General features: G+C 57.2%; 54 protein-coding genes, 1 tRNA gene and 1 pseudogene (1 of these 56 running past the window's edge). 15 read left to right on the forward strand and 41 right to left on the reverse strand.

The features are described from left to right. Together K1X75_13720 and K1X75_13725 are read right to left on the reverse strand one after the other, a co-directional pair. Window positions 1-485 (reverse strand): annotated as a pseudogene (locus K1X75_13720) (hypothetical protein). Window positions 486-962: 477 nt separating this feature from the next. Further along, window positions 963-1,565: a transcriptional regulator gene (locus K1X75_13725; protein ID MBX7059120.1), complete on the reverse strand. Its 603-nt coding sequence runs from the start codon at window positions 1,563-1,565 to the stop codon at window positions 963-965. Window positions 1,566-1,788: 223 nt separating this feature from the next. Between K1X75_13725 and K1X75_13730 the strand changes: the two genes are divergently transcribed. After that, entirely contained in the window at window positions 1,789-2,712 is a 924-nt protein-coding gene (locus K1X75_13730; GenBank protein ID MBX7059121.1) for a hypothetical protein, read from the forward strand. 19 nt (window positions 2,713-2,731) lie between these two features. Here the strand turns inward: K1X75_13730 and K1X75_13735 are convergent, their stop codons facing one another. The 10 genes from K1X75_13735 to K1X75_13780 all read right to left on the reverse strand — a co-directional run bounded on the left by K1X75_13735 (window position 2,732) and on the right by K1X75_13780 (window position 12,760). Then, window positions 2,732-4,168, reverse strand: a complete 1,437-nt coding sequence (locus K1X75_13735; protein MBX7059122.1) for an EAL domain-containing protein — start codon at window positions 4,166-4,168, stop codon at window positions 2,732-2,734. Between the two features lie 83 nt (window positions 4,169-4,251). Then, window positions 4,252-4,968 (reverse strand): energy transducer TonB, encoded by a 717-nt coding sequence (locus K1X75_13740; GenBank protein MBX7059123.1) that lies wholly within the window; start codon window positions 4,966-4,968, stop codon window positions 4,252-4,254. Between the two features lie 3 nt (window positions 4,969-4,971). Beyond that, window positions 4,972-5,397, reverse strand: coding sequence for a biopolymer transporter ExbD (locus K1X75_13745; GenBank protein ID MBX7059124.1), 426 nt, complete (start codon window positions 5,395-5,397; stop codon window positions 4,972-4,974). 42 nt (window positions 5,398-5,439) lie between these two features. Beyond that, window positions 5,440-5,790: a MotA/TolQ/ExbB proton channel family protein gene (locus tag K1X75_13750; GenBank protein ID MBX7059125.1), complete on the reverse strand. Its 351-nt coding sequence runs from the start codon at window positions 5,788-5,790 to the stop codon at window positions 5,440-5,442. A 579-nt stretch (window positions 5,791-6,369) separates the two neighbouring features. Next, window positions 6,370-7,248, reverse strand: coding sequence for a hypothetical protein (locus tag K1X75_13755; protein MBX7059126.1), 879 nt, complete (start codon window positions 7,246-7,248; stop codon window positions 6,370-6,372). After that, window positions 7,245-7,799: a GNAT family N-acetyltransferase gene (locus K1X75_13760; GenBank protein ID MBX7059127.1), complete on the reverse strand. Its 555-nt coding sequence runs from the start codon at window positions 7,797-7,799 to the stop codon at window positions 7,245-7,247. Before K1X75_13760 ends, K1X75_13755 begins: the two co-directional genes overlap by 4 nt. Before the next feature lie 56 nt (window positions 7,800-7,855). Then, window positions 7,856-9,886 carry a long-chain-fatty-acid--CoA ligase gene (locus tag K1X75_13765; GenBank protein ID MBX7059128.1) on the reverse strand — a complete coding sequence of 677 codons (2,031 nt, stop codon included), beginning with the start codon at window positions 9,884-9,886 and terminating at the stop codon, window positions 7,856-7,858. Further along, on the reverse strand, window positions 9,883-10,383 hold the full coding sequence (locus K1X75_13770) for a hypothetical protein (GenBank protein MBX7059129.1): 501 nt from the start codon (window positions 10,381-10,383) through the stop codon (window positions 9,883-9,885). Before K1X75_13770 ends, K1X75_13765 begins: the two co-directional genes overlap by 4 nt. Next, the gene (locus K1X75_13775) at window positions 10,380-11,615 is read right to left on the reverse strand and encodes a hypothetical protein (GenBank protein ID MBX7059130.1); all 1,236 of its coding nucleotides are present in this window, start codon (window positions 11,613-11,615) and stop codon (window positions 10,380-10,382) included. Before K1X75_13775 ends, K1X75_13770 begins: the two co-directional genes overlap by 4 nt. 2 nt (window positions 11,616-11,617) lie before the next feature. Further along, window positions 11,618-12,760: a hypothetical protein gene (locus K1X75_13780; GenBank protein MBX7059131.1), complete on the reverse strand. Its 1,143-nt coding sequence runs from the start codon at window positions 12,758-12,760 to the stop codon at window positions 11,618-11,620. A gap of 248 nt (window positions 12,761-13,008) precedes the next feature. Here K1X75_13780 and K1X75_13785 point away from each other — a divergent pair, with 248 nt between their 5' ends. The 3 genes from K1X75_13785 to K1X75_13795 all read left to right on the forward strand — a co-directional run bounded on the left by K1X75_13785 (window position 13,009) and on the right by K1X75_13795 (window position 14,904). After that, on the forward strand, window positions 13,009-13,311 hold the full coding sequence (locus tag K1X75_13785; protein MBX7059132.1) for a hypothetical protein: 303 nt from the start codon (window positions 13,009-13,011) through the stop codon (window positions 13,309-13,311). A 138-nt stretch (window positions 13,312-13,449) separates the two neighbouring features. Then, on the forward strand, window positions 13,450-14,124 hold the full coding sequence (locus tag K1X75_13790) for a 1-acyl-sn-glycerol-3-phosphate acyltransferase (protein ID MBX7059133.1): 675 nt from the start codon (window positions 13,450-13,452) through the stop codon (window positions 14,122-14,124). A gap of 42 nt (window positions 14,125-14,166) precedes the next feature. Next, on the forward strand, window positions 14,167-14,904 hold the full coding sequence (locus tag K1X75_13795) for a M48 family metallopeptidase (protein MBX7059134.1): 738 nt from the start codon (window positions 14,167-14,169) through the stop codon (window positions 14,902-14,904). A 5-nt stretch (window positions 14,905-14,909) separates the two neighbouring features. On the opposite strand, the gene K1X75_13800 is transcribed toward K1X75_13795, so the two are convergent. Then, window positions 14,910-16,121, reverse strand: a complete 1,212-nt coding sequence (locus K1X75_13800; GenBank protein MBX7059135.1) for a hypothetical protein — start codon at window positions 16,119-16,121, stop codon at window positions 14,910-14,912. A gap of 168 nt (window positions 16,122-16,289) precedes the next feature. Here K1X75_13800 and gyrA point away from each other — a divergent pair, with 168 nt between their 5' ends. Continuing rightward, a complete protein-coding gene (gene gyrA / locus K1X75_13805) occupies window positions 16,290-18,845 on the forward strand; it encodes a DNA gyrase subunit A (GenBank protein MBX7059136.1) in 2,556 nt (851 codons plus the stop codon). Between the two features lie 88 nt (window positions 18,846-18,933). Further along, window positions 18,934-19,533, forward strand: a complete 600-nt coding sequence (locus tag K1X75_13810) for an HNH endonuclease (protein ID MBX7059137.1) — start codon at window positions 18,934-18,936, stop codon at window positions 19,531-19,533. Here the strand turns inward: K1X75_13810 and K1X75_13815 are convergent. Genes K1X75_13815 through K1X75_13835 form a run of 5 tightly spaced genes read right to left on the reverse strand, consistent with a single transcriptional unit; the run spans window position 19,530 to window position 23,199 of the window. Continuing rightward, a complete protein-coding gene (locus K1X75_13815) occupies window positions 19,530-20,525 on the reverse strand; it encodes a hypothetical protein (protein ID MBX7059138.1) in 996 nt (331 codons plus the stop codon). The two genes, K1X75_13810 and K1X75_13815, sit on opposite strands and share 4 nt — an antisense overlap. A 3-nt stretch (window positions 20,526-20,528) precedes the next feature. Then, window positions 20,529-21,278: a 3-deoxy-manno-octulosonate cytidylyltransferase gene (gene kdsB, locus K1X75_13820; GenBank protein ID MBX7059139.1), complete on the reverse strand. Its 750-nt coding sequence runs from the start codon at window positions 21,276-21,278 to the stop codon at window positions 20,529-20,531. A gap of 52 nt (window positions 21,279-21,330) precedes the next feature. After that, the gene (gene queC, locus K1X75_13825) at window positions 21,331-22,023 is read right to left on the reverse strand and encodes a 7-cyano-7-deazaguanine synthase QueC (protein MBX7059140.1); all 693 of its coding nucleotides are present in this window, start codon (window positions 22,021-22,023) and stop codon (window positions 21,331-21,333) included. Next, window positions 22,020-22,403 carry a 6-carboxytetrahydropterin synthase QueD gene (queD, locus tag K1X75_13830; GenBank protein ID MBX7059141.1) on the reverse strand — a complete coding sequence of 128 codons (384 nt, stop codon included), beginning with the start codon at window positions 22,401-22,403 and terminating at the stop codon, window positions 22,020-22,022. Before queD ends, queC begins: the two co-directional genes overlap by 4 nt. Then, window positions 22,396-23,199: a 7-carboxy-7-deazaguanine synthase QueE gene (locus K1X75_13835; GenBank protein MBX7059142.1), complete on the reverse strand. Its 804-nt coding sequence runs from the start codon at window positions 23,197-23,199 to the stop codon at window positions 22,396-22,398. Before K1X75_13835 ends, queD begins: the two co-directional genes overlap by 8 nt. 63 nt (window positions 23,200-23,262) lie before the next feature. Between K1X75_13835 and K1X75_13840 the strand changes: the two genes are divergently transcribed. Then, window positions 23,263-24,645: a hypothetical protein gene (locus K1X75_13840; protein MBX7059143.1), complete on the forward strand. Its 1,383-nt coding sequence runs from the start codon at window positions 23,263-23,265 to the stop codon at window positions 24,643-24,645. Beyond that, entirely contained in the window at window positions 24,620-24,865 is a 246-nt protein-coding gene (locus tag K1X75_13845) for a hypothetical protein (GenBank protein MBX7059144.1), read from the forward strand. Before K1X75_13840 ends, K1X75_13845 begins: the two co-directional genes overlap by 26 nt. A gap of 5 nt (window positions 24,866-24,870) precedes the next feature. Here the strand turns inward: K1X75_13845 and xseA are convergent, their stop codons facing one another. The 3 genes from xseA to K1X75_13860 are packed head-to-tail and all read right to left on the reverse strand — an operon-like array spanning window position 24,871 to window position 28,644. Beyond that, a complete protein-coding gene (gene xseA / locus K1X75_13850) occupies window positions 24,871-26,205 on the reverse strand; it encodes an exodeoxyribonuclease VII large subunit (GenBank protein ID MBX7059145.1) in 1,335 nt (444 codons plus the stop codon). Next, window positions 26,202-26,645, reverse strand: a complete 444-nt coding sequence (locus K1X75_13855) for a hypothetical protein (GenBank protein MBX7059146.1) — start codon at window positions 26,643-26,645, stop codon at window positions 26,202-26,204. The genes xseA and K1X75_13855 overlap by 4 nt, the downstream gene beginning before the upstream one ends. A gap of 1 nt (window position 26,646) precedes the next feature. After that, entirely contained in the window at window positions 26,647-28,644 is a 1,998-nt protein-coding gene (locus tag K1X75_13860; protein ID MBX7059147.1) for a helicase, read from the reverse strand. A gap of 81 nt (window positions 28,645-28,725) precedes the next feature. On the opposite strand from K1X75_13860, the gene lepB reads away from it, so the two are divergent. Next, window positions 28,726-29,562: a signal peptidase I gene (gene lepB / locus K1X75_13865; protein MBX7059148.1), complete on the forward strand. Its 837-nt coding sequence runs from the start codon at window positions 28,726-28,728 to the stop codon at window positions 29,560-29,562. Next, the gene (locus tag K1X75_13870) at window positions 29,562-30,560 is read left to right on the forward strand and encodes a hypothetical protein (GenBank protein MBX7059149.1); all 999 of its coding nucleotides are present in this window, start codon (window positions 29,562-29,564) and stop codon (window positions 30,558-30,560) included. The genes lepB and K1X75_13870 overlap by 1 nt, the downstream gene beginning before the upstream one ends. 26 nt (window positions 30,561-30,586) lie before the next feature. Here K1X75_13870 and K1X75_13875 read toward each other — a convergent pair whose 3' ends face one another. Further along, window positions 30,587-31,666, reverse strand: a complete 1,080-nt coding sequence (locus tag K1X75_13875) for a hypothetical protein (GenBank protein ID MBX7059150.1) — start codon at window positions 31,664-31,666, stop codon at window positions 30,587-30,589. 265 nt (window positions 31,667-31,931) lie between these two features. Between K1X75_13875 and K1X75_13880 the strand changes: the two genes are divergently transcribed. Further along, a complete protein-coding gene (locus K1X75_13880; GenBank protein MBX7059151.1) occupies window positions 31,932-33,773 on the forward strand; it encodes a transpeptidase family protein in 1,842 nt (613 codons plus the stop codon). Window positions 33,774-33,802: 29 nt separating this feature from the next. On the opposite strand, the gene corA is transcribed toward K1X75_13880, so the two are convergent. Beyond that, window positions 33,803-34,870, reverse strand: a complete 1,068-nt coding sequence (gene corA, locus K1X75_13885; protein ID MBX7059152.1) for a magnesium/cobalt transporter CorA — start codon at window positions 34,868-34,870, stop codon at window positions 33,803-33,805. Window positions 34,871-34,944: 74 nt separating this feature from the next. Between corA and K1X75_13890 the strand changes: the two genes are divergently transcribed. After that, window positions 34,945-35,202, forward strand: coding sequence for a metal-sensitive transcriptional regulator (locus K1X75_13890; GenBank protein MBX7059153.1), 258 nt, complete (start codon window positions 34,945-34,947; stop codon window positions 35,200-35,202). Between the two features lie 35 nt (window positions 35,203-35,237). Here K1X75_13890 and K1X75_13895 read toward each other — a convergent pair whose 3' ends face one another. Next, window positions 35,238-38,453 carry an efflux RND transporter permease subunit gene (locus K1X75_13895; GenBank protein ID MBX7059154.1) on the reverse strand — a complete coding sequence of 1,072 codons (3,216 nt, stop codon included), beginning with the start codon at window positions 38,451-38,453 and terminating at the stop codon, window positions 35,238-35,240. A 59-nt stretch (window positions 38,454-38,512) separates the two neighbouring features. Next, a complete protein-coding gene (locus K1X75_13900) occupies window positions 38,513-39,937 on the reverse strand; it encodes a TolC family protein (GenBank protein MBX7059155.1) in 1,425 nt (474 codons plus the stop codon). Between the two features lie 191 nt (window positions 39,938-40,128). Here K1X75_13900 and K1X75_13905 point away from each other — a divergent pair, with 191 nt between their 5' ends. After that, the gene (locus K1X75_13905) at window positions 40,129-40,359 is read left to right on the forward strand and encodes a DUF2892 domain-containing protein (protein MBX7059156.1); all 231 of its coding nucleotides are present in this window, start codon (window positions 40,129-40,131) and stop codon (window positions 40,357-40,359) included. Between the two features lie 16 nt (window positions 40,360-40,375). Here the strand turns inward: K1X75_13905 and K1X75_13910 are convergent, their stop codons facing one another. The 7 genes from K1X75_13910 to K1X75_13940 form a co-directional block, all read right to left on the reverse strand. Continuing rightward, window positions 40,376-41,137: a lysophospholipid acyltransferase family protein gene (locus K1X75_13910; GenBank protein MBX7059157.1), complete on the reverse strand. Its 762-nt coding sequence runs from the start codon at window positions 41,135-41,137 to the stop codon at window positions 40,376-40,378. Further along, the gene (gene prfB, locus K1X75_13915) at window positions 41,137-42,294 is read right to left on the reverse strand and encodes a peptide chain release factor 2 (protein ID MBX7059158.1); all 1,158 of its coding nucleotides are present in this window, start codon (window positions 42,292-42,294) and stop codon (window positions 41,137-41,139) included. The genes K1X75_13910 and prfB overlap by 1 nt, the downstream gene beginning before the upstream one ends. 142 nt (window positions 42,295-42,436) lie before the next feature. Beyond that, window positions 42,437-43,720, reverse strand: coding sequence for a 4-hydroxybutyrate CoA-transferase (locus K1X75_13920; protein MBX7059159.1), 1,284 nt, complete (start codon window positions 43,718-43,720; stop codon window positions 42,437-42,439). Between the two features lie 93 nt (window positions 43,721-43,813). Further along, window positions 43,814-44,362, reverse strand: a complete 549-nt coding sequence (locus K1X75_13925; protein ID MBX7059160.1) for a hypothetical protein — start codon at window positions 44,360-44,362, stop codon at window positions 43,814-43,816. After that, window positions 44,362-45,135 (reverse strand): hypothetical protein, encoded by a 774-nt coding sequence (locus K1X75_13930; protein ID MBX7059161.1) that lies wholly within the window; start codon window positions 45,133-45,135, stop codon window positions 44,362-44,364. The genes K1X75_13925 and K1X75_13930 overlap by 1 nt, the downstream gene beginning before the upstream one ends. Continuing rightward, complete coding sequence (locus K1X75_13935) at window positions 45,132-46,097, reverse strand: HEAT repeat domain-containing protein (protein ID MBX7059162.1); 966 nt, start codon at window positions 46,095-46,097, stop codon at window positions 45,132-45,134. The genes K1X75_13930 and K1X75_13935 overlap by 4 nt, the downstream gene beginning before the upstream one ends. A gap of 202 nt (window positions 46,098-46,299) precedes the next feature. Then, a complete protein-coding gene (locus tag K1X75_13940; protein MBX7059163.1) occupies window positions 46,300-46,788 on the reverse strand; it encodes a response regulator in 489 nt (162 codons plus the stop codon). A 199-nt stretch (window positions 46,789-46,987) separates the two neighbouring features. Between K1X75_13940 and K1X75_13945 the strand changes: the two genes are divergently transcribed. Next, window positions 46,988-47,227 (forward strand): hypothetical protein, encoded by a 240-nt coding sequence (locus K1X75_13945; protein MBX7059164.1) that lies wholly within the window; start codon window positions 46,988-46,990, stop codon window positions 47,225-47,227. An 11-nt stretch (window positions 47,228-47,238) separates the two neighbouring features. Here K1X75_13945 and K1X75_13950 read toward each other — a convergent pair. Next, a tRNA-Phe gene (locus K1X75_13950) sits at window positions 47,239-47,311 on the reverse strand. 72 nt (window positions 47,312-47,383) lie between these two features. Here K1X75_13950 and K1X75_13955 point away from each other — a divergent pair. After that, entirely contained in the window at window positions 47,384-47,773 is a 390-nt protein-coding gene (locus K1X75_13955) for a CoA-binding protein (GenBank protein ID MBX7059165.1), read from the forward strand. Here K1X75_13955 and lipB read toward each other — a convergent pair. From lipB to K1X75_13995, 8 genes are all read right to left on the reverse strand, one after another. Beyond that, a complete protein-coding gene (gene lipB / locus K1X75_13960) occupies window positions 47,734-48,441 on the reverse strand; it encodes a lipoyl(octanoyl) transferase LipB (GenBank protein MBX7059166.1) in 708 nt (235 codons plus the stop codon). The two genes, K1X75_13955 and lipB, sit on opposite strands and share 40 nt — an antisense overlap. Next, entirely contained in the window at window positions 48,404-49,663 is a 1,260-nt protein-coding gene (truD, locus tag K1X75_13965; protein MBX7059167.1) for a tRNA pseudouridine(13) synthase TruD, read from the reverse strand. The genes lipB and truD overlap by 38 nt, the downstream gene beginning before the upstream one ends. A 331-nt stretch (window positions 49,664-49,994) precedes the next feature. Beyond that, window positions 49,995-51,479, reverse strand: a complete 1,485-nt coding sequence (locus tag K1X75_13970; protein ID MBX7059168.1) for a glycosyltransferase family 39 protein — start codon at window positions 51,477-51,479, stop codon at window positions 49,995-49,997. Further along, a complete protein-coding gene (locus K1X75_13975) occupies window positions 51,476-53,836 on the reverse strand; it encodes a DEAD/DEAH box helicase (GenBank protein MBX7059169.1) in 2,361 nt (786 codons plus the stop codon). The genes K1X75_13970 and K1X75_13975 overlap by 4 nt, the downstream gene beginning before the upstream one ends. Window positions 53,837-53,880: 44 nt before the next feature. Further along, window positions 53,881-55,107 (reverse strand): ribonuclease H-like domain-containing protein, encoded by a 1,227-nt coding sequence (locus K1X75_13980; protein ID MBX7059170.1) that lies wholly within the window; start codon window positions 55,105-55,107, stop codon window positions 53,881-53,883. Then, on the reverse strand, window positions 55,104-55,874 hold the full coding sequence (locus K1X75_13985; GenBank protein ID MBX7059171.1) for a glycosyltransferase family 2 protein: 771 nt from the start codon (window positions 55,872-55,874) through the stop codon (window positions 55,104-55,106). The genes K1X75_13980 and K1X75_13985 overlap by 4 nt, the downstream gene beginning before the upstream one ends. A gap of 40 nt (window positions 55,875-55,914) precedes the next feature. Further along, the gene (locus tag K1X75_13990) at window positions 55,915-56,637 is read right to left on the reverse strand and encodes a histidine kinase (protein MBX7059172.1); all 723 of its coding nucleotides are present in this window, start codon (window positions 56,635-56,637) and stop codon (window positions 55,915-55,917) included. 70 nt (window positions 56,638-56,707) lie between these two features. Further along, on the reverse strand, window positions 56,708-57,245 hold the 3' portion of the coding sequence (locus K1X75_13995; GenBank protein MBX7059173.1) for a hypothetical protein. The gene runs 440 nt beyond the window's last position; only the last 538 of its 978 coding nucleotides appear in the window; the start codon falls outside the window, past its right edge — the gene reads right to left on this strand; its stop codon occupies window positions 56,708-56,710.

Consider the following 57,245-nt stretch of genomic DNA (forward strand, 5'->3'; position numbering starts at 1 on the left):
TCGACAACCACCATCGTTCCGTCTTCAAGATAGCCAATGCCTTGATTCTCGTCCTTTCCTTCCTTGATGATATCGATGACGATGTCTTCTCCGGGCAGGACGACAGGTTTAAGGGCGTTGGTCAGAGTATTTAAATTGAGCACTTCGACGCCCTGCAGCTCGGCTACTTTATTCAAATTGAAATCGTTGGTGACTAGCTGCGCATCGAGATCCTTGGCGGCGCGTACCAGCTTGGCATCGACTTCGCGAGTATCGGCGTAATCCAGGTAGTTGATTTTTACCACGATGTCCGTGCGCTGCTGCAGCTTGTTTAGCATATCCAGGCCGCGGCGGCCGCGGTTGCGCTTGATCGGATCCGGGCTGTCGCTTATCAGCTGAATCTCTCGCAGCACAAAGTTTGGAATGATGAAGGGTCCTTCCACGAATTTTGTTTCGGCGATATCGAGAATACGGCCGTCGATCACTACGGATGTATCCAGCAGCTTGGCTCGGCTTCGACCGAATTCGCCTGATTCGCCGACAGCGCTGCTTTCCACCAGGCGCAGTTTGAAGGCGCCGCCCAGAAGCATCCCCGCCATCCCAGACAGCGCGCAAAGCACTCCATAAAGGAAGGCCGATGCGGCCGCGCTTTCGTAGCCAGCCAGCAGTACCAGCTCGGAAAAGAAACTTCCGGCGATCGCCCCGACAGCCAATCCGGCTACAGCGCCGGCTAAACGACCGACATCGAGTCCCCGAAAGATAACATCAAGGTAGAGGGCAAAGCCCGCCAGCAAGGCGGCAGCGACAGCGAGGCCGACGCTCAAGTTCGAATAACCGGATTCCAGCCATCCGGCAAGGTATACCAGGCCTCCCACCGCTACTGCGGCAGGAGCTCTCAGGATTTTTTTCATAGATCTCGTCCATCCTGCGATAGTCGAGCTATGGACTCTATGCCAGCTGCCAGCCCGCCGTCGAATCCCCGATCAGGAAAGCGTTTCCGATATCAGGTTGCCCGCTTCCTCAACGCTAGCGCCCCGCGTTAGAGCAATCTCATGGGAAATCAGATTGTAAGCCTGCTCATAGAGCCGACGCTCCATCAGCGATAGCTCTTTTTCCCGGGCGCGCTTGTACAGATTGCGACACACTTCCGCTACGGAGTAGATGTCGCCGGATTTCAATTTCGCGGTATTGTTCTGATAACGGATCTTCCAGTCTTCCTCCGTATCGACCTCGTCCTTGCGCAACAAATCCAGGACTTTTTTCACATCTTTCTTCTGGATAATCGCACGTATCCCGATCGCGCGTGCGTTCTCGACGGGAACCATGACGCGCATCTTGTTGCTGGCGATTTCCAGGATGTAGTAGTCCTTCTTCTTGTTCAGAACGCTCTGCTTCTGAATGGCGCTAATTTGCCCCACGCCGTGCATGGGATAGACCACGTATTCTCCCGGAGAGAAACCTTCGTCGCTCCGCCGTACGGCGGACGCAGGTTTCGATTTCCGGGGTTTTGTTTTCGATTTGGGCTGAGCTTTGGGCTTCGCTTTCGCTTTGCGGGCTTGCGGCTTCTTGCCTCTAGCAGCTGGCATATCTTGTCCAGAATAGCTCTTTGGAGAGATCACAGCAGACATAAGCCGACTGTCAAGAAGAAATGCGGAAACCCGACCCCGATGCGGCAATCTGGCCGAGGGATCACTATTTGATAGACAATTGTCACTTTTTGATACCGCTGGTCGGCGATTGCCCGCCGCCCCTCAACTTCTGCCTCGCTTATGTCACGCCGCGATTCGCGGCAGCGATAGTACACCCTAGATGAGCCTTTCCTCTCGCCAACAAACGCGCGGGATCTTGCGGCTGCCCGATGCGTCCCTGGCATTGTTCCTTTGCGCCGCACTGTCGCTGGCCCTTGAGCCTGCCGCACTTGCTGCCAACGAGGGGATCACCGGCGCCGAGGCGCGCTCGCTGCTGGCAGTGGAAACGGGAATTCGCCTCAACGAACGATACTTTCAAACCATCAACGCCGCCCTTTCCAACTATGGCGACGAAACGGAGCGCCAGGTTTTTCGCCGCTCAATTCACCGCCACATTCAAGGGGAGATTTCCTATCGAGCCCTGCACTACAATGAAGCCCTGCGAGAACTGCAGAAAAGCCAGCTGCTGCTGATCCAACTCTATGAACGAATCATCGACAAATCCATTGAGGAGAACAGAGGGCTCATTGGCCGCTTTGCACCGCGCGTTTTGAATGAAGCCGGACCTATTCGACGCAGGAAGTACCTGCAGCTGGGCCTGCGCGACAATGCGGTTGCAGCACGCTTCCGATTGATGGAAGCGAATCGCTTTCCATTGCTAATCCAGGTACGACTGACGGAACTCGAGGAGTCCTTTAAGCTAACTCGACAGGCTCGTCGATTCTACGTTTTGCTCAGCCTGGAATTCGAATCGGTAGCCAAGCCCAATGATCCAGAAGGCCTGGACTTCAATGAAATCCAATCGTTGATCCTTTCCGGATATCCAGATCGTCGCGGCGAGATGCTACTGATCCACAGCGACAACCACTTTCGCCTGGGTACGGAAAGCCACGATCTCTTTGAAACATACTGGGGAGATCCCGACTTTAGCGCGCTGGAGTCGCCGCTGGCTGGATTTCGTGAGCGCCCCGAGGATTTTCTTCGCTACTTGCCGGCCGCCGGGACGCCCGCCCACTACGCGCCGCGGCGCTTTCCCGTTGATTGACGTTTCAGTACCGACCAATTCAGGAATCGGCGGAACCGGCGCCCTCTGCCGGCAGCAGGCCAGCTTCGCGCGCCACTTGAAAAATGTCGCCGGTTTCGCGCTGGCGATCCGCCAGATCGGCGTCGCTGAGAATCTGAATTACTGTATCTTCGGGCAGGTCGCGCATCTCAGCAAATCGCAAACGATATTCTGTAACCGGCATTTTGGAGCAAAACATGTTCGCCTGGTACTGGTGGATGTGCAGTTCCAGCAAAAATTTCAGCGTATCGACGTCTTCGACTGCTTCCGCTGTAATCAGGGCCTCGCGGTTATCGGCAAGACGTTTGCAATAGGAAATGAACGCCAGGTTATCCAGAAACTTTGTCCGATCTTCATCTGGCTTAAACTTGAAACTGATCGGGTCCAGTTTGAATTCCTTGATCATCTGGCCCAGGTCGAGAATTACCTGGTGGCTCTGACTCTTGACGCCGAAGTCGTCGGCCGCAAAGGTAATTCCGAAATTGTGAAATTCCTGGCAAACTTCCTTCAGCTTCTTGCCAGTCTCTTCGTAAGGTTTTTCAACCAACTCGAAGCGCACATTGCGAGGGTTGAGACCGCGTGCATGCAGCAGACGATTGAGTCGCACCACGCGTTCGCTTTGCGAAAAGGTATCCAGGATAGTTTGCGGACTGATATTGAATTTGAGCACGCCCGGCGTCTTTTCGCAGGCGATGATCAACTTTTCCAGGATCAAGAGCTCAATCCGCTCCAGATCCTCATCTTCGGGAATATCGCTGATCAGTTCGTGATAGCCCTTGTAGAGTCCGCCGCCTACAAAGACCTCTCCGCCCTTCACAGTGAAGCGCCTGGCGCGGTGGTCGTAGTAGACGGTTGGCTGAATGACCGCCTCCTCGGCGTTGCCGGCAAAATATGTATTCGCTCGATTGAAGTAGGTCCAGCTCCAGCGAATCAAATTGTCGCGTAGATTCTTGGCCGAAGAGCGCAGCAGTACATCCAGTATTTCGTTGGAATTGGAGATGAAGTTGCACTGCGTTCTGGCGACGCCAAAACCAAAGGTGCACAAGCGTTTGCGATGCACCTCTTCGTGCAGCTTTCCAATGGCGTTGTCAATATTTGGCGCCCGCCCGGCATCGACGCTTTGCAGCGGCGCAATGCCCAGGATCAAGGCCGAGCGCATTGAATCAAAGTAGTAATGGTGGTCGACTCCCTGATCCAGGATGGGCCCGAGGCGTTGGTTGATCAGGTCGACGAAATCCTGCATCGTCACTCCGCCCACATTCTCGAAACGAACGATGAACAGCGGCTTGCCCCGATTGGATTCAATAAATTCGCGTTTGAAGCGTTCAATATCGCCAAACTGCACCAGGACATTGGCCGTCGAAGCGAGGGAGTCGCTGCCAAATAGAGAATCGTCTGCAAAAATCGATGCGTCGAGGTTGGCGGGGTCGATGGCCATGAGACTGCAGCGCGCCCAGGGCGCGGCGGCAGGATCAGGCCGATCGGATCGCGAGGTGTCAAGCGCGCTTTGCGACCAGCAGGCTATTGCAGCACGAAGTTGACTGGCTGGATGAACTTGATAGTCACTGGCTTGCCGTCCGCCCCCCGGCTCGGCGCCCAGCGCTTGCGGCGATAGGCGGCGGCGGCGGCGCTGTCCAGCAGCGGGTCAATGCCTTTGGCGACCCTTACCCGAAGCGTGCTGCCGTCGTCGGCCACCACAATCTCCAGAAAGACTTTGCCCTGCAAGCCCCGGCTGCGCGCCTCGGCGCTGTACTCGGGGACAATTTCGGGACTCAGGTCGACCGGCGGACTGACGCCGGAGGCAAAGGCCTGCACGGCGCCGGCCACACGCGGGTCTTCTCCGTCCTCGGCGACTTTGTCCTTGTCGCGCACGAACTCGTTGCCAAAAATCTCGTCGATTTCGAGTACCGGCGCTGCGCGACGGTTGGGTCGCAATGCTACGACGTCGCCAAAGTTAAACTGCGCGAGGGCCATCTCGTCGAATCGGCGATCGCCAAACCAGGACAGCAAACCGCCAACAATCAACAGGCCGGCGACGGTTAGCGGCGCTCCAAATCCAAGTCCAGCATTGATCAGCCAGACCCTGTGCCGCGCCACGAAGGAGACGCGTTGGCGCAGCTCAAAACTGTTGGATAATCCGGGCAGAACCTGACGACCATCTGCCAGACGGATGCCATCCAGATGAACGGCGGCATGATCGCTCTGGTAGCTCGCGGCCTGTCGATTGCGTTTGGACATGGCTCAACGTCTGCCGGGTCGATTGGAGTCGACGGCCAGACCAACCTTTACGATGCCCGCCTCCTTGACTGTATCAAGTACGCTGAGAACGCTCTGGTAGCTGGTGGCGCCTTCCGCCCGCATGATCACTGCCAGATCGGGTTGAATCTGCTTCTGCGCGCGCAACAGCGCCGGCAGCGTGGCCGGATCGATCGGACGATCATTCCAGAACAGACGTCCATCGGGATGGACCGTGATGTTGACCTTCTGTGGCTCCTGCCGCACGCTTGCAGCATTGATATTCGGCAGTTTAATCGGAATCGTGCGGTACTTGGTAAACTCGGCAGTAATCATTAAGATGATTACGATCACCAGCATGATGTCAATCAACGGAACAACATTGATGCCGGAGATTTCTCCGTCGTCCGATTGCGAAGGTCCAGCGGCCATATTTTGCTCCCGATTGGTTGATGATACGCTAGAGTTGATCGACTAGCGCGGCGTCGATAGACGAATTGCTTTTAGCAAGCTGACAATTTCCTCAGCCATGGAGACTTTATTTCGGGCGCCTTTGGATAGGCCGTTGTAAAATATGACTGTCGGTACTGCGGCGATCAGTCCGGCAGCTGTCGCGATCAAGGCGGATGATATTCCCTTCATAACCACCGAGGGACCGGCGTCGGCGCCAAGGTCAGCGAGGTCGCCGAAGGCCTGCATGATTCCCAGTACAGTGCCCAGCAGGCCGATAAATGGTATGTTGTTGCCAAGCGTATTCAGGATCACCAGTCGCCGCTCCAGGTTTCTTCGCTCAGCGGTCAGCGCGGTGTGTGCGTACTGTTCCATGGTTTCAACGCCGAACTCCCAGCCCTTCAATGCCGAAGCAGCGACCCGTCCCTCCAGTCCAAACTTTTCCTGTCCGATTTCGGCTGCAATCTGGTCAATTGGAAGGCGCCTTTCGTGCAGACTTTCGGCAAGGTACTGAACCAACTCAGCGTTGCTGCCACGATTCTTTCGATAGATGATATAGCCGCGATCGACAGCAACAGCGATCACAAGAAGTCCCAGGCCAATAATTACCCAGATGGCGGGATCGCGATACCATTCCGAATCCAACTTCAACGACTGATTGTCGTTGGCCGGCTGGTCTTGCCTTTCCTCGCCTGCTGGAGCGGCCTGTTCCGACGCTGCCGGTTCGCTTTGCGAAAATAGCGGTCCCTGCAACGAGAAGGTTGCAACAACGAGACCGGCCAGGATGCCGACCCGGACCAGATGACGAAATTTCATGAAAGCACTCCTGCCCTGGACTGGGTGCCGAGCATCGTGCCACTTCGTGACAGAGTGATGACAAACAGATCACAACTGCCTGGCGATCGTATCTCATACCGCTGCCGCCGCAGGCGGCGGAGCTTCAACCCGGACTGCTCAATCAACAAAGCGCAGCATAACGTCCCCGCGTTCGACCTGCAATTGTTGTAGCGCTTTGAGCATCCCCGTGCGTCCGATGCCGGCCTGTACTCTGTAGCTGGTCTCCCGCCAGCCGATCATCCGATATCGCTCGGCGCGACTCAGTAGCGCCGCGTAGAGGCGGTCCAGACGTTCCTCCTCCGGTTCGCCGGAAAGCTGCAAATGATCGGACGCAATCCGATTGTCCTCCAGCCTGCGATCGGGAAAGCCCAGCATTCCAGAAGGCGGGGGGTCCGGCAAACGAATGCGATAGGGGGATGCGTAGAGGTCAAAATTTTCACTGCCGCGAACAAGTTGAAATAGAAACGGCGTTTCCGAGTCGGGCATCTCTTGCGGACTGATTGGCTCCAGGTGGTTGAGCCGTAAGAAAATATATTCCGGCAATACGCCGAACTCCAGCAATCGCTCAAAAGCTAATTGCTCTACATCCTGATAGAACGGCATCATCGGCGGCGAGACCGACGCTGGCGATTGGATGGTTTGAAGTGTTGTTCCGCTTTGCCATTCGATCATATCCAGCGAAAGACTGTCGCCAGAGAGCGCAAACCAGCATGCGTCGCATTGCAGCTCCGCCGACAGTTGCTGCGCAAGTTCGCGATCGAACCAGAAGGAGGAGCTGTCCAGAAGCGCGATCACGCCATTGGCGCCCGGCAGCAGCAAAGTCAGCCGCGCCTTCTGTAGAGAATTGGCTGTAGAGAAATAGGCTGAGTCGTTCTCCTCAAAATCCTCAAGGCATGCCTCGGTGCGACTCCAGGCGACAAGATGCTGCCCCAGTGTCTGGATCAATGGCCCCATGGCCGCGCCGCGCAGGAATATCTGGCCAGTGGCTACGCTCACTGCCGCGCCCGCCCGCGCCATTCTTGTTCCAGCAGACTCATGCTTCGTGCGCTCCACCATTGGCCATTTACCAGCAGAGTCTCGCGCAGCAGCCCTTCGCTTCGAAATCCAAGCGAGTCGTACAGACGTAATGCCGGTCGGTTCTGCTCGTAGACTCGCAGATCAATACGGTGCAAACGCAAGGTCTCAAAACCCATTTGCAGGGCGGCCGAGACCATCATTCGACCGAGACCTCTGCGCCGAAGAGTATGGTCGATCAGGATTCGTGCCAGCGTTGTGTTGCGCTGGGCATAGTCGATGCGACCAAATTCAAAGTAGCCGCTGAAGCGTCCATCTTGCTGGCGTCGAAACACAAGACAGAGGCGCCGCGGCTTCCCGGGAAATCGCAATCGCAAATGGCGCGCGAAGGCTTCACGCCGTAGCGGAAAGCTGAAGTGCGGTCCGGACCACGCGGCAAGCGCCTCCGGCTCGTGGAGGTTCTGGCGCAGTTGCTCGAAATCGGTTTCCAGCGCCGTCGAAAGTTCTGCGGTAGACGCCGCTGTACTGGCCATGACAGTCCCAGCAGACAACTACGCCGTACAACTGTCGAGCGCGAGTTGGTCGGCGCTCAGCCGCCGTGGCGCGGCCGAAAGTGAACAATATCGTGGAGATTGCCGCGGCGCTCGGCCGGCGGACGCCAGACAGCTTCGACCTGGAGACCGACGCGCAGATCTTTTTCGGCAATTTCTCCTACAATATGATAGATATCGTTGTTGGACCCGTCCAGGCGAATGTGCGCGAAGGTATAGGGCGGCTTCAAGGGCTGCCCGGGAAACTCCATGTAGACGGTGGTGAAGCTGGTTAGCTGGCCGGAGTTGGGAAGCTCCACCCAATCCATTGCTTCGACGAAGCAGAGACTGCAAAAGGATCGCGGGGGGCATTGCACGCGCTTGCATTTTGGACAGCGCGTGCCGTAAAAGCGCCCCTCATAAGCCATTCCCTCATAGAAGCGAGCCATTGCCTTGCCATAGACCCAGCGATAGGGCACATGGACATGACCGGGCACGCGATTGATCAACTGCTGATTGCCGGCGTACTCCTCGATAATCTTGTGCTTCTGAATCTTGCCCGTAGCGGTGCGCGGCAGGTCGTGAACGATCTCCAGAATGCGCGGGCGCTTAAATTCAGCAACCTTCATGCGAAGGTATTTGCGCAGGTCTTTGTCGCTGGCAGCGGCGCCCGGACGCAAGATGACAAAGGCGGCCACTTCTTCGCCGTATTTCTTGTCTGGAACGCCCACCACCGCGGCATCGAGAACGGCCTCATGCTGATAGAGGACCTCTTCGATCTCTTTGGGATAGATGTTTTCCCCGCCGCGAATGATCATCTCCTTCTTGCGTCCGGAAATAAAGTAGTAACCTTCTTCGTCCCGATAGCCCAGATCGCCCGTATGCAGCCAGCCATTGGTCAACGCTTGCTCGGTCGCCTCTGGATTATTCCAGTAGCCGCGCATGACGTTGGGCCCGCGGATTACGATCTCGCCAATTTGTCCATCGGGAAGCGGTTTGTTGCCATCATCCCAGATGGCCATTTCCTGTCCGGGGATGGCGACGCCAATGGATCCTATCTTGCGCTCTCCGTGCAGCGGATTCAGTGAAGAAACGCAGGTTCCTTCCGAAAGACCGTAGCCCTCAAGGATGCGCGCGCTAAACTTTTGTTCAAATTTTTGAAAAACTTCAACCGGCATCGGCGCGGCGCCACAAATGCAGGCCTTGAGAAAATCCAGTTTCTCGCCTTCGGTTTCGGTCATTTCATTGAGGTAGTTGTAAATCGTCGGAACCCCGCTGAAGGTCGAACAGCGGTACTTGCGCAATGTATCAATGAAGCTGCGCGGCTTGAACATCTCTTCCAGCACCAGGGTCGCCCCGGCTTGAAGACTGGACATGACTGATGCGATTTGTGCATTCACGTGGAAGAGCGGCATGATGCAAAGGCTGACATCGCTCTGTTCGAGGCTGATCAGTTGGTGTGCGACCAGACTGTTGTAGAGGAGGTTAGCATGGTCGAGGGTAACGCCCTTGGGATGTCCGGTGGTGCCGGAGGTATAGATCATCACCGCCAGCGTACTTTTATCGATCTTGAGTTGCGGCGCTTTCGCGCTGGCCAATAGGGGGCTGAGCGCCGTCGCGTCCGGGTAGTTCGCCTCCGCTGCTTCGGGTCCCACCAGCAGCGTCTTTTCAATGGATTGGATGCGATCCCAGACTGGCTCCAGCAGTTTCCGATAGTGTGGCGTCGTTACCAGCAAAGGAGCGCCGCAGTCGTTTAAAATGAATTCCAGTTCTTCTGACTTCAAAAGCGTGTTGATGGTTACGGCGATGGCGCCGGCATGCATCGCGCCGAAGTAGGCAAAGAGACAATCGTCTGAGTTTGGAATCAGAATCGCAACGCGGTCGCCGGGTTTGACTCCACTTGCGACAAAGACCCCGGCCTCCTGCTGTATTCGCCCTCGAAACTCGCTGTAGCTGTAGCTGCGATCCTGAAAGATCAGATAGGTCTTTGTCGGATACTGCCTGGCGCGGGATTCCAGAAGTTCATTGACGGTCTCAAACTCGGACTCAATGCGCAGAGCGGGGCCGGCTCCTTGAGATTGCGAGCTCATGCTGCGCCTCCGGTCGTTGCTGGAGTAAAGAAGTCAATGTCTCGAATGGTTCCGCTGCGCGGTTCCTTCCAGCGAATCTGTAGCGCGGCGCCGGGCTGGAGCGCCATAAGCTCAGCGCGCGACGCGACAACCAGATGAATAAGATCGGTGTCGGCGCCGGGAAATCGTATGGCGGCGAGCATGTATGGCGGCTTCAAGCCTTCGGGAAGATTCCAGGGCGCCCGGTCAACAACCGTTCCGGCCGAAAGCGTTGGCTGTCCTTGCAAGGTCAAATAGCGATCCATGGCAACTGGCGCCGCCGGCGACCAGGCTTGCGGCGGAAGAAATACCCGGGAGGTCCGCGGACAGCGCACTGCAAGGATTTCACGATCATCGCGCAGCCGGGTTAGGAATCGGCCAATGACCGGGCCGGGATTCCAGATATAGTCGTTATCGATTTCGCCGGGCAACACCTGAATAGCGCGACGCTCCGCTGGTTTTTCCTGATCCTGGCTCATCGCTCTGCTCCAACCGTGCGACGTTCAGCACGCTTGCGACGCGACAGTTCAAAGTCTTGCTCGCCGCTGAGAATCATGACCGTGTGGAATTGAATAGCGCCGCCCCAGCCATGGGCCAGTCCAATCTCGGCGCCCTGCACCTGGCGATCGCCAGCTCGACCCATCAATTGCAGCGCAACTTCCGCCTGGCGAATCATTGCCGACGCGCCAATTGAATTATTGGATAGCACGCCGCCCGAGGGATTCACTGGCAATTTGCCGTCCATGCGGATTGCGCCCTGGTCCACGAGGTCAGCGCCGTGACCGCGTTCCACAAGGCCCAGGCCCTCATACCAGATCAAATGCTGGCTGGTAAAGGCGTCGTAGATTTCCAGAACATCGAGTTCTTCCAACGGCTTCGTAATCCCAAGCTGTGAATAGCAACGACGCGCCGCTTCGCGCTGAGCGATAGGATTGGACCAATCGCGATCTACATAATTGTAGCCCTCGGAGATTGTTGCTACGGCCTGAATCCAGGCTTTTGGCCGCTCCGATTCGCGCGCTTTTCGCGCGCTCTGGATCACCATTGCGCAAGCGGCATCGCTGGTCGGACAGCTATCCAGCAAGCGCAGCGGCGTGGACAACCAGGCCATGCCCAGCATCACCTCTTCGCTGATTTGCGGCAATTTTAGCTGCGCGTTGGGATTGTTCAGCGCATTCTTGCGCATCCATGCGCCGATCTTTGCAAAATGGCGTTCATTCACGCTCGGAAATTGGTTCTGGTAGATGCGCGCCTGATTGGCTACAGCCGAGGGAGCGCCAGCCGCAAAGTCGCGTCCCATGGTTGGCGCATAGACCAAACTCAAACCCTTTTGCACCGAAGACTCGCTGAGTTTGTCGCCGGAAACGACCAACACGTTGTCATAGAGGCCTGACGCGGCCATGTAGTAGCCGGCAATCCCGGTTGATGCGCCAACGGTTCCCCCGGTTTGAATCCTGCAGTGTTGCTTACCAATACCAAAGGTGTGGTCGGTGGCCCACAGGTCCGGTTCGTTGACGCCTTCAAAGTATTCTGGACCGCTGCCAAAAACTACCAGATCGATGTCCTCCGGTTGCAGCTCGGCATCCTTCAATGCAAGCACACACGCTTCATGCATCATTTCCGGAAAGTTGACGTCGCGACGCTTCAGGCGCGTGATGGTCTGCCCTACGCCGGTTACAGCAGCCCTGGCAACTTGCTTTGCATCGCCCATCCTCAGGCCTCCAGCACGTAGACAATATTGGCCTGCATGGCCAGTCCTGCCTGGGCATGCGCCAGCGCGCGATGCGCCTGTTTGAGCTGAACAGCGCCAGCCTCTTGCCTCAACTGTAAACTGGCTTCGAGTATGCGCCCCAGACCGGAGGCATAGATAACATGGCCGGACAGAGCGCCGCCCGATGGGTTGATCGGACGCACGCCCTGGGCCGTCGTTGCACCGCTGCGCACATCCTCCAGCGCGCTTGCGCCGTATTTGAAACCCATCGCCTGCGCCGTCAAAATTTGCTGGTGTGCATATAGCTCGTGGATTTCAACAAAATCGACGCTATCAATTTTGGTCCCGGCCATGCGCAGGGCCTGCGCTGTGGCAAGCTCCGCCGAAGGCGCCCGCGTCAGATCGCGATAACCGGGATAGTAGGCGTCGCTGGACATGCCGAAACCTGTTATCCACGCGGCATTTAGTTTGCGTTCACGTATGAATTCCTCTGTAGCCAGGAAGAGGACAGTGCAGCCATCGCCAGCGCGCGCGGCGGTGGCCTTATTGATAGGCGATGCGATCGGCGCGGCAGCCAGCGCTTGATCCACGCTCATCGCAACTCCCTCGCCGGCCATACTGCGCGGGTTAAGCGCACCCCGACTGCGATTGACCGCCGCTACTGCGGCAAAGTCATGCGCCGTCGCGCCGGATTTTTGTAAGAAGAATTGCGCCTGTAGTGCGGCGATGGAGTCGCCATCAGCGCCTACCGGACGCAGATAAAAGGGATCCGCGCCCATGCCGCTCATTGCGCTGGCGCTGCACTGTGTTGCCTTGGACTGCGCGACGATCATACAGCAGCGGAATTTCCCGGAGAGCAGCTTGATTAGCCCGTAGTGAAGCGCCCAGGCGCCATCGCGTTCCACCTTCGATTCGTCCTTCATGAAGGAGCCGGCCGGCTCCACCGTATACACATGCTGGATTGAGATTCCATCCATCACATCGTCGCCCGCCTGGACAACCGTGTCGATGTCATCAAGCGCTAGACCGGTGTTTGCGAGCGCCTGACTGACGGTAAGGAATACCGTGTCCTCTATGGAAAGGTCGAGGTTCTCGCGCTCCTGGCGAATCGCCTGGCCAACAATGCCAATTCGTGCGGGGATCATCGTCGCTCCGGCAGCCAGCCCAATATTGATTGACTTGTCAGTCAATGAAAAAGCAGGCTGCCGCAACGGCGGGTCCGGCGTATCGTGTTCAAGGTCGCTTCGATTCGGTCATTGCAGCAAAGACTCCGGAGCCTCGGCGCATGGTGCAGATCGCCGGCAGCCATTGCGACGATGCTTCTGGCTGCGGCGCCTGCCTGAATTTGTGAGAATGCATTCATGGAGCAAGCTTCAGAGACCTGTCGGGCAAGATGAACGAATACATTGAAATCGTAAGGTTCCGCCTGAATGCAGGGATTTCCGAAGAAGACATTCTGGCGGCGGAGTTACATATGGCTGCCCATCTTAGCAGCAACTATGCAGGATATTTGGGCCGCCAATTGCTGAAGTCGGAGGATGGCGCCTGGACAGTACTGCTGCGTATGGCTTCAAAAGAGGCAATGCAGGCCCTGCTGACCGCTTTGAAGGAAGATAGGTCGGACGCGGTTCGAAATTATGTCCGCTGTGTTAACCTCAAGGAAGCGCGGATCGAGTTCTATTTGGCCGTCCGTTGAAGTTCTAACGAGTCATTTCCGCCTGTCTCAATTTTGATTGCGGCCCCGATAGCGCGGAGCGCCGAAATTTGCCGCTACCGGGCGCTACATTTTTTGCAACCAGCGACGGGGCTTTGCAGTCCTAAGCCAGGTATGCCAATGAGCGCTCGCAATCTGGCTCGTTTCGGTCATCCCGGGCAATCGCTTTTCCTTTCGGCCCTGTGGAATGCGGTGGTGAGCATTGCGTATGCGCCTTTCTACCGCGTCCGTGTGCAGGCCGAAGCGCAGATCCCTGCAAGCGGTCCAGTACTGATTCTCTTCAAGCATTGGTCGTTAGCGGATGTCCCATTGGGCAAGTTGGCCATCACGCGCAACAATGGGCGTCATTTGTGGTGTGTAATGAAAGAATCGCTGGCTCGCGGTCCTTTTGGAAGATTGATTTTGAAGGTAGGCGGTATTCCAATCAACCGTGACAGGCCGGAGCGCAGCCGCCGCGATTTGATGCTGGCGCGCCATGTCCTCAGCAATGGCAATATGCTCTGTGTTTTCCCGGAGCAAACGACTGTTCCCGGACGCATGGCTCGAGGTCGGGCGCCAGGCTTCCGCTTTATTACTGCAGAAACGAATCAGGCATTGCCGGTTGTCTGCATTGGCATTCACTACAGACCTCGTCGGTTTCGCCGAACACAGGTCGATATCCGCATTGGCGAAGCGCTGCTTTTTCAGCCCGGCGATGATCCCGAAGATTTTCTGCACCGAGCCATGCATAAAATTGCTTCGCTCTCTGAACTGCAGTATCACTTTGAAAAGTCCGCAGCGCCAGTTGCATCCTGAATTTGAGCTTGTACCAGGCAGACCGCCGATTCCAATTGCGCTGTGGCCTTCAACGCCTCGCCCCAATCTATTCCGCAGCGCCGGAGCAGTAGCAGCCTCGAGTTTTCCATCGAACGACGGCGCGGTCGCCGCCGCATCGCAGTCTGCGTTTCGCCTGGCGGCCAGATCACCGTGCGTGCACCGCTGCGCACTTCGCTTAGAGAATTGGAGGAAATAGTAGCCAGACGCCGTGACTGGATTGTGCTTCAGCAACAACGGCAGCGAGCGCGGTTTCCTGGCCTGGCTGAAAAGCTATTTAAGTCCGGCGAAGTCTATTTGCTCGGCGGCAAAGAATTGCGCCTGGCGGTCTGCATTGCAGCCATTCGCCGCTGCCAGACCAGCAGCAACGGAAGGGAGATCCTTATGCAGGCGCCGTGTACTGCTCAAATCGTGGATCGCCGGCGCTCGTTGCTGAATTGGTACCGCGCTATGGCCACGAGCGACCTTTCACAAGTCGTAGCCAGATGGTCGCAGCGAATGGGCCTTCAACCGGCCGCCGTTTTAATTCGAGACCAGCGTTCGCGGTGGGGAAGTTGCAACGCCAGGGACGAATTGCGATTGAACTGGCGCATCGTGCAGGCGCCCGGCCTGCTGCAGGAGTACGTTGTCGTCCATGAGGTGGCGCACATCCGCCACAAAAATCACGGACCTGCTTTCTGGCAATTGGTCGCAGCTCATATCCCTGATTTCCGCGAGCGTCAGAAAGCGCTCCGCCAGCTGACGCCTTACCTGAGCTGGTAGACTTTTCAATTCTGATCTGGTCGTTCAGTCGTTTGAATATTAGAATGACCGTGCAACGCTCCATAGCCATAGGAAAATGGCAGAGCCGGTCGCGCTTCGGCGGCGTAGGCAGCGCGCAGGTCGGGTTGATCGGGAGTGAAGGGTTGATCGCGTAAGCGCGTCGCGCTGCGATAGGCGCCAAACAGTCGGACCCTCCGACCCGCCTGTATCAGATAGCGATAGGGAACGCCGCTGTCATCTTGAATGCCGCTAACAGCTCGCTGCGCGAGAAAGCGCGCCAGGCGTTCGTCTTGAGTGCGATGGAGATGGTAGGAAGCGGACTTCAACAAATAGGAAAAGGCGCCGAGACCTTCCAGGAATTTCGCACTACGCGTTTGTGGCGTCAATAATTCATCGCTGATCCATAGGCGCAGATAGGCCAGTTCCCGCTGATTCGACTCTCCCTCTCGAATAAAGCGAATTCGCAACCCTTCTGGAGCATAGTCCGGGTCGCGCAATCGCTGTTGCAGTTGCTCTGGAGTGAGCGGCGCCGTTTCTGCGTCCGCCGGCTGTAGCTCCCCATTGCTATCCAGGGCTACGCGCGTGACCGATTCAATGCGGCAGCCGCTGCGCGCCAGCTCCAGTAAGAGCACGGCCAGCAAGCCCCGAAAGCGATTGTCTGCAAGTTGGGCGCGCATCACAAGCGTGCGCAAATAGTTGTCCTGGCCCAGGCTGACAATCGAGTTGTGCAAACGGGCCAGCGCGGATTGCCGTTGCGCCGCGTTTAGCTCGCGAGGATCCGGGATCTTGCCAGGCTCTTCCAGCGACACCATGACATAGCGCCGTGCGTCGGGATACCAGCGTAGGAGATTGAATGCATCCGCCCCGCTGAAAAAATAGAGGGCGCTTGAAGCTGGCTGAGGAGGCGCGTTTGAATTCCGCCAGCTGTCGATCGGCGCGCCGCTGCGCTGCATGATTCTGGTCCAGAGTTGATCTTGATTCCGCCGGTAGTTCTGGTAGGCCCGCTCCTGCTGCAAGGGCGCCAGCGGCGATTCGGCGCGCAATTCGAGGCCGGCAAAGTAGCGCGCCAGATCGTCCCAATCTGAGGAAAGGGGCGCCGCGCCGGCGCCGTGCGGCTGGCAGGCCAGCAGGATGACGGGAACAATCCGCCAGATACCAAGACCTGGTAAGCGGCGAGGGGCTGAGAGCCGGCTGGACTTATATTCTATTTGATTCATCAGGACAAATCCACTGCCGGAAAGAGCCAGCAGTTGCAAAGAAAAAGCGCACCCGTTCTGTCAAAATCACGGCGAGTATCTTTCAGGTAAAAACCAATTGCCGGGGCGCCCCTGGCGCGGGACACAAGCCTGACGTCGACTTCGACGCACCCCAACTGAAGCGATACCATGGCCAAGAAAAAGGCGATCAAGAAAGCAGACTCCGCACCGCGCGGCGCCAAAGCGGGACCCAGTCGTTCCGGCAATGAAGCCCATCTAACGCAGATCGTGCGCACGGACATCCAGGGCGCCCTGGCCCGCGGCCAACGTGTGGTCCCTGTGGATATCGAAAATCAGATGAAGGAGGCCTACCTCGACTACGCCATGAGCGTGATCGTGGGACGCGCACTGCCCGATGTGCGCGATGGGCTGAAGCCGGTGCATCGACGCATCCTTTTTGCCATGCACGAGAAGGCGTGGCGCCAGGATCGCGCCTTTGTCAAGTGCGCCAAGATCGTAGGCGAGGTAATTGGCAACTTCCATCCGCACGGCGATGGCGCAGTCTATGACACGCTGGTCCGTATGGCTCAGGACTGGACGATGCGCGCCCCGCTGATCGATGGCCAGGGCAATTTTGGTTCCATCGACGGCGACCCGCCGGCCGCCTATCGTTACACAGAAGCTCGCCTTACAAAGATGGCCGAAGAATTGCTTCGCGACATCGACAAGGAGACAGTCAACTATAACCCCAATTTTGACGCCACACGCAAGGAGCCCGTTGTACTTCCGGCGGCCTTCCCCAATCTGCTGGTCAATGGCGCCAGCGGCATTGCCGTGGGTATGGCGACCAATATTCCGCCGCACAATCTGCAAGAGGTCATAGCGGCCACCAAAGCCCTGATTGAGAACCCGAAGCTAAGCGCGGAACAACTGTTGAAGTACATTCCCGCCCCCGACTTTCCTACCGGCGGCATCATCATCGGCGGCGAAGGATTGAAGGCGGCTTACACCACCGGTCGCGGCCAATTCCGCATCCGCGCTCGAGTCGAAATCGAGCAAACCTCTCGCGGTCGCGATCTCATCGTCATTACCGAAATTCCTTACCAGGTTAACAAGAAGACGCTGCTCGAGAAAATTGGCGAGCTAATTCAAAACAAGGCCGTCGAGGGAATCGCCGACATTCGCGATCTTTCTGATCGCCATGGGATTCGCGTTGAGATCGAGCTGAAGAAGGAGGCAAGCGCCCAGATTATTCTCAATCAGCTGTACAAGCAAACGCAGCTGCAGGTCAGTTACGGCGTCATTCTTCTGGCTCTGGTCGGCGGACAGCCGCGCGTCCTGAATGTTAAGGATATCCTTACCGAATATATTGCCCACCGACGCGAAGTCGTCATACGTCGAACGACGTATGAATTGGCGCAAGCTGAAAAGCGGGCCCACATACTGGAGGGCCTCAAGATCGCCCTTGATTTCATTGATGAAGTCATCAAAATCATTCGCGGCTCGAAGACCGTAGACGAAGCCCGTGAAAAACTGATCAAGCGATTCAAGCTCACCGAGATTCAGGCTAACGCCATTCTCGATATGCGGCTCCAGAAACTGACCAGTCTCGAATCGCAGAAGATCATTGAAGAGTTGAATCAGCTCAAGGAACAGATCAAGGACTACAAATCCATCCTTAAGAGCGAGGAGCGCCAGTACAAGATCGTCTCCGATGAATTGGGCGAAGTTGGAAAACAGTATCCTGGAAAGCGCGCAACGGAAATCGACCATAGCTCCGTCGATACCACTAATTTCGAAGTCACCGATCTTATTGCTGATGAAGACTGTGTGATTACGATAAGCGAAGACGGCTTCGTGAAACGCATGGCCGTCGACAGCTTCCGTCGTCAGCGGCGAGGCGGTCGCGGCGTCAAGGGCGGCAGCGGCGCCAAACGAGAGGACTATGTAAAGCGCATGCTGGTGGCCTCTACGCACGATACTCTGCTCCTCTTTTCGAACAAGGGCAAGGTATTTGCCTTAAAGGTTCACGAACTTCCCGATTCCACGCGCGAGGCGCGAGGAAAATCACTGAAGGCTTTGATCAATCTGGCGCAAGATGAAAAGATCAGCGCGCTGGCGGCCACCCGCGAATTTGGCCAGGATCGCGCGATTGTCATGATTACGCGCCAGGGCATTCTGAAGAAGTGTGATCTGGAGATTTTCCAGAACACCCGCAAAGGCGGAATCATTGCGCTCAATCTTCGCAAAGAGGATGAACTGATCGATGTTCGCCTGGTGGGTCCGCGCGACGATATCATTGTCGCCTCGCGCCTCGGAAATGCATTGCGAACCAACCTGGCTAAAATGCGCAGCCAGGGGCGCAACGCCGCCGGAATCATTGGGATGCGCCTGGAGAAAGAGGATTACGTCATTGGCATGGACATGGTTCGACCCAAGACGCAATTGCTGGTGATCAGCGAGCGCGGTTTCGGCAAGCGAGTGCCCTTCAACAATTTCCCGGCCAAGGGTCGCGGCGGCAAAGGGATGACCTATATCAAGATTACCGAAAAGAACGGTCCGGCGGTGCGCATATGCAGCGTGCTGGACGATGACGATATTGTCATCATGACCACCAGCGGGATGACGCTTAGAATGGTGGCCAGCGAGGTATCTTCCATCGGGCGCGCTACCGTAGGCGTGAAGCTGGTGAATCTGGCTGACTCTGATGCAGTGCGCGATGTTGCAATCATGAGCGACGAATAAGCGCTTGCCAGGCGCCAGGGCGTCATTTCAAAACGGTAGCGAACGGGTTAGCTGCGCCCGGCAGCGCGGCTGACGTCGTCGGACTACGATGGACGGTCTGTTGCATCAGTCCGTGCTGGTGCTCAATGCGGGCATGGCGCCCATTGAAATCTGCACGGTGCGCAAAGCAATCCTCGACATTTTTCGAGAGATCGCCTTTGCCGTTGTTGATTCCCCGCATATGCTGCGCAGTCCCTCGCTGAGCGTAGCCGCTCCACGCGTTATCTCCCGACGCCACTACCATCGGCTGCCGCGCCGCAAACCGCCGTTGAATAAGTGGACGATTTTCCAGCGCGACGACCATACCTGCGCCTACTGCCGTCGGCGATTTGCGGCTGCCGATCTGACCGTCGATCACATCACACCGCGAAGTCGTTGGCAGAGGCTCATGAGCGATCCGCCGCCCTATCTGTATCACTCCTGGCGCAACGTGGTTGCCGCATGTTCCCGGTGCAATTCCATCAAGGGCTCGCGCCTGCTGGGCGAACTGGGCTGGCGACTGGAGCGCGCTCCGCAAGAACCAGAGTGGATGCCGCATTTGGTCATTTCCAGGCGTCGCGCCGAACGCATGGGTTGGCTGGAATTTTGCGCTTTCAATGTCAAACTTGTTGATGATAGCGGCGATTCTGGGCCTGCCGTCACGGACTAGAAGCTGTCAGTGTCCGGATCGCCATCGCCGTCCCGCGCACTGAAGGACGCGGGTGCGGCGCCCGGCGATGACCCGCCTTGATCGATGCCCTTGCGCACCTGAAAGATCTGGTTCAGTCGAATCTGGCACATGCGTCGCAGTTCCGACATATCTTTGACGAACCTCTCCAGCCGCGTATCAATGTCCAGGCGTTGTTCCATTAAGCGGACCGTGTCGCGGATGAATCGGAGGTCATCCTCTCGAGCAATCTTGTGCGTCTTGATCAGCCAGCGAACACGGTCGAACTCATATTTGCGAAAGTGTATTCGCACCAGAAATTGAACGCCATACTTGCGCACCGCGTCGCCCCAGCGACCGCTTTCATCCATTTGCTGAATACGATCCAGCTCGCCGCTATCAACGGCGCGCTGACTGCGAGGATCCGGGGCTTCCGGCGTAATTGCTTCACTCTCTTCGACTGGCGCCAATCCTGGAATCAGCTGTTCCAGACGGTTGCGCCGCCAGACGTCGGAGAACTCCGACATGCTCTGCGCCAGCAAATTCTCGTACTGCTGCAACATCAAAGCTACGTTTAGACTGCGTCCGAGGTGCGTGTTGTTAAAAGTACGCGCCTGCGGAACGAGTTCGCGCATTACCGAGCTGGCGCCTTTACGCCGGTAAAATTGTTGCTCATGTGCGGCTTCCAGGTCCAAGAATGCTACCTCCCGAACCTGGCGAATGATTGTCGGTTCCGCCACGACATAGCCGTAAACGCCGTCGATCATCAGATTGTCGTCGGGCTCCACCATTGTAATCGTGAATATGTAGTGCGCTTCAGTCAGCAATCGCAGAAACTCGCGCATTTGCTCCGGCGAATCTACAATATCCGAGACGTAGCGCCGGTACATGCTGTCGCTGACCGGCAAAGGGTGGTCGCGTTGCGTTTTGCCCTCGTTGATTTCTCGAATTCGCTTGGCAAGTTCCAGAATCGCTACGCCGGGAGCTAAAGGCATACTTTAGCCTCCGTCGATCAGACCGCGGCGGGCGAAGAGCGACTTGATCTCTGCCAGATCCTGAGGCGTGTCCACTGCCGGGAGGGAATCTTCCGCCAGGTATACTCCAATCTGGTAGTCGTTCTCCAAGGCGCGTAACTGTTCGAGCGATTCGGTCTGCTCCAGTCCGGAAGCTGGCAGGGTTCTAAAGCGCAACAGGAAATCTCTCTGATAAGCGTAGATGCCCAGGTGCAGGTAGACCTCCTGTTCGGCGCGATTGCGCGGGAAAGGAATTAGACTACGGGAAAAATACAGGGCGCGCCCGCTCTTGGAGAGTGCAACCTTGACGCGATTCGGTTCGAGCGGATCTTCTTCGCGCTTGAATGGTCGTGCGGCGGTTGTCATTTCCCATTCGGGATGTCGAACCTTCAGGGCCGTCACACCAGCGATCAACGCCGGATCAATGCCGGGTTCGTCGCCCTGAATGTTGACAAGGACATCGAAGTCCTTGTAGTATTCGGCCACCTCGGCCAGTCGATCGGTCCCGCTTTTGTGACGGTCAGAGGTCATCAGCACCTCTCCGCCAAAGTCGGCTACCACCCCGCGGATGCGCTCATCGTCGGTTGCAACTACAACTTTTTCCAATTCGGTGCAGCGGACGGCAGCCTCATACACCCATTGCAACATTGGCTTCTTGCCAATCATTGCCAGCGGTTTGCCGGGAAATCGCTCCGAAGCGTATCGGGCTGGAATCGCGCCAAGAACACGAGGCATGCTGGGATGGATCTACAAGCCCCTCGCAGAACTGTCAACAGTCATCCAGGCTCTAAGTTTGAGAAGGCGGTACGGCCGACAGCGGATCGTCCACTCCAGCTTCAGCGAAACCGCGGCGCCGCAACTGGCAACTGTCGCACCGCCCGCACGGTCTGCCATCAAGCCCCGGCTGGTAACAGCTGGAACTGTACTCATAGCGAACTCCGAGCCGCAGTCCGCATTGTATAATCTGCGCTTTGTTCAGTTTAATCAAGGGCGCGTGCAGTTTGATGGCCCGTCCCTCTACGCCATCCCTGGTAGCCAGACGGGCAAGCGTCGCAAAGGCCTCCAGGAACTCGGGACGACAATCCGGATAGCCGGAGTAGTCGAGCGCATTGATGCCCAGAAAAATATGTCCGATCCCTCGCGACTCTGCCAGCGCGAGAGCGTGCGCTAGAAACAGCGTATTTCTGGCCGGCACATAGGTTACTGGAATCTGATCGTCTATCGCGCGATCGAGCGGCACCGCAATATTTCGATCGACCAGCGCTGTTCCGCGAAACAGACGTTCGTCAATCTTCAGCGTTAGCATTTCTGCGCCGATGCTCTCCGCTTGCCACGCGGCGCAACGCAATTCGACAACGTGACGCTGCCCGTAATCAAAGCTCAACGCGAGTGGGGCGTAGCCTTCGCTTTGCGCAATTGCCAGAACTGTGACCGAGTCCAGACCGCCGCTGAGCAGCACAATTGCGCCGGGAGCCGTCATCCACGATACACGGCGCGAGATGTGCAGGTTTCATGAACTACAATCTCAATCATCTGGGGCAGGGCCTTGTGCAGTTTGCGCCATAGCCAGACAGCCAGGCATTCGCTGGTCGGGTTGCCCAAACCGGATATTTCGTTTAGATAGCGATGGTCCAATTCATCGTCGACGATGGGTCGCACCGCCTTGCCAATCTCGCCAAAGTCAATCAGCCAGCCCACCTGGGGGTCAATCGGTCCGCGCAGTCGGACTTCGAAACGAAAGGAGTGTCCATGCAGCCGCGCGCATTTGTGACCCGCAGGCGCGCCCGGAAGCAAATGAGCCGCTTCAAATCGAAATTCCTTAACAATTTCAACTACCGGCGTTTCCGTTTTATCAGACACCGGACGCCTCCGGTCCCCAGATCCATTTGTGTAGCTGCGTCTGCATTCGAAGCTTGCGACCGCTCCTTAGAATCCAGGAAGCGACATCGGCCAACGCTGGACCGCCCCATACCGGGGATATCAGAACCTCGAAACGATGATCCAGCTCTTCCTTTTCAATCCACAGCAGCGCCGCATGAAAATCTGTTTCGTCCGCTACAACAAATTTGATTTCATCGGTCGGTTTCAAGACCGTCAGGTTGCCCCGGAAGTCGCGACGCGCTTCTCCTGAAGATGGAAGCTTGATGTCCATGATGATATGCAACGCCGAGGGCAGTCCGGCGAGCGGGAGATGTCCCCCGGTTTCCAGCAGAACGCGCGGAGTTGGCCGGCGTGCAAGCAGCTCACTGCAGAGTTCGATCAACGCCTCTCGCTGCAGCAGCGGCTCGCCGCCGGTGATCTGAATCAAATCAACGCCTTCGGGAAGATCGGCCAGTATCCGATGGCGAGAAATCCAGGCGCCCTGGCTCCACGCTTGAGGCGTATCGCACCAATGACAGCGTAAATCGCAGCCTGCCAGGCGGATGAAGTAGCAGGGCAGACCGCTGTGAGCGCCTTCGCCCTGGAGCGAAAGGTATCGCTCATGCAAACGAAGAAAATGTTCGTCGGAAACGCCCGGCCGCCCGCCTGCCAGAGGCTGTTCGGCCTGAATCATCCGCTCCGCGGAAAAGGCGCTGCCGCTCATCTGCGTCCAGGATAAGTGGAAGGGGAAAGAGGGCCAGCAGAATGCGATGTCGCTGCGGCCTTTGGGCGACATAAGCTAGCAGCAGAACGCCTGATTCGCTCAGTCACAAACTCGACCCACGGTTCATCCCTTAGAGTGACGCTTGTAGCGCTTCTGATTCTGCTGGCGATGATTGGCATCGCTCTTTCTGGTCGAAACGCGCTTTCCCAGGGTCAGTCTCCCCCTGACGCGATACTGGAGGGACGTTTCCTGGCGCAAATCAAGCTGCTGGGCGAGTCTCTGTGCGCCGCCGGCGCAGATTGGCCGGAGCGCTTGCTGGCTGAGCTTCCGGCGCGTAACGCAGCGCTGCTCTGGCGCTCCGCAGCTATGAAATCTTTTCGCGCTTTGCATTCTCGATCGGCAGCGCCCTCTGGCGCTTCGACAGAAGCTTTCGACCACTGTAGCCTGGCCGAGCGCGCGGCTAGCCTGGCAGTTGAGATGGAAGAGTGCAAGTTGCTCGCGGCGGTTGTCGACTGGAACCTGCAGGCGACGCCAACAGAACCCGGTGAAAAAGTAGCGGCTCGAATTCTGATCTGGCTGTTCCCTTCTGGCGATCCAGGCGCCGGCGCACCCTGGCTGGCATTAGCCTGCTTGTTTGATGCCGACCAATGGTTGCCTGGCGAAGAATGCCGAAATGCATTTCTTATCGAAAGCAGAAGTGGATTGGAGAATAATCTGAGCTTCTTGCGCTGGCGAGGCGCCCAGCAGTCTCCGCTGCAGACGCAGCGAAGCTTGATGCAGAATGCGAGCCCTCCCCGCTCGCCAGCGTCGCCCGCGGCCATGCATCAAGCGCTGGCCAGAGCCGCACATGACCTGCGCACGCCGCTGTCCGCGCTGACTCTGGCCCTGGAGGCCGAGATTCTTTCGTCGGGAAGCGTGCAGAAAGATACTCTTCTACGATTGCGTCGGCTGCTGAGGCCGGTGGAACAATTTGCTGACGATCTGCAGGCTTTGGACGGGAGGGAGCAACGCCTCCTGCCAGCGGAAATTTTTGCTGCATCAGGGATTCTCAGCGACGCTGCCGAAATACTCACACCGCTCTTACACCAACGACGCCTGACAGTACAATGTATACAGTCCCTGCCCGCTGGCGATCTGTTCTGCTACTCGCATCGCAGTTCCGCACTGTCTATCGTCCTCGGTATTTGTCTGAGTCTGGCAAGAAACGCCCTTCCCGGCGGAGTCTTGAACCTTTCGATCGAGAGCGGGCGCCGCTTTGTTCTCTTTCGCATCAGCGACTCGCGATCTGGACCGCTGAGCGCTGAAGCGGTTATCGATCTTGCGCGCTGGAATATCGGTCCGGGCGGCGGCGGTTGGGGGCTCAGTGTTTTCGCGGCCCGGCGCCAGGCCTTGCGCATGGGCGGTCGCCTGTTCAGCTCCAGCGATACCGCGAAGGGTCTGCAATTTTTGCTTGTACTCCCGGCCGCAACAGAAAATCTACGGGAGAGCGGCCATGAGTATCATTCACATGCGCAATGACACGGGCCGACGCTGTGGCAGCTTTGTCCGATATGAATACGGGGCCGACTTGTTTGGCTTTTTTTACCTGGATGTTGTGCAAGGGAGAAAGCACCGGGTAAGACGAGTCCGGCAGCTGCTCTTCGACAACCCGCGCGACTTCATCTGCGTCCTGGACCGCGACCTGGATCGTCGTGACAATCTGAACTACGTGGCCATCGCAGCAGCCGGCAAAAGCTGAGCCAACTAAGCATCGACGATTTGGCTCTCCGCCACATGAACTGCCAGGCGGCCCTCGGCCAGTAAGATCTCCAGCCGCTCGCCGGGCTGCGCCTGGCGAGCGCTACGAATCACCAGCTGGCGCTCATTTCTCACTACAGCGTACCCCCTCTGCAAAGTCGCCAGGGGAGAAAAATTTTGCAGTCTCTCAGCTGCTATGGATAGTCGCTTGCTCTGATTTTGCAGCATACGCCCGCAGTAGGCCGGAAGTAACTGAAAAGGTTGCAGCTTCTCACGACGATCGCGCAAGAGCGTCGACATCCCGTCTCGAAGATCCCTGGCAGCGAGATCAAGACTCTGCATTCGATCAGCCAGCATGCTCTGCGGTTGGCGGAATATTCGCGATTGCAGCAAGCGATTCAAACGATCCTGTCCATTTCGCCGTCGATTGCGCAGCGCTACCTTCATACGCAGCGGCAGATCTTCAAGCTGGTCAAGCAGGGCTTCCAGCTCTGGGATCGCACGCTCCACGGCGGCGGACGGAGTTGCGGCGAATGCGTCGGCGGCGAGATCGCTGATAGGATGATCGATTTCATGACCGACGGCGGAGATGATAGGAATTTGGCAGCCAGCAAAGGCCCGGGCCACTTTCTCGGAATTAAATGCCAGCAGGTCTTCAAAACTACCGCCGCCTCGACCGGCGATAATCAAGTCTACGCCAAGGGCAGGCGTCTGCAATGCTTCGATCGCCGCGACAATGGAATCCTCGGCGCCATCGCCCTGCACAATGCAAGGGGCCAGCAGAATGTTGAGCGTAGGAAAGCGGGTACGTGCAACACGAATGATGTCTTGAATCGCTGCGCCAGTCGATGCAGTTGCGACGCCTAAAGTCAGCGGTAATTCGGGCAGCGCGCGCTTGCGCTTCGCCTGAAACAGGCCCTCCATTTCTAAACGCCGTCGCAGCTCTTCGATCTTCAATCTGAGTTCGCCTTCGCCGGCCGCAACCAGACGAACTACATTGAACTGATATTGCCCGCGAGGGGCATAGACCGAGACTGTGCCTTGCGCCAGTAACTTGGCGCCATTTTGCAGACGCAGGTGCTTGTGTCTCTGAGCCGCCGGCCGAAACAGCGTACAGCTTAAAGTAGATTGGGCATCTTTGAGAGAAAAATAGACATGGCCGCTGCTATGCTGGTTGAGGTTAGCAATTTCGCCTTCGACCCAGATGTCGCGGAGTCCGAGGTCGGATTGCAATCGATCGCGAACCCTCAGGTTGAATTCGCTGACGCTGAGCGCCGGAATTGAGCTGGCGCCGTCCGTTGCATCGCCTGTTGGAAGTCCGGCGGCGCCGGCGGGATTCATAACAGGGAAGCCTGTCGAATAAACAAAATGCCGCGTAAAGCAGAATCTTCGGTGAGAATCAGCGTGGCCAGTCGACGGGATGGGCTTTCCGCGATCAGCAACGAACGCTTCGGCTCCAGGTGACTCTGAATGATCTGCCAGCCGGCCTCACTGAAGGCGTTCTGATAGTGCTTCAACGCCTCCGGCATTTCCAGCGTCATTTCGAACTCGGCAACGCCCTCGGCCGCACTCAAGTACGGTTCGCGGTTGTATACCGCGACTTGAATGATCCGCGCCTGCGGCGGGCGAAAGGCGCGAGGAAAGGCTTCTGGCAACTGCGCAGGATTCTTGTAAATAGCGTAGCCATCAAATAGCAAGACCCGATCATCCCGGTTACAATCGCTGAAAGCGACCAGCGTAGCCAACAGCACCGCCAGACCGATGAACATCCGCCGGATCATCTCAGCGAATCAGCCTCACGATCAGGTTCAGCTTCTCGGCATATGCGATCGTCTCGTAAATCTTCTCAGCATCAATGAGAATGGTGGTCGGACTGATTTTTTGGAGAACGATCTTTTTCCCGCTGATCTGACCTAGCAACAATTCCATGTGGTTTGGTTCAGGCGTTTGAACAACGACACATTCGTCAGTGATTGTAACCAGCGGGAGATTCTTCGACCAGTCTTCAATAGAGAACAGCAGGTTTTGACTCAGCTCGCTGCGCGAGGCCCGGGTCAGCAGCTCCGTAAAGGCGGCAGCCTTCTCCTTGAGCAGCAATCCCTCCTGGAAGGATTCTCTGGTAATCTGGAAAGTATAGACGTTGTCAAAACTCTTCATTTCGCAGAAGGTTTTAAGCGTATAGACTCCATGAATCGAGATCTTTTCCGGAATGGCGATCAGGCTCAGGTCCGGATTGATAATGACGCCGCCTTTCTCATCTTCGCGATGGAGCGGCTTGCTCTTCAAGTAGTGCAATCCGAGCTCCGAGAGCTCGACCCAGCGATCTGGAAACTCGACCGCTATCAGTCCGAAAAGCTGCAAATAAAACAGTGCGCTGATCAATTCGCGCCGAAGATCGGCGAGATCTTGCTGGAAGTTTTTGATCCGAAAGCCCTTGGCCAGCAGCAGCTGCTCGCGCAGAATGGCGGCCATAATGACAGTATACACGACTCGACCTTTGCGCGCAATATAGCCGACGCATTGGTCGAATATTTCAGGCATGTAGAAGGGCACGTACATTGGTTCGAAAACGTCTTCGTATCGAACTCGCCGGCTGCGGGCCTGACCTGCCTCTTCCATCACCACGCGCATTAGCTCGAAGGGATCTCGATCCAGAACCGATTCATAGTCGTTGCGCAGCACGACATCATCGCGCTTGACCCGAACGACGTCCAGCAGCCGCATCACCGGCAGCAAGAGTTCGATTTGGTAAATCTGGCTCTTTTCAATAAAGAGCGAGATATCGGGCCGTAGCAGTCGATTCTCAGTTTCTTTCAGATCGATCTGCTTGATCTTCCCGGATTTTGCCAGATTCAGCCCCTTGCGGCTGATATAGACGATCATCTTCTTCAGGTTGAGAAAGAAATCGAGTTCATTGGCGGCGATCTTCTCAATTCGCTTACGTTGCCCCTTCTTGGGCAGCGGCAACAGCGGATTTTCAACCAGGCGATTGAATACCTCTTGCGGCATGGCAAGAATTCGAATAAACTTCTCATCTATATAGTATTCGTCGAGCAATAGCCCCAAATCATCCAGCCGCCGAACAACTTCTTCCCACTTTCCGCGGCGTTGCTGGATGATTTCTCGAGCCCGGGTGATTTCCAGCATCCCGCCCTGCTCGAAGCACTCCTGCACTGTTTCCCGCTCAATGTCGCTCAGGCTGCCCAGCGCAGCGTCAAGGGCCTCCGGCGTTATGAGAGCGCGGGCGACATCGGGAGAAACGATATCGCCTTTGACCCCGGCGAATTTCTTCCAATCAGGCGGAAGTTTCTTGCGATCCTGAAGAATACGCGCAAGCGACAGGCGAAACTTCTGCCCTTTGTCATTTGCATCATGGCGAACGACGGCGCCACTCTCGCCATAATAGTAGTACTTGTCGAGGTTGTTGGTAAGACGCTCGCGATTTTTTCTCTGGTATACGAGAAAGTAGCGCTTCAGAACGCCCAGCTCCATCTCCGCGTTAACCGGCGGCATGGAGATCCGTCTGGCAATTTCGCCAAGCGTCAGAACTTGCGATGCGCGAGTTTTCAGGATAGAGACATAGATCGTTACTTGCGTAGCAGAAAGTTTTTCAAGGACGCCCTTCAGGTAGAATTCGTCGCGCATTGCCTCGACAATTCGTTTGACGACCGCCTTCTTTTCTGCGCCGAGTTTTGGGATGTTCCAGAGTTGGGCGACGCGTTTGAGGGCCGTCAGATCGAGTTTGTCGAGCTCTTGCTGGAGGACGTTTTCTTCGGCCATGAAAACCAGAAAGCCGCGAAGAGACGGCGAAGGAATCCCGCCAGCTTTCAGGCGCTGGGCGGCCCTGTAAAACCCTTTTCAATGTTGACCCGCCTCCTGATCTCTTTGTTTTACCTCTACACTGGCTGGTTTTTTGCCAATGAATCCTTGCGAACGCCCCTTTCTGGAACTCTCACTCAGGAGCTGGCGTGGCTATTGCTGGCAACAGGCGCTGGATTGGCGGCCCTGCACTGGCGGCTTGATCATCGTCTGATACAAGCCGGGCGAGGGTATTTCCGGTGGCGTTGGCTTGAACGGCGCATAGTGGCGCTCTTGGCCGCTGCATTAGTTGCTTTTCACTTTCGGGACATGGCGCTGGAGCGAGTAGAAGTCAGCGGCGAAAGCATGGCGCCCGGTCTGCAAAGTGGCGACCGCATCTGGATTGAGAAGATCTCCAATGGCATCCATCTCCCCGAACTATCCTTCCCCTTCGGCGCTCTTTCAGCGACCGGCAAGCTCCCGCGCTTCGGCTTACAACTCATGCGTCGAGGCGATGTTGTCGTTTTCCGCTATCCGGGGGCGGATGCCTTTGGCGCCACATTCTTCGTAAAGCGGATCGTCGCAATGCCAGGGGATCATTTCGAATTGCACGGCGAGGATATCTGGGTGAACGGGGTCCGTAGCTTCGAACCATCCATGATTCCATCCCGCAATATCCAGACATCGGCGATTCCCGCCGCAGCGCCCATCCGCCAGCCGCCGGCGGAGTTGTCCTTGCTTGCGCCGGTAGTCCGTGATTCAGCATTGTTTGGCATTGGCAATCGAGGCGTTGTGCCGCCGAATTGTGTTCTGGTTCTTGGCGACAACCGCCGCCATTCGAGGGACAGTCGTAGCATTGGATTTATTCCTGCGTTTTTTATTGTAGGTCGCACCTTCTGATGTTACGGATTAGCGTTTCTGCAGCACTTTGCATTCTGATTTGCGCTTCGTTGCTCTCGAGTTGCGTGCGCTTTGAGTGCTCTGATTCCGATCCTGCTTGCAATGATCTGACTGCAGCGCTGCAGGCCTGGTGGCTGGCTTCCGAGGGTCGGCTGGTCGCCGCTCTGGGCAAGGCCGGTACGCCAAACGCAGGCGAACTCTGGCTGAAGGAACCAGGCGGAAACTGGGAGCTGGTGCAGAGCGCTCCTCAGTTGTTTCGAGACGTTGCCTATTTGAACGGACAGTATCTAGCCGTTACTCAACAAAATATCTATCGCTCGCTGGACGCGCGTAACTGGCAAATCCTGAGCCCACTCGATGAATTTCGCGGCCTCGCCTTCGGCAACGGAGTCTTCCTGGCAACCAGCACCGCTGGTCCCTGTCCCTACTATTCCAGTGACGGCATCAACTGGACTCTCTCCGTATGCGGGCTATCGGACAAATATGTGGCGGCCTTCGACGGCGCAAAGCTGATGGCCATGGGTTGGCTGGACCCCATCTATTCCGCAGATGGCATCAACTGGAATACCAGCTCTGGCGCCTGCAATGCGGATCAAACGGAATCGATGGCGGCCGCTGCCGGCCGCTTTGTCGGCGTAGGATCTACCGGAACGGTCTGCTATTCATCAGATGGCGGCGCCAATGCTACCGGCTATACGCATGCGCTACTGCTGAACGATATAGCATACCATCCGCTTACGGCTCGGTTCTATGCCAGTGCGTTAGCGGGCGCGAACGGCGGTATACGTAGTTCGCCCGACGGCACAGCAGGCAGTTGGTCGGGCGACCTATCCGGCGGCAGCGCCGACTTCTATTCAATTCGCGCCGTCCGCGGCGCGCTCTATGCCGGCGGCCCCGATGGGACAATCTTTGTCTCAATCGACGGCGCCCATTGGAACGGCTATCCAGGTCCGACGCGGCCGGGTTTTGTTACGTATGCAGTGATTGGACCTCCTTGACTTCCCCAGCTGCAGGGGCGGGAAACTCAGAACTTATTGAAATAGGCGGATTGCAAGATCGAGGGGCAAAGCGCGCCATTGGCATGGGGCCGGATAATGGGGACAACGGTTGCTGTATCGGGAACTCCATAAACCAGACCGTTGGGCGCCGAAATTGCGCCTACCAGCTGGCCGCCGCCTGGAAAGCCGGCAAGGCTGCCGACGTCGCCGCTACTTGTCAGCGGACTCAGAATCAACACTCGCGTTTCATTGTAGGGACCGGCAAAAATCCGTCCATCTGGCGCCAGCGCGCCGCCTACCCAGTTTGCACCGGTCACACCGGCAACGGAAATCGTTGTGACATCATAAGTATTGGAGGACGGATCAATTACCAGCGGCGGAGCATCGCCAATCGGTATGCCATAAATCTTGCCGTCCGGTCCCAGCACGCCGCCTTCGCGCGGCCCGGCCGGAACTCCGGCGATGCTGCTTTGATCGCCGGTATTCGTTGCAGGATCGACAATCAAGACGTGCGTCTCAGCATAAGGAATCGCGTATATTTTGCCGTTGGGCGCGAGCACGCCGCCGCTGTATTTCGAAGCTGCGGCTAACACCGGAATAGTTGTTGAATCCGCAGTATTTGTGACAGGGTCGATGATCAACACGCTGGCGGCCGTCTGCGGAAAGGCGTAGATCTTGCCATTGGGACCCAGCACTGCCCCGCGCCACTTGTTGCCTGCCAGGCCCAGGCCCGAGATTGTGGTGGTATCGGCGGTATTGGCCTCAGGATCAACGATCATCACGTTGTCGGCTGAGGAAGGAATAGCATAGATCTTGCCGTTGGGCGCCAGAACCCCGCCCCAGTACTTGTTTGCTCCGACGATTCCGGAAATGCTGGTCAGATCAATTGTATTGGTTGCAGGGTCGATGATCATCACGCTGGTTTCATTGCAGGGAATCACATAGATCTTGCCATTTCGCGCCAGTACTGCCCCGCGCCACTTACAACCGCCTCCCGGCAGCCCGGTTATGGTTGTGAAATCCACAGTCGCACTGCCCGAGTTTCCGCGGCTGGCCTGCCATTGCAGTTCGCTGCGCAGGAAGGGCCAGGCATAGGGCTGCACCAATTCTCGCGAATTGAGATTGCAGGCGTTCAAACCAATGAGCGAAAGCTCGGGCCTGAAATTGCTTTCAGTATCGTAACAGCCGAAGCTGGCAATCGACAACCATAGCCCTGCAGTTAGGATCCGGAGATGCACCTCAGGAAGGCGCCACAAGCGAGCGGACGGTCAAGCGATTGACTGCCGCCGCGGACCCTCCATTTTCGATTTGCCGGTCGCTTTTCTTGTGGTACGGCGACGAGCGCCTGTTACGCTAGGTCCTCTGGCTGCCATGCAATCAGGCCGTAAACGATTGATCTTGCTGGCGGCAGTAGTTACTGTCGGCTTTGTCATTATTCTGGCGCGTGCGTTTTACCTCGCCTTTGGGCGAGGCGATGGGCAGGACGGCGCGCAGGGCGAAATCTTGCGCGGACCGATTGTGGATCGCCGTGGTTTTACCCTGGCGCTGACTGAAGAGGCCAGTGCAATTGGCATCGCTCCAGGCGAAGTTAGCGACGCTGAGTTTGTCGCCGAGACCCTTGCCCGTCGATTGCAGATGTCCCCGGAGGAAATTCTGCAACGCATTTATGTAAATAAGGAGCGCAGTTTCTTCTTGTTGAAGCGTCAGGTGGACGACCTTGCCGCCGACCAGATTGTAGAATTGCATCTGCCGGGCGTCCACCGGCAGCGCGAACACCGCCGTGTCTATCCCGGCGGTTCGCTTGCCAGCAACTTGCTGGGTTTCGTAGGTCGCGACCAGGAGGCCGCCCTGGCTGGCATCGAACGCGACTACAATCTGACCCTCACCGCCGCAGCGCGCAGCGGCGATACGCGCGCGCCGACCTTGCGTTTGACCATTGACGCTCTGGTCCAGCACCGCCTGGAAATCGAGCTGGCTGAGGCCTTTGAACGCTCCGGCGCCAAGCGGGCCGCCGGTTTGATCATGAATGTGCAGACCGGGGAAATCCTGGCGATGGCAAGCATGCCGAACTTCGATCCCAACGAATACTACAAGAGTAATGCATACCAGCGGGGCAATTGGAATATTCGACTCAACTATGAGCCCGGATCCACGGTGAAAGCCTTGATGGCTGGCATCTTGCTAAGCGAACGCGCCGTACGCCCGGAGGAGCGATTTTTCTGCCCCGGCGAAATCAAGTTCTACAATTCCGTTGTCCGCTGTCGCGCTGGCGGCCGCATGATTGCACATGGCAATCTTACGCTCCGCGAAATCATTCAGCACTCCTGCAACGTCGGCATTATCAAAGCCATGCAGCGCATTCGTCCGGAACGACTCTACCGCTATCTGACACAACTCGATCTCGGCGTAAAGACAGGCATCCTGCCATCGGGGTCGGGAGAAACCAGCGGCTATTTTCCGGACTATGCCAACTGGACGCCTTCCACATCGTACTACATGCCCATCGGCCAGGGCTTTAGCGTCACTCCGATCCAGTTGCTTCGAGCAATGTCCTCCCTTGCTAACGGCGGTCGACTCGTGCAGCCACGTTTGTTATCTTCAATCAGCGCCCCGGACGGCAGCATGGTGGAGCGCAGCGAGCCAGAATCAACCAGTGCGCCGTTCAGCGCGGAGGTCGGTCGCGCGGTAATTGATATGATGCGCGGCGTAGTTCGCAACGGCACCGGGAGGGCCGCAGCTGTTCCCGGACTGGATGTAGCAGGAAAAACAGGCACCGGTGAAAAGTCGAGTTCGCAGGGGTATCTTGATACTTACGTTGCCTCCTTTATTGGTTTTTTCCCGGCAAACGCGCCACGCTTCGGAGCGCTGATACTATTCGATGAGCCGCGCGGTCAGGATAGCGGCGGATCGCTGGCCGCTCCGGTTTTTGCGCGGGTCATCGCTCAGAGCCGCGAGGCTCTCGAACAGGCCGATCGGGTCTACTCGCCGGGATCGTTACGGCCTTTGCCGGCGCATCCGCCGCGGATCAATCCGGATATCCTCTACGATTTACGCGGCCTCTCTGCTCGAGATGCCCTCAACATCATTTCCTCCTACTACCGTATTCCAGTGGAGGTGCACGGTTCTGGCTATGTGTACGGCCAATCGCCTGCCCCGGGCGTCCGCATCCGCGGCATTCAGAAAATCGTGCTCTATTTGCAGGAATTGCACTGAACCTCGAGGTTCGCAGCGCAGAGGGCGGTTCAGAACCAGCGTCGATAGCGCATGAACGCAAGCAGGCCGAGGGCAGCGCCGCCCATCAAAGCCCACGCAAAGAGATATCCATAGCGCCAGCTGAGTTCCGGCATGAAGTGGAAATTCATTCCATAAACGCCGGCGATAAAGGTCAGCGGAATGAAGATAGTCGAAATGACTGTAAGCGTACGCATGATTTCATTGGTGCGATTGCCCACGCTGGATAGGTAGAGATCCTGCATCGAAGTCAGCATATCACGATAGGTTTCGATGGTCTCCATTACGTGGAGCACATGGTCATAGACATCGCGGAGAAAGGGACGGAGCTCCGCTTCAAAATGATTAGAATCGCCGTGGTAGAGCGCCGATAGCGTTTCCCGCAATGGCCAGATCCATTTGCGTATGTACATCACCAGCCTTTTAAAGTGCGCCAGTCGCTGCAACGCTCTTGGCGTGGGGCGATCGACCAGTATGTCTTCCAGCGAGTCCAACTCCTCGCCCACCGCCTCGAGCAGCCCAAAGTATCGATCCACCACGCTATCGAGCAACAAGTACGCTGCCAGTGAAGCGCTGAATGCTTGTCTTCTTTCCTGCCAGGCGACTAACTTACGCCTGACGACCTCGAACAAGTCGTCATCTCGATTTTCCTGAAACGAGATAGCAAAAGTATCGCCGACGATTAAGGAAACCTGTTCGGCCTCAAGCGTGGTTCGTTCGCGGTTATAGTGCAGGAGCTTAACTACGAGATAAGTGCAGTTATGGTATTCCTCGAACTTGACTCGCTGTTCGACGTTCAGAGTGTCTTCCAGCAGCAAGGGATGTAGCTGAAAATGGGCTCCAACGGCTTCGGCAACGGCTGGCGACGGCGAGCCATCGACGTCCATCCAGATTGGCGCGCCGGGCCGGCAGTCGGCCAGGGCGCTGCGGATATCTTCATGGTCACGCAGGCGCAATTGTTCGCCCAGCAATTCCATGACCCGAATTGCTACTCCCCCGTGGTCCGAAGACCCGAGCGCGACCAGGGCGCCCGGCGGCAGACCGTTCTTACTTTGACGTTTGGATCGCAGGCGCCTCATGGACCGGCCTCCTTAATACTATACGGGGTATGCAAAGCCTTGACGGTTTCTGTTCCGGCGCCTTCCATGGAACCATGGAACCTACGGAATTGATCCATCGATTGAACCGAATCCAGGGACAAATCGAGGCTATCAAACGAAGCCTGCAAAGCGAAAAGACGGACGACTGCCGCAAAAACATTTTGCTGGTGAAGGCCGCGACCAATGCGCTTAAGAAGTTCGGCAATGCCTATGTGGAAGCGCACCTTGATCAGTGCGTGGCGAATAAGACCAGCGCCCGCCAGATCGAAAAGGAACTCCGGTCGATCATTGCATCGGCCTTTGCAATGTAAAGCGGCGTCTTGTTCGGTTCTCCGCGCCGGGCAAGCTATGGCTCATTTGCCTCCTCAATGATCTGACGGCGCCTGGATTCTCCGGCGATCCAATAGTACAAGGTCGGAACGGCAAAGCGGCTGATTACTGTAGCAGCGACTTCTCCAAAGATCAAGCTGATCGCCAGACCCTGAAAGATGGGATCCGAGAGCATAATCGCTGAACCGGCAACCACGGCAGCTGCCGTTAGCAACATTGGCCGAAAGCGAACGACGCCGGCCTCGATCACGGCGCTCTTGAGGTCGATGCCTGTGGCCAGCTCCTGTTCAATAAAGTCCACCAGAATGATCGAATTGCGCACGATGATGCCGGCGCCGGCGATGAATCCGATCATCGACGTTGCTGTGAAATAGGCGCCCATTATGGCATGCCCGGGCACGATCCCAATCAGACTTATCGGAATCGGCGTCATGATGATCAAAGGAATGATATAGCTTCGAAACCAGCCCAGCACCAGAATATAGATCAAAATCATGACTACGCCAAATGCCGCTCCCAGGTCGCGGAAGACTTCGTAAGTGATGAACCATTCGCCGTCCCATTTCACGATTGGCGAGCGGGTGTTCCATGGCGCCTCCGCCGTTTGCGTCGGAGTTGTCATTTGCGGCGATAGCCTCAAAATTCCGTAGACCGGCGACTCTTCCGAGCCGGTTAATTCTGCAAATACATAGGAAACAGGTTTCAGGTTCTTGCGGAAGATTGTGTAGTACGGTCGCACTTGCGGCGCGCGCAGAGCGTCTTCCAGCGCAGCGCTTCCGGTCTCGAAGCTTCGCAACTGCGTTGAGGCCAACGGTCGCGCGCTCGAGCGCACAGCTTGGTCCACGGATACAATGATTGCCATTTCCTCGGGCGTACTGACGTCGGCCAGGGCCGACACGGGCGTCTCCGAGAACACCAGGGCGCCCGCCTGCACCGCCTGAGAGGCGTTGATTCCAACCAGGCCGCCGCGGTTGGGATCGTAAGCAAAGTATTCCCGGGGCCGGCCTTCGCGCCATGAATAGTCGAGATCGACGATAGCTGGATCGGACTGGAATAACTTCAGAATGTCTTGCGCTGCCGCCTCGCGCGCGGCGCGGTTGGGCCCATATACCTCGGCGACCATGGTGGCAAGAACCGGCGGTCCGGGCGGTATTTCCAGTACCTTGGTTATGGCGCCGTGCTGGCGCGCAAATTTATGAATGACCGGCCTCAAGCTGGCAATGATCTCGTGGCTGGAGCGGCTGCGATCGCCTTTGTCGAGCAGCGCCACATGTAGATCCGCCATATGCTCGGCATGACGCAGGAAGGTATGCTTGACCATTCCGGAAAATGAGAATGGCGCCGGTTCGCCAGCAAAGACCTGCACTCGCTCAACGGCGGGGTCTTTCATGATTTCCCGGGCAAGTTGCGCCGAGAGTTCGGCGGAACGCTGCAGCGGCATATCAGCGGGGAAATCAATCAGCACTTGAAGCTCATTCTTATTGTCAAATGGTAACATTTTAACATGTACCCATTTGAAAGCAAAAAAGCTAACGGCGACAAGCAGCAGCATAACGACGGTCGCGCCAAAGGCCAGGGCAGCGCGGCGCTCGCCCAGTAGCTTTGCAGTTACAGCGCGATACAACCGATCCAGTCGCCCCTCCTTATTGCCCGCATCATGTTCCGCTTTGGAGCCGTGACCGGCCAGAAGGCGTACCGAAGCCCAGGGCGTAACCACGAAGGCCACAAAAAGCGACAGCACCATAGCCAGACTGGCGCCCACCGGGATAGGTTTCATGTAGGGACCCATCAAACCGCGCACAAAGGCCATGGGCAGGATGGCCGCTATAACCGTAAAGGTCGCAAGGATGGTTGGATTGCCAACTTCGGACACCGCCCGTATTGTCGCCCGGGCGATTCCCAGCGCCGGGTTTTCGCGCAAGTGACGCTCCACGTTCTCCACCACGACAATGGCATCGTCGACCAGGATGCCGATTGAAAAGATCAACGCAAAGAGCGTCACCCGATTGAGCGTATAGCCCAGGAAATAGTAGACGGCCAGCGTCAGAGCCAGGGTTACCGGGATAGCGATCGATACGACCAGCGAAGCGCGCCAACCCATGGCCAGCGCAATCAAAGCTGCAACGGAGACCGTGGCGATCATTAAATGTTCAATCAGTTCGTTGCTCTTGTCGCGGGCCGTAGCGCCGTAGTCGCGAATCGCAACGAGATGAATGTCTGAGGGAAGATCAGCTGCGTAGGAACGGGCGCGCTCCAGCAAGATAGGCGACAGGGAAGCCACATCTGTACCGCGCCGCTTGGCAAAGGAGATTGTTACAGCGCGCTGAATCGGCGGTACGGTTGTTTGACCGGATACGCTTTCGCTGCGCTCGAGCAGCACTGATAGACGCTGCGTCTCTTCCGGCCCGTCGACAATGCGGGCGACATCGCCGACGCGGACGAGGCGACCGCCGCGTTGGGCGATAGCTACGGCAGCGACATCCCTGGCGGAGCGTAGACGCCCGCCCATTTCGACGGTTACAGCGCTGACGGAACTCCAGTTCTGGCCGGCGGGGGCGGCATCGTTGTTCGACATCAGAGCGCCCGCCACTTCGGCGACGGAGACGCCAGCATTACGCGCTCTCGAAGGATCGACGATGACTCGCACCACCCTTCGCCGCCCGCCAAGCAGTTCAACTCGCGAAAGGTCGGGCGTTGAAGAAAGCTCCCGCGCCAGCGGCGCAACCAGCGTGCGCAATTCGTAGTCATCTCTGGTAGGCGAAGCGAAGGTCAGCGCCAGAAAGGGGACATCATCGATGGAGAACGATCGGACCTGAGGCTGCGAGGCGCCCGTTGGAAGTTGATGACGGATTTCGAGAATCTTATGGTGCACCTTGACCAGCGCCGGTTCCATTGGTTCGCCGACCTTGAAACGCACAGTGACTACGCTGACATGCGGACTTGATGCCGAGTATACGTATTCAACGCCCTCCAATCCCCAAACAGCGCGCTCCAGAGGTTCGCTGATCTGACGCTCGACCTCCTCCGGCTCCAGCCCTGGCGCCTGAGTGACAATGTCGATCATAGGTACAGATATTTGCGGCTCTTCTTCCTTGGGCGTCAGGTAGATCGAACCGAGACCTAACACGATGCTGGCCACGGCAATGACTGGCGTCAGTCGCGAATGAACGAAGTTACTGGCCAGTCGGCCGGCAAAACCGCGGGCATCGCTGGCGAGACTACTTACCGACATTTCAGGCGACGGCGAAGCGGTGAATGAACTCTCATCTTCGTGCGGCGGTCGACGACGACTCATGGTTGACTCTCCTGGCGTTGTGAGATGTTTGCGCCGTTCAACAAATAGAGTGCGGCGCGCAAGCGAACGTATTCGCGTTCGACTCTGGCTTGTTCAAAAAGTACATCAGCTCGACGGGAGTGAGCATCCGCCAGCTGCAGCGCTGTGATGGCGCCATCGCGATACAAGCGCAGCGCTGTAAGACTTTGTTGCGCCAGCAAGCGCTGGTTCTCCTGGATCAGCAGCAGACCCTTGCGCAATGCCACGAGGCTTTCTCGATAACTGCGTCGTTGCGCTGCTTCACGACGCGCCGCGTCGCGAGCTCTCGTTTCAGCGGCATCGGCCCTGGCCCGGGCTTCAGCGCTGAGGCCCGATTCGACGGGTGAATAGAGATTCATTTTGAAATAGAGACCGAATTGATAGGAGTCGGCGGCGCCCCTTGCACCGGCGTTGTAACGCGCTTCGCCAAATACGCCGGCCTGTGGCCGCAACACGTTTTCGGACCCCTCGGCCTGAGCCCTTGCGGCATCCGCGTTAGCCAGCGCCGACTGCAGGGCGAGCGAGGGCGTCTCCTCCGCTTCTACGATGTCTTGCGGAAAGCAGCGATCGGCGAAATCCATTGGGTTCTCCGACCGAAGCGCCCAGCCCGAAGGCAAATCTCCGGCAGCCACAGCCAGGCTTTCTCGCGCGGATTTCCGGAGCGCTTCATGCTCCAGCAGACGCGCCTGCAGCCGATTGTCATGCGCCTGCAATGCCAGCAATCCGGCGCGACCGACCGGATTGCTGGCGGCGCCCAGCTGATAGCCGCGCAGAATGCGCGCCGATGCGCTTCGCAGTTCGAGGACGCCTCCATTTTCCCGATCCACGGACAGGAGTTCCGAATAGGCGATGGCCGCTCCCGCATACTCGGCAAGCGCCGTTTGCCTGCGATCAAGCATCCGGGCAAGCGCCTGTTGCTGCGCGGCGCGCGCAGCGGCATCACTCGCGCCGCCTTCGTAGAAGCGCCACTCGATGCCGGCGCCGGCCGTGCCGTGCGAAGAAGGGGCTGGATGATTGAGCGTATCAGGTCTAAGGAAGTTGGCGCTATTCTGATATATCTCAAGCGGCGTAGCTGGCAAACTCAGGTCGGCAGATTCAACCTGCCGCTCCTGAAGCCGCGCGCCAAAACTGGCCAGCGCGTCGTTGGTGCGATAGAGGCGGCTATCTATATACAAGCGCGGGAGCCAGTGCCGGGCCAAACGGTCGCGCGCCAGACGAGCGGCCTCTTCCTCTCCTCGCGCCGATTGCAAGCGCAAGGAATTCTGTTCCACCAGCGCCGCCAGCGTTTCGAAGGATAACGCTTCCCCTCCGCCCGGTGCAGTTTGCGCCTGGAGCAGGCGCAGCGGCGCCGCTGTTAGCAGCAGCAGGAACGCGGTCGCCGTCGCAATCAAACTTCGCGGCATCGGCGAGGCGACTGGTCGCAAAACCCGGGCGCTGGACGTCATGCTATACCCCCTACGGTATGTGTCCAATCTAGCGCGAGAGCTCTGGGGGTCCAACAAATTTTTGATTGAGGACGCCGATCCTGTTTTCTGCGCGACACGCACGGCCCATATACCCATACTGGTATATGTAATATCGGAGGAGGAGTCTCATGTACTGTGCCAGAACAGATCGTTGGTATCTGGAACGCGCCATCTGGTTGGTTGCCGGAGTGATTACCCTGGGCAGCGCCGCGTTGTCGGCATTTGTTAGTCCCTACTGGCTAATTCTGACGGCGCTGGTCGGGGTAAATCTGATTGTATTTGCCCTGAGCGGATTCTGCGTCATGGCCAATCTGCTGGTTAAGCTGGGTTTGCGATCCGCAGTAGCCCCGAGCGCCTGAATCGCTCGCATCCAATTCAGTTTGAAGTACGCTGGGCCAGACGCCGGGCTTCCGCCTGGCACTGGCGCAGATTATCAAGCATCGCTGCCTCTACCATCAGGCGATTCTTTTCGAATGTCTCCGGACCGCCCTCTCGATTCAGAAAAATCGGCGGCCCCCAGCGTACCACAAGGGTGGCGAAAGGCTTGGGAATGCGATGCTTGTCCCAGGCTTTTTCTACAACCCATTCGCGCGTGGCCTCAACGTGGCAGGGGATTATGGGCAGCCCCGTGATCTGAGCGCATGTTACGATGCCCCCCTGCAATTCCAGCGCCGGCCCGCGAGGACCGTCGGGAATGATGCAAATGGGTACGCCCTTTCGGCCCAGGGTGATCAACCGTTTCAAGGCTCGACGGCCAAAACGCGAGGATGAACCGCGGATTGCATAGTGACCGGCGCGCCGCATATAGCGGACAATGTACTCGCCGTCCTTCGAGGCGCTTGCCATGGCATAGATTCCCCAGCCTCGATGGTAATGTACTACCATCAAGACCGCCTGGTGCCAGATGCCGTAGAGGAAGCCCCGCTTGTTCTGCCGGTAGGATTCAATGTGCTCGCGCCCAATCTCCACGGTTCTTCCGAACAGCGTCAACAGGCGGATCATGCAATCAACGATAAGCGGGATGAGCCAGAACAGGAATCGCTCCTTTCGCGTCGGTCGCCACGCCAGAACTTCCTCTGGATCTTCTTCGAATGGTTCCGCGCTCGGCGCCGCTTGGTCGGCAGTGGCGCGCCTCATCAGATGTCTTTCTCCTGCACCGCCTTCAGCGGCTTTCCGCTGGCCGACGATTTCAGAAAGGCCTTCACAAAGGGATCCAGATTGCCATTCATAACGCCTTCGACATCGCCCGTTTCATGCTGCGTGCGCAGATCTTTGACCATTTTGTAAGGATGAAAAACATAGGAGCGAATCTGGTTGCCCCAGCTTACGTCGTTCTTCTCGCCGGAGCGGCTCTCAATGTCCGCCTGGATTTTCTGACGTTCCAGTTCATACAGGCGGGCCTTGAGCATTTTCATCGCTGTGCTGCGATTCTTGTGCTGCGATCGCTCATTCTGGCACTGTACTACGATTCCGCTCGGAATGTGTGTGATGCGAATAGCCGAGTCCGTCTTGTTAATGTGCTGACCGCCAGCGCCGCTCGCGCGATAAGTATCCACTCGCAGATCCTTCTCTTCCACCTGAACATCAATAGAATCTTCAATGTCCGGCGTCACATGGACCGCTGCAAAAGAGGTGTGTCGGCGCTTTTGCGAGTCAAAAGGCGAGATGCGAACCAAACGGTGAACCCCGTTCTCGGATTTCAGATTTCCGAAGGCGTGATCGCCGCGTACCATCAACGAGGCCGACTTGATCCCTGCCTCTTCTCCGTCCTGATAGTCCAGGATCTCAGTACGAAATCCGCGGGACTCTAGCCAGCGCGAGTACATGCGCAGTAACATCTCCGCCCAATCCTGACTCTCTGTGCCGCCGGCGCCAGAAGAAATGGTTACAATCGCGTCACGGCCATCGTCGCTGCCGGAAAGCGCTTCGCTGAGTAAAAGCTCTTCAAATCTTTCCTCCAGCGTTCGAAAGTCTGCGGAAAGAGACTCCATTGCGCTTCGCGGATCCTGTTGAAACTCCTCCAGCGTCAGGTCCACCAGATCAGGGAAATCGCTGAGCTCCTGCTGCAAATGACGCCACGGAGCGGCGCGCCGCTCCATTTCTGACTTCTTCATGGAAATGTCGCGGGCGCGATCTGCGCGATCCCAGAAGTCCGGACGTGCAGTTTCAATTTCCAGATCGCCCAGTTCATGCACCAGGGCGTCAATACCGTGTTCTTTCCAGCGCGACTGAAATTCGGCGCGCAGTTCTTCGAAAGCTTTCAGCAGTTCGGTCTTATTGCGATACTCGGCCATCGTTGCGCTCGCGCCAACTCAGGGCGCCTTTGCTTTTGCGTCACAGACGCCGCCCGGCGAGCGGCGCATATGAAAAATGCTCAGCCGCGCCCGCGGCTGGCTATGTTTTTTGTGTCAGAGCGCGCGGCCAGGGCCGGATTTCTCACAGATTCAACCAACGGGATTCCTTGCGCAATTGTTCGCGAAAATCGGGATGAGCAATGGAAACCAGGGCCTCGGCGCGCTGGCGCAGGTTTTTGCCGAACAGATCGGCGATGCCGTATTCCGTGACCACGTAGTGAATATCGCCGCGGCTGGTGACTACGCCGGCGCCCGGCGTCAGGTGATTCTTGATCCGGGATAATTTGCCGCCTTTGGCTGTCGATTCCAGGGCGATAATTGCTTTGCCACCCGGCGATCGCGAGGCGCCCCGGACGAAGTCCACCTGGCCGCCAATTCCGCTATAGATCATCTCGCCGATACTGTCAGCGCAGACCTGCCCGGTCAGGTCGACTTCCAGCGCCGAATTGATGGCCCGCATCTTTTGATTTCGTGACACGATGAAGGGATCATTCACATAGTGACTGGGATGGAGCTCAAAAAGCGGATTGTTATCCATGTACTGATAGAGTTCCCCGGATCCCATGGCGAAGCTGGCAATGACCTTGCCGCGGTGCAGACCCTTTGCCTGATTGTTGATAACGCCAGACTCCAGCAGCGGTAGCACGCCGTCGGAAAACATCTCGGTGTGAATACCGAGGTCGCGCTTATCGCCAAGACAGGCCAGGACGGCGTTCGGTATTCCGCCGATGCCCATCTGCAATGTGCAGCCGTCTTCTACCAGCCCGGCAACATGACGGCCGATTTCCATTTCCAGATCGCTGCATTTGCCAGCGGGAAGCTCCAGAGGCGCTTCTTCAAGTTCGACAAAATAATCTACGTCGTTAACATGAATGAAGCTGTCGCCAAGGCTGCGCGGCATCTTTGGATTTACCTGGGCGAGCACAATCTTTGCTGCTTCGGCGCAAGGTTTGGTCACGGAGACTTCGATGCCAAAACTCATGAAGCCATAACGATCGGGAGGCGAAACATTTACCAGGGCCACGTCGATTGGCCAGTTGCCGCCGCGCACGAGCGTGGCGATTTCGCTCAAAAAGATTGGAATGTAGTCGGCCCGTCCCTCATTGACGGCCTTGCGAACGCCCGGCCCGAGGAACCACGCATTGGTGCGCAGCGCGCTGCAATCGCGGAAGGGATCCTCGCCAAATACCAGGAGGTGGTTTAGTTCGATATCGCTGAGATGCCGGGCGCGTTCAATCAATGCGCCGGTGAGGGCTCGCGGCAGCGCAGCGTTGCCGTCGAGGAAGACGCGCATTCCACTCTGAATGCAGTCTACGGCGGTGCTGGCTGATACGGTGCGTTCCTTATACCAATCTTTCCAATGCATGCCGCAGTTGGCGTCGCTTCCGTTGCGGGCCAACCCATTTTCAACATCTGGCGGTGAAGGAACGCGCAGATTCGCTGTTCGTCCAATCAGGGTCTAACGGGAACCCTGGGGAGCTGCAGATCCAGGTACGTAGAAATCCGGATTCCAGGCGAGGCTATGTAGCAGCCGGGACGCTGCTTCGTTGTGGTCCTTTCTCCAGGCGACGATTGCCAACAGCAGCAAGTCGCCCTGTCGTTTGATTCTAATTTCTCGTTGGATGTCATTGCGCCCGATTCGGCCCTCACATTGAAGCCGCCTGTCGAAGTCGCCGCCTTCCGGTAGCTCCGGAAAGCGGCAGGGGGCCAGCGTTTCCAGCGACAATTGCGGTATCGCTTCGGCGCGGCGGAGTGTAAATGCGGTCATATAGACATACAGACTTTCCTGGTCTGCGGACTGCAGCTCCGTCTCCATATGCAAGCCGCGCGGTGTTTGGCGAACCCGCATGGGTTCAGGCGTCAGGAAACTTGCCGGAGCGCGATAGTGATTGAAAGGCGCGTTTGACTCGACGACTGCTGCCGATTCGACGGATTGCGCAACCAGTCTGTTGCTGAGTCCAAGTGCGAGGGCCAGCGCGACTCCCGCAATGCGGCGCCAACCAATCATCAGAAGAGCGCCTGATCCAGCCGTAGCGGACGCGCATCAACAAACTCAAAAACCAGGGTGCTGTCGCCAATGCCTAAGCGGCCGCCGAACTCGGCAGCGTTGCGGTCAATCCACTGTCCCGATGCGAGCAAACCTAGAAAATTGCCGCGCACCTCATACGCCTGGCCGGCAATGATCGGCGCGATGCGGCGTTCGGCGCGACGATCAAAGCGATCCTCTCGATAGCGAAACAGCGCCTCGCGTCCATCGAGGTCAAAAAACGAGAGGTAGTCGCCACGTACGCCCGAGTAGCGCAGTCGGATCGAAGCAGGAGGGGTCTGACCTTGTTGCATCGCCTTTCGGATTTCGTCCAATCGGGGATCATTTTCCCGAATGTCGCCCTCATATGGCGAGTCTGAAGCATCTTGCTGCGGCGAACTCAGCTGGGCCAGCGTTTGGCCGCCGGGGGCGAAGCCAAAGATCCGAAACGCAAGGCGATAGCGTTCGTTAGTACGCATGTTCGTGTTTTCAAATCCTTCGCTCAGGAAATACACTGTCCGACCTGCTGCATCCTCAAAGACGCGGACCGATTCATAGGCACGGCCCGTATCCGCCCGACGCAGGCCTCGAAACAGGAGTTCTTCGTGCAGCGATCGGCGGCTCCCACGCAGGGATCGCAACTCGGCGTGACTGAAATCGCTGAACTGAGCGGGCGACGCCGCCGGCGTCCGCGCGGCGGATAGCAACGTCGCTACGAGCAGCGCCCCGCCGCAAGGCCGCGCGAACGGAATCATGGCGCACCCTCGGCGCCGGAAGCGCTGCTGTTTTCTGATGTTTCTGGCGCGTCGCGATCGCTTTCGTCTTCGCCAGTGGCGCCGTCGAGCCGCTTGATAGCAGCCCGGGCTGCCGCGCGGATCCGCGGGCCTGAATCGTTGGCGGCAATGTATTCCAGAAGCGGGCGCGCAGCCTGCAGACGAATTTCTCCTATCTGGCGGACGGCGCGCAATCGAACTCGGCCATCATCGTCGCGCGCTGCGGCGAGGATTTCGGCGTTCACTTCTTCGTCCCCCAGGCGCACCAGCGCGCCCAGTAACTGAAGTTTGAATGAACTTAAAGCAGCGCGCTCCCGGGAATTGGAAAGGGCCCGAATCTTGTTCAGTTCCTCGCGGATGGGGGACGCTACGCTGCGATCCCCCAGTCGTCCCAGCGCGTTGGCAGCGAAGCTGCGCGTTGTTGGGTCCAGTTGCTCATTGCGCAGGACGCCCAGCAGGTGGTCTTTCATTTCAACGGCGCCGGCTCGGCCATAAAACAGGGTGATTGCCAGTCGTATCTCGCTATGAGTGCGGGGATCGTCTGATTTCTCCTTGAAGAAGGACGCCATTTCGCGCCGCTTCAGTTCTCCCAGAAGATTGATCACGCTGACCAGCAATTGATTGTTTTCCGCGTACTCCTCCTTTCTGGCCAGTTCCTCCAATGCAGCTCCGGCTTCGGCCGGCGGATCGTGTGAAAGCGCTGCGACGGCGGCGCGGATCACGTCGCGGTTCTCATCGCGCAGCGCAGCGATAAAGACGGCCTGCGACGATCGGTGTCGCATTTCACCCAGTACGCGTATTGCGGTTTCACGGACGGCAAAATCGAGGTCCTTGCTGGCCATTTCTTCCAGCACAGGATAGAAGCGCTGCCGTTCCTGTTCGTTGAGCGCGATTACTTTGCGCATGCCCGCGCGTCGTTCGGTAGAGGCCGCAAAGCGGATCATGTTCTCCAGGGCGTCGAGGGCGCGCTGTCGCGGCTCGGAGGCGTCGCCGGCGACTGACGAGGCGGGCGCAGGCGCCGAAGGGCTGGGAGCTGTTTGTGCAGGAGCCGACGGCGCAGGCTGTGCCAGCAAAGCGCCGCTCAATACGACTGAGGCCGCGAGGCTGCAAAGCCTGAGGGTTGTGCTGCAGTTGATAAGCGCCAGACTATGGACTGGTGCGCAGCGCCGCGTTCTCTTTTTCCAGCATGGCAACACGCTGTTCCAGGGAATTGAGCAGACGCTGGTTTTCAATATTCTCGCGGAAGCGAGCGATAAGTTCCTCAATATCGCGGCGGAGCGTGTCCATATTCCAGGGCTTTTCCACATAGCGATTCAGGCCCCCGTAGTTGATGGCATGGATAGCATTGTCTAAACCAGCCTGACCGGTGAGCAAGATCTTGATGCAGTCGACCTGCGTCTTATTGATCTGCTCCAGAAACTGATCGCCCTTCATTCCCGGCATCACCTGGTCAGTGATCACCACTTCCACGACGCCGCCGGATTTTTCTATGTCGTCGATCAGCTGCAACGCCTCCTCGGCGCTGGAGGCAATTTCAATCTCATGACTGCCGCCAAAATGTTCGCGCAACTGCTCGCGAAGCGTCTCCAGAACGGAGACCTCGTCATCAACGCAGACGAAGAATCCCTTGTCCATGCTACTCTCCCTGATCATCGGTCAGACCCTGCAAATCTTTAGTCGCATCGCCCCTTCCCCCGAAGGCGGCGGTCCCTGGAAATACAGTCACAGACCTGACCTGCATTCAATCAATTTTCCCGCCGGAGGGCGCCAGGGAATTCCGATTGGCCATTGGATTGACCGCAGGACGCTGCGCTCAGCGCCTTGATCTATGGCATTGCGCTACCTGATGACCCAGCAAATCGTTCCTGGCCAGGGGATGAGCTATACCCACTATGAGATCGAGGGCGACGACCAGATTGTCAGAATGTTGACGGCCCTTCCCGAGGCTGGCCGCATCTCGCTGTATCCTCGACCGCCGGTGAAAAAGCTTTTTGCTCCGGAGCGCTGTGAAACCTCCAGTGCGGAGGACTTTTTGAAGCTATGGGCAGAAGGCGAGAATAAGCTTCGGCAATAAGAAAGTTGCACTGCCCAGGGGCGGAATCGAACCACCGACACAAGGATTTTCAGTCCTCTGCTCTACCGACTGAGCTACCTGGGCCGCATGGACAGGTCCGCCGCCGCCAGCGCCCTGTCAACAAGTTCGGTACGATTCGGACGTCAGGAGAATTTCATGAGCCACGAATTGATTCGACTGCTGCGGAGCAAGCCGCCGCTGGCCCTGGTCGGCGCCAGCAACAGACCGGAAAAGTTTGGCAATATCATTCTGAAGACGATGCGAGCCCGCGACTACACTATTCTGCCAATCAATTCGGCAGAGAAAGAAATCGAAGGTCTGCAGGCCTTTCCAAATTTGACAGAAGCCGCGCAACGGTCCGCAATTGGATTGGTGGTGTATGTTGTGCCGCCTCCGCGAACATTGCGCAGTCTGGCGGAAGCGCGGTCGCTTGGGCTGCTGCGCGTCTGGATACAGCCAGGCGCCAGCGATGCTGCAGTTGTCGATTATCTGGAAAGGAACGGTTTTCAGTTCTTGGTGAACGCCTGTGTGATGGTCGAAGGCTGATCATCCCGAGTGGAGAATTCCAGGGCCTCGGCCAGGCAATGCAGGAATCGCTGAGTGAAGTCGCCAATCCTATCCGACGCTCCGCCCAACTGCTCAATGCTGACCGGCCGTAGCTCGGCATGCCCGCATACCGCAATTGCCGAAAAGCTGGAGAGCGAGTTCTTAACATTCAAAGCCAGACCGTGGCTGGAAAAAAAGGACTTCAAATCCAGACCAATCGAAAGCAGTTTACGGCCATCGATACTGTAGAGCCCGGGACGGTCTGAATCCAGAAAAGTTTCCAGCGACCACGTATGTTGCACGGCTTGCTGCACGCTTTCCAGCAGCATTCGAAAATACTCGCTGAATCCAAGCTGCCGGCGCCGCAAATCCAGATGCGCGTAAAAGATCCACTGGCCGGGTTCATGGGCCGTGTGATCGCCGCCCCTGGCAATCTGCGCGTATTTCACGCCCCGTCGACGTAGTTCAGCGTCGGTAAGGTGCAGGTTTTGCGGCCGAGATTGCACGCCGGCCGTAATCGTAGGCGGGTGCTGGCAGATGAGAAAGAGCTCCCGTCGAGCGCGTCGCAAGCGTTGTTGCAGGCGCAGATAACGATCGTAGTCCAGCGGCGGCGAAGCCGAGGCGATCATGTCAATTGTGCGCACCATTGTATTGCTCTTCAGGTTCATTGCGTAGATGGCGCGGATTCTCTGACGGAGCGCGCCGCAATGCTGTCAAACGTTTGATTACCATGGTCCCAAAGGAACCGCGCGGCAAGATAAATTCAACGGTTGCCTTCCGTTTCTTCTTGTAACGTTCGTCATCCATCCGCTCCCCGATTTTGAGATCGCGGGGATGCAGCAATAACGGGCGCTCGTAAGACTTCAAGTATACGTCCCGGAATGTCGCGTCTTCCAAATGCCGGGCTGTCAGCTTTTGCTCAGCCAGCGCCTGATCCAGAGCCTGCCGTACCGGCGCCTCCAGTCTGCCCATCCCCGGCCCAGGCGCCGGCAGTCGCTGCGCCTGCATAGCGCGCTCCGCTTCTGACGTCAGCGTACGATAGAAGCGGTAGGCGCCTGCCTTTCCGGCCGTCAGAAAACTTAGCGGCGCGTTGGCGGCCACCAGACGATCAGCAGCCTGATTCCAGAGATGCGATTGCAGCGAGCTAAGCGCCATACTCAGATCATCCCGTGAAAGCAATGAGGCCACGTTGGCCCGGCCCTTTCCCCTGCCCAACAGCATGCTGAAAGCGCGACGTTCCAGGTTGGTATGGGCGGCTGCCAGGCAAGCGGTCCAGTCGCCCCAACGCGCCTCAAGAATATGCTTTCGCTCTCTGGCAGACTTCTTTTCGCCGGGATAGCGCAATGTTAGAGCGATGCGCAAGGCGAGTTCGATCTCGCCGCGCAGCAAGGCGGCGGCCAGAAAGCCGCGCTTTGGATCATAGGCGCCAAATCGCTGATCATCAAAATAATTTGGCAACCCGTAGCGCAGAACTTCGCCGAGGTTTTCGTCAAGAATTGATTCCTGCCAGGGAGCAATATTTCTGAGCACGATGCGAAATGCATTGCCACTGATATACTCCGGCGCCATTGCCGAATTGCTTCTTCCAAGGTATTGTAGCGAGAAACCGTTGACTGGCGACTGCAGCGGCCTGTCGCCTTCCACCGTTACCAGCTGCGTTGTTGTCGCGTGACGATCCTTACGTCCGCCATAGCTGATTCGATCATAGCTGATGCCCGAATGTCGAGCAGCATAATGCAGCGCATCTGTCGTATTCCAGCCCGACTTGGTCAGTTGGTAAGCCTGAAATGCGCCCGCTTCTGTTAGCGGCAGGGTCCACTGTTCCTGAACAACAAAGTCGTCCGCCTGGACTTTGATCTTGTAAGCAATGGCCGCTGTGATTTCGCTCATCTTGCGCCAGCCATCAAGCAAAAGGCCAGCGCGCGACAATCCGGACCGCTTGCGGCCTCGCAATTTTGCATCAGCTGCGGTCGACGAAGACAACCGGCAAGGCAGCCGCTCTCAAACGATTGCAGCGCGGGATGCTGTTGCGCCTGCGCCCCGAACAATTGCAGTGCGCATTCCCGCCCTCTCTGGCATGCTTCCTCGCAATAGCTTGCGGACTCGAAGTGCACGCCGCCTGCGGTCTCGCTTGAAAAGAAGATTCGGCGGCCAAGGGCGAAGCTCAAGATCAACGCAATCAGAACGTAGAGCCCTCCCCATCGGACGTGCATCAAGCGCCTCATGGCTGAGGTCCCGGTCGAAACAATCCGGCTGTCTCCGTTAAGGCTGAAAGATTCATCTGCGAGCTTGAAGCATCGCTTTTGCGCAACCAGAGCGGCCACTTCGATTGCAGATGGTATCCATCCGGAATCTGGCTGCGGCTTGGCCCAGCAATTAGAATTGGTCGAACGCCATCGGCGCAGCTGATCGTGCTGGCTGCCGAGGATGCATGCCAGACGCTAAGCCGGGGATAGTACATTCGAATCAGGTACGCATCCCAGGCGCGGCGGCTGACAAGACAGAGTTCGCTGCCAATTGTCGCAGCTTGCGCCGTCGGGAGCAACGGACGAGAAAGTATTGGAAGGAGACCTACGTGAAAGAGGAAGATAGCAAACGCTCCCGCCCATCCTGCCCGCCAGAGCCATTGCGGCCAGCGAGGCGTCGGTTGGAGAATTGCTGCCGTCAGCGCCGCCGGCAGAAAGGGAACAACATAGTAGCTATCCTTTCGGTCCGGCAAAAAATGCAGCAATGTAAGCAATAGAACGGCAACAGCCAATTGTGCGGCCAGCCTTCGGGAGCGAGTCAAAATCGGGCCGCGAAACGCGAACAGCCAGCCGCCAAGCAATAGCGGGCTCCAGGGCAGCGAATACAGCAGCCACCCGCCCAGCAGCCGGAACTCCGACTGGTTTTGTCCGCCAAATTTTGCAAGATTCTCGAATATGAGAAAGTGCAATAAGGCCTCGCGCACGCGATCTGTTGGCTCGATAAGCCACACGCTCAAGCAAACAATTGTCAAAGGCATGGCCAAAAAGATTCCCTGGAGAGCCGTCCGCCGCAGGCGCCGAGCGAATCGCTTGCCGGGCATTCGCAAGATGGCAAAGGAGTGAACACTGCAAAAGACAATGGTTGTATAGACGCAAAATACCGGACCCTTAAGGAGGAGACCGGCGAGCGAAAATACACCGGCAAAGAATGCTGCAGCCGCCGCCGCGCCAATTCTTCCGGCGCCCTCAGCTTTCAGGATCCAGAATGCGGTCCAGATCAGACTGGCCGCCATGCCTTGCTCCATCATCAGCAGGCGCGAAAAGCGTGCTACGCCAAAGAGCGACAGATAGATCAATGCAGCAATTGTTGCCTGACACAACGACTGACGGGCAAGACGTACGCAGGCGGCGACGCCAGCGGCCGCCAGCAATGTGAAAAGAAAGGATGATAGACGCAATACGAAGATTTGCTCCCCGGCCAGGGATGCCAGAAGTGTGGCCGTCCAGAATAGCAGCGGCGGCTTGAAGTAGTTGATTTCGCCATTCAGCTGTGGCAGAAGCCAATGCCCCGAGCGCAATGTATCCTGGACAGTTGCAGCGTGCATCGGCTCATCGCCCTGCTGCAGCAGAGCAGCGCTCTGGCTACCCGGCAGCAAGTAGATGGCGGCCCAGACCGCCGTCAGCAATGCCAGAATCCAGCCGCGCTTCATCGCAGCTGGAGCGATGCGGGCAAAATTCATTCTTTTGAACCGGGGGAGGCCGACGCCCTGGAGCGAACTGTCTCCAAAGGCGAATGTTCCTGAGTCGGCGATAGTTCGCTGGCAAATGCTGCGCCGTCTTCGCACAGGAATCCAAGCATCTCCGTCGCCAGCGCCTTCAGGTTGCCCTCTTCCGCAGGCGCACCGGTGCAGGAAGGACAGCCATCGTTGCAGACGCAATCGGCTACGAGCTGTCGGGCTGCGGCGGCGACAACCGGTAGATTTTCGATAATGCGATAGCTGAGTTCCAGGCCGCCCGGAAAGGAATCGTAAAAATAGATCGCCGGCAGGCGGAAACTAACCATGCGAACTTCGGCGCGTACCCGGATGTCGCGCGGATCACATAACGTAAACAAAGGCGCTACAACTCCAAGCGCAGAGGCTGCAGCATTCAAGGCTGCTCCAAGTTGAGCAGCGGGCAGACGACGATGAAGCGGATGTTCCTCGGGTACCAGAATCCAGGCGCCCTGAGTATGCATTTCAATTTCCGGAGTATGTATGTCGCCCCATCCCAGATTTTCATGGGTCTCCAGTTTGATTTTCTTAAACATCACGGCCTTGACGCGCAGCATCAGTTCGCCGCGGCGAAGATCGAATCCGCCGCGTCGCGGACGCTCCTCTTCCTCAAGAACCGTAAGCTCAACTTTATCTTGCGCATCAGTATAATAGTCGACGTCGATGCGGCGAACGCGGGCCTGGCGATCTTCCCACAATAGTTGCTCCACGTAATACTGCCGCCCCTGATGAATGTAGATGGCATGTTCGTGAACAGTAACCGGCGCTGCGAACAGATCAATTTCTCCAATTACCTCCTCCCGACTTTTTTCCGTAACGTCGATGATCGCAAAGTTCTCGCGCGGGCCAGAGCGCATGCTGAAGGTATTTGCGGGATAGACATCGCTCATCCAGTGATACTTTTCGCCGCTCTTATTCAAGATGCGTCGTTCACTCAGGTAGTCGAGCACCTCCTTCAGGCCCGGAAAGGCGCCAAACGTATCGCCTTCGGAAAAGGGAAGTTCAAAAGCTGCACACTTGATGTGATCTGCAGCAATCAGCAGATTGTCAGCATTGATCATCGCCTGTTCCGGATTCTTTTCCAGAAATGCATCGGGATGCGAAATCAGATACTGATCGCTGCCGTCAGAAGTAGCAAGCAGCACCGACAACGAAGGACCGCCGCGCCGACCAGCCCGGCCAAACTGTTGCAAAAGACTGCTTATGCTGCCCGGATAGCCTAAAGTAACCGAGACTTCCAGAAGGCCAATATCTACGCCCAGCTCCAGAGCGTTGGTGCTGACGACGCCGATTACTTTGCCTTCGCGCAGCTCTCGCTCAATGCGACGTCGCTCGTTGGGCAGATAGCCGCCGCGATACGCTCGTATCTGCTGGCGCAATTCTGGACACCGTTCGCAGAGGTAGGTGAAAAGCAGTTCGACGCGCATCCGGCTGCGACAAAAGAAAATGGTCGAAATGTGATTCTTGAGCAAGAAGGCGCCAAGCGCCGCCGCTTCCTTTAGAGAAGAAGCGCGGATTCCAAGTTGCCGATTCACGACCGGCGGATTGTAGAACACTATGTTGCGCTCGCCGCGCGGAGCCCCGTTCCGGTTTACCAAATGAAATCTTTGTTCAACAAGACGTTCAGCGTGCTCGCCTGGATTTAGAATAGTTGCCGAGCTTGCCAGAAATTGCGGGCGCGCGCCATAGAAGGCGGCAATGCGCTGCAAGCGCCGCAGCAGATTGGCAACATGACTGCCAAAAACGCCGCGGTAGGTATGAACTTCGTCGAGTACCACGAACTCCAGGTTCTCAAAGAGCTTGATCCATTGCGTGTGATGCGGCAGGATTCCGGCATGCAGCATATCCGGATTGGTGATGACAAAGTCGCCGGCCTCCAGAATCTTCCGGCGCGCTGCTGGAGGCGTATCGCCATCGTAGGTGAAGATGCGAAAGTCCGTGCCACAGGCGTCGTTGAAGAGATTTAGAGCCGATTGCTGATCCTGGGATAAGGCCTTGGTTGGAAAGAGTAGCAGGGCGCGAGCGTGTGGCTTCTCTAGCTTGCGCTGAAAGATTGGAAGCATGTAGGTCAGCGATTTGCCCGAGGCCGTAGGCGTGACCACCACCGTGTTTTTTCCAGAAAGCGCTGCGCTCACCGCTTCACTCTGATGGGAGTAAAGTTGCCGGATTCCGCGGCCCTGCAGGGCCCTCAACAGGCGCGGATCCAGCTCCGGCGGAGCTGAGGCATATTCGGCGTCGGCCGCCGGCAGAGTAACGCTGCCGGTGATGCACGGAGAAAAATGGGGATCTGCATTCAGAAAGTCGAGAAATTGCGGAAGATTCATGGTCCGGCCCCGAAATTGGAAAGGACATAATCCTGAAGCGCCGGTCAAGCCGATTGCCGCTGGCGCTTGCGTTCCAGGCGCAGGCGCCGGCGACCCAATTCCTCCGCCCCGTAGACCGTTTCTGTCCTGCTGGCCTTGACCAACATTTCGAGGCAGAGCGCCAATGCCCCATCGTAGTCGTGCAACCGATGCTCCTGCAGGCGCATCAACATCATCCGCGACACATCGCAGTCATGGTCCCGAATTGCTTGCCACAAGGCTTGAGCTGCGTCGCTATTTCGGCCAAGCCTTCGATAAAGTTGGGCCAGCAGGATTAAATCACGGCGGCGCAAGGGCGCATCCCGATCCTCTTCCAGCCTTGAACCAAGCATTACGATCGCTTCTTCAATGTGTTGATTGCGCAGCAGGGTTCGCGCCAACCCGGAGCGCAGCAGTCGCCGACCGCCATCGCGCCGTTCATAGATATGTATGGCCTCCAGCATCAGAAAGCACATGCCGACCAGATCCAGTCGGTTGTGCTCAAGGACACGAGCCATGCCAGCATCGTGGCCGTAGTTGAGCCAATCAAAGTAAATCTGCGGCGCTTCTGCTCCCGGAAGATCGTCGCCTCGATCGAGGCCAAGCAGTTCGCGCTCCAGATCCGCCTGTCTTCGCCCGGGCATTGCCTCGCGGGAAATCAATCTCCGAAAGACGTGTAGCAGATCAAAGTGTGCCAGGCGCGGCAACTGTGGCCTTCGGTGCAGGAGCAGGCGATTGCGAATCAGGGGAGCATCGAAGGATTTTCCGTTAAAGGTAACCAGATACTCAAAGGAAGACAGCCGCGAGCTCAAATATTCCAGACAGCGCTCCTCTGCGCTGGGCGACGGCATCAGAATTTGCTCTACTGAAACGCCGCTGGAATCAATCATCGCGAGGCCTATCAAAAAGGGAACGACTCCAACTCCGCGCGAGAGCCCGGTGCTTTCCACATCGAGAAAGGCGATTTCGTCGGCGGCTACGGTTTGGGCGCCGGGCCACAAGGCAAGCTCCAGCAAAGGACTCAGCGAAAGCGGCATGTACCTGGAAAAGCGAAAGCGACCGGCCTGCGGATCATCGGATCGCCAGCGGCGTAGCAACGCGCCTTCCCCGAGACGTTCGAAACTCAGGTCGAAGAGCTCTTCGCTATCCCTTTTCTGCGCGCCCAGCGGCGGCTCTACGGCGCTCGTTGACCTCTCATCCTGTATTGCATCGCGCCGCTCGTAGAGCGAAAGCAAGGCCCCCAGACGACTCATACCGGCCGGCCTTTTGCTCGCTCATTGCTATTGCGAAAGTCCCTGAATCTCTGGTTCACCTCCCACAACTTGGCGTACTTCAGGAAATTGTAGTATCCGCCCATCGAAGCAAGCGCCAGCCCCGCATAGCCATCGAGAAAGCCGGCGCGAAACAAATAGATGACCAGGAATTTCCAGATTCCCTTGATCACGGCTGCAAGTGGGGAGCTGCGTTTACCAGAACCAACACGATCGCTGGCAGCCATGCTGGTATAACGATCGATCCGTTGCAGATGATCGCTGAGATCGGCATAACCGTAATGTTCCAGAACGCCGCTGGTGACGCCCGTTGGTAGCGCGGTGCGCCCGGTTTCATGAACCCGCCCTCCTTGAAAGTCAGCGGCGCCTCGAACAAAGAAGCGAATATTGTAATCGGGAAACCAGCCGCCGTGTTTGATCCAACGACCGAGGTAGTAGCTGATGCGCGGCAGTTTGTAAACCTGGAATGCTGGCGTTAACTGGGCGGCGATTTCCTGCAGCTCCAGCGCCAGCTCCTCGCTGCAAACTTCATCGCCGTCAATAACCAGGATCCAGCGGCCGCGGGCCAATGAAATGGCAAAGTTCTTCTGGTCGATGTAACCTGTGAAGCGGCGAGCAACGACTCTGGCGCCGTGGCGGCGAGCAATCCTGGCTGTGTCATCGCTGCTGAAGCTATCAACGACGACGATTTCATCCGCGAAGCGAACGGACTGCAGACAGCGCTCAAGTCGGATCGCCTCATTGTGCAAGATCAGGCATACGCTGATCCGCAGCGGCGGACTGACGCGCTTACTGGCTGCGCTCGAGGGAGCGTTTGCTGATAAATTTTTCGGTGAACGGGATTTCAAGGCGCGCCATCGTGCGATCTTTTTCAGTAATGATGCGAAACATTCCAGGATCGATATTTTCGCCCTTCAACAGGATGATGATCAAAGCAATACCAAGCCCCGCCCCCTCGGATTCGGAGGACATTGCCTGATCCATGTAGAATTCAGCGATATCATTGTAGCTCATCGCTTTCTTGAACTTCTCGCGCATCGTCGCCTCTTCCTGCCGCGCAATGCCCGTGTTGTTGACGACCTCCACGGTAAGGCCATCCTGATCGAACTGAAAATCGATCAAACAGAAGTAACCCTTCGTTCGCGCCTTCTGCCCGTACTCGAAGGCCATCTGCTCGGAGAAGATCCGTTTGTATTCTTCGTTTCCGCGGGCGTAGTCGGCTTCGTTGTTGATGCTCAGTCCGCGCTCCTCAAAAAAGACCCGCTTCTGGTTCGCCTTGCAACCATTGATTACCAGCTCTTTGAGGATCGTATAGACCGTTGTCACCAGCTGCGGCCGAGCATTCTTATCAAGAATGCTCTCGATGGCATGCTGGATGTGCTTTTCCACGAGGTCCGTCATGCGGTGCGTCTTAAGCGTCAGGGCACGCCCGTCACGCACGGCGACGTCAATATTGTCGTTAATTTGCTGCAAGGCCTGATTGGTACTCACGGCGGGGATTCCTGTGGCCATTCCTAATCTTCGGCTTTGCAGGGCGCAATTCCAGAACGCGCCCGCTCACAAGCCGGGAGTAATTTTTCAGCTAGTTTTCCAGTTCGCGACGCTTGAATAACGCGATGGAGGCCGCCCCCAGTCCAACGATCCAGGCCAAATTGATGGCCAATGAAATCTGCCCGGCATTTGCGCCAATTTGACCCAAACCAAGTTGTTGGAGTCCTCCGCGCAACTCGGGAATCCGCGACATAATCTCCGTATAGGCGTAGAAGAGATTCAGGCCGATCTGTGGCAATCCGTAACCCAGCAGATAAACCACCGGACGGAATACCTCACTTTCCGGCATTCGCCCGGACATCAGGAAGTAGGATGGAATAAAACTGAGCGCGAGCGGGAGGAGCGAAAGAAAGACCGCCGGGAACCTGCCCAACCAAATTGTTAGAAAGAATAGCAGCATCGTCCAAAGCGCAAAACCCTCCAGGGCAATCAACATGGAGGGCAAAAGCTCCTCGCCCCAGAAGCCCGTAGAAAGCTTCATCAGCGGCAAATAACAGGCTACCAGCAGCCCGCCGGAGACGACCAGGATGCCAAGTACCGCGAGATACTTCCCGACCAGGTATTCCCAG

This window comes from Leptospirales bacterium (genome assembly GCA_019694655.1).
Taxonomy (GTDB): Bacteria; Spirochaetota; Leptospiria; order Leptospirales; family Leptonemataceae; genus SSF53.

Coding starts and splice junctions, on each gene's coding strand:
- K1X75_13900 (MBX7059155.1), bottom strand. CDS start 39,937: ATGCCGCGAAGTTTGATTGCGACGGCGACCGCGTTCCTGCTGCTGCTA.
- K1X75_13925 (MBX7059160.1), bottom strand. CDS start 44,362: ATGATTGGTTGGCGCCGCATTGCGGGAGTCGCGCTGGCCCTCGCACTT.
- K1X75_13970 (MBX7059168.1), bottom strand. CDS start 51,479: ATGAATTTTGCCCGCATCGCTCCAGCTGCGATGAAGCGCGGCTGGATT.
- K1X75_13760 (MBX7059127.1), bottom strand. CDS start 7,799: ATGGCCAGTACAGCGGCGTCTACCGCAGAACTTTCGACGGCGCTGGAA.
- K1X75_13905 (MBX7059156.1), top strand. CDS start 40,129: ATGTACTGTGCCAGAACAGATCGTTGGTATCTGGAACGCGCCATCTGG.
- K1X75_13975 (MBX7059169.1), bottom strand. CDS start 53,836: ATGAATCTTCCGCAATTTCTCGACTTTCTGAATGCAGATCCCCATTTT.
- K1X75_13725 (MBX7059120.1), bottom strand. CDS start 1,565: ATGCCAGCTGCTAGAGGCAAGAAGCCGCAAGCCCGCAAAGCGAAAGCG.
- K1X75_13980 (MBX7059170.1), bottom strand. CDS start 55,107: ATGAGTCGTCTGGGGGCCTTGCTTTCGCTCTACGAGCGGCGCGATGCA.
- K1X75_13860 (MBX7059147.1), bottom strand. CDS start 28,644: ATGGCCGAAGAAAACGTCCTCCAGCAAGAGCTCGACAAACTCGATCTG.
- gyrA (MBX7059136.1), top strand. CDS start 16,290: ATGGCCAAGAAAAAGGCGATCAAGAAAGCAGACTCCGCACCGCGCGGC.
- K1X75_13870 (MBX7059149.1), top strand. CDS start 29,562: ATGTTACGGATTAGCGTTTCTGCAGCACTTTGCATTCTGATTTGCGCT.
- K1X75_13895 (MBX7059154.1), bottom strand. CDS start 38,453: ATGTCGGTAAGTAGTCTCGCCAGCGATGCCCGCGGTTTTGCCGGCCGA.
- K1X75_13745 (MBX7059124.1), bottom strand. CDS start 5,397: ATGGCCGCTGGACCTTCGCAATCGGACGACGGAGAAATCTCCGGCATC.
- lepB (MBX7059148.1), top strand. CDS start 28,726: ATGTTGACCCGCCTCCTGATCTCTTTGTTTTACCTCTACACTGGCTGG.
- K1X75_13770 (MBX7059129.1), bottom strand. CDS start 10,383: ATGAGCCAGGATCAGGAAAAACCAGCGGAGCGTCGCGCTATTCAGGTG.
- K1X75_13845 (MBX7059144.1), top strand. CDS start 24,620: ATGAGTATCATTCACATGCGCAATGACACGGGCCGACGCTGTGGCAGC.
- queC (MBX7059140.1), bottom strand. CDS start 22,023: ATGACGGCTCCCGGCGCAATTGTGCTGCTCAGCGGCGGTCTGGACTCG.
- K1X75_13775 (MBX7059130.1), bottom strand. CDS start 11,615: ATGGGCGATGCAAAGCAAGTTGCCAGGGCTGCTGTAACCGGCGTAGGG.
- K1X75_13790 (MBX7059133.1), top strand. CDS start 13,450: ATGAGCGCTCGCAATCTGGCTCGTTTCGGTCATCCCGGGCAATCGCTT.
- K1X75_13920 (MBX7059159.1), bottom strand. CDS start 43,720: ATGCATTGGAAAGATTGGTATAAGGAACGCACCGTATCAGCCAGCACC.
- K1X75_13935 (MBX7059162.1), bottom strand. CDS start 46,097: ATGATCCGCTTTGCGGCCTCTACCGAACGACGCGCGGGCATGCGCAAA.
- K1X75_13765 (MBX7059128.1), bottom strand. CDS start 9,886: ATGAGCTCGCAATCTCAAGGAGCCGGCCCCGCTCTGCGCATTGAGTCC.
- K1X75_13730 (MBX7059121.1), top strand. CDS start 1,789: ATGAGCCTTTCCTCTCGCCAACAAACGCGCGGGATCTTGCGGCTGCCC.
- K1X75_13930 (MBX7059161.1), bottom strand. CDS start 45,135: ATGATTCCGTTCGCGCGGCCTTGCGGCGGGGCGCTGCTCGTAGCGACG.
- K1X75_13750 (MBX7059125.1), bottom strand. CDS start 5,790: ATGGAACAGTACGCACACACCGCGCTGACCGCTGAGCGAAGAAACCTG.
- K1X75_13955 (MBX7059165.1), top strand. CDS start 47,384: ATGAGCCACGAATTGATTCGACTGCTGCGGAGCAAGCCGCCGCTGGCC.
- K1X75_13780 (MBX7059131.1), bottom strand. CDS start 12,760: ATGATCCCCGCACGAATTGGCATTGTTGGCCAGGCGATTCGCCAGGAG.
- K1X75_13990 (MBX7059172.1), bottom strand. CDS start 56,637: ATGGCCACAGGAATCCCCGCCGTGAGTACCAATCAGGCCTTGCAGCAA.
- lipB (MBX7059166.1), bottom strand. CDS start 48,441: ATGAACCTGAAGAGCAATACAATGGTGCGCACAATTGACATGATCGCC.
- K1X75_13785 (MBX7059132.1), top strand. CDS start 13,009: ATGAACGAATACATTGAAATCGTAAGGTTCCGCCTGAATGCAGGGATT.
- truD (MBX7059167.1), bottom strand. CDS start 49,663: ATGAGCGAAATCACAGCGGCCATTGCTTACAAGATCAAAGTCCAGGCG.
- kdsB (MBX7059139.1), bottom strand. CDS start 21,278: ATGCCTCGTGTTCTTGGCGCGATTCCAGCCCGATACGCTTCGGAGCGA.
- K1X75_13740 (MBX7059123.1), bottom strand. CDS start 4,968: ATGTCCAAACGCAATCGACAGGCCGCGAGCTACCAGAGCGATCATGCC.
- K1X75_13815 (MBX7059138.1), bottom strand. CDS start 20,525: ATGCCTTTAGCTCCCGGCGTAGCGATTCTGGAACTTGCCAAGCGAATT.
- K1X75_13855 (MBX7059146.1), bottom strand. CDS start 26,645: ATGATCCGGCGGATGTTCATCGGTCTGGCGGTGCTGTTGGCTACGCTG.
- K1X75_13835 (MBX7059142.1), bottom strand. CDS start 23,199: ATGTCGCCCAAAGGCCGCAGCGACATCGCATTCTGCTGGCCCTCTTTC.
- K1X75_13910 (MBX7059157.1), bottom strand. CDS start 41,137: ATGAGGCGCGCCACTGCCGACCAAGCGGCGCCGAGCGCGGAACCATTC.
- K1X75_13880 (MBX7059151.1), top strand. CDS start 31,932: ATGCAATCAGGCCGTAAACGATTGATCTTGCTGGCGGCAGTAGTTACT.
- K1X75_13940 (MBX7059163.1), bottom strand. CDS start 46,788: ATGGACAAGGGATTCTTCGTCTGCGTTGATGACGAGGTCTCCGTTCTG.
- xseA (MBX7059145.1), bottom strand. CDS start 26,205: ATGAATCCCGCCGGCGCCGCCGGACTTCCAACAGGCGATGCAACGGAC.
- corA (MBX7059152.1), bottom strand. CDS start 34,870: ATGAGGCGCCTGCGATCCAAACGTCAAAGTAAGAACGGTCTGCCGCCG.
- K1X75_13890 (MBX7059153.1), top strand. CDS start 34,945: ATGGAACCTACGGAATTGATCCATCGATTGAACCGAATCCAGGGACAA.
- K1X75_13810 (MBX7059137.1), top strand. CDS start 18,934: ATGGACGGTCTGTTGCATCAGTCCGTGCTGGTGCTCAATGCGGGCATG.
- K1X75_13800 (MBX7059135.1), bottom strand. CDS start 16,121: ATGAATCAAATAGAATATAAGTCCAGCCGGCTCTCAGCCCCTCGCCGC.
- K1X75_13735 (MBX7059122.1), bottom strand. CDS start 4,168: ATGGCCATCGACCCCGCCAACCTCGACGCATCGATTTTTGCAGACGAT.
- prfB (MBX7059158.1), bottom strand. CDS start 42,294: ATGGCCGAGTATCGCAATAAGACCGAACTGCTGAAAGCTTTCGAAGAA.